The 57,671-nt window shown below is 70.7% G+C and carries 47 protein-coding genes and 4 pseudogenes (1 of these 51 running past the window's edge); 25 read left to right on the plus strand and 26 right to left on the minus strand.

What is annotated here, in order from left to right; all coding sequences use genetic code 11:
• The 3 genes and pseudogenes from ACZ5CW_RS18705 to ACZ5CW_RS18715 all read left to right on the plus strand — a co-directional run.
• Positions 1–180, plus strand: a pseudogene (locus tag ACZ5CW_RS18705) (hypothetical protein); the annotation flags it as partial.
• A 780-nt stretch (positions 181–960) separates the two neighbouring features.
• Entirely contained in the window at positions 961–1,737 is a 777-nt protein-coding gene (locus ACZ5CW_RS18710) for a class I SAM-dependent methyltransferase (RefSeq protein WP_468602584.1), read from the plus strand.
• A 53-nt stretch (positions 1,738–1,790) separates the two neighbouring features.
• Positions 1,791–2,493 (plus strand): annotated as a pseudogene (locus ACZ5CW_RS18715) (IS5 family transposase); the annotation flags it as partial.
• 30 nt (positions 2,494–2,523) lie between these two features.
• Here the strand turns inward: ACZ5CW_RS18715 and ACZ5CW_RS18720 are convergent.
• The 3 genes and pseudogenes from ACZ5CW_RS18720 to ACZ5CW_RS18730 form a co-directional block, all read right to left on the minus strand.
• Entirely contained in the window at positions 2,524–2,901 is a 378-nt protein-coding gene (locus tag ACZ5CW_RS18720) for a VOC family protein (protein ID WP_468602586.1), read from the minus strand.
• 223 nt (positions 2,902–3,124) lie between these two features.
• A complete protein-coding gene (locus ACZ5CW_RS18725; protein WP_468602588.1) occupies positions 3,125–4,243 on the minus strand; it encodes a glycoside hydrolase family 15 protein in 1,119 nt (372 codons plus the stop codon).
• Positions 4,218–4,721, minus strand: a pseudogene (locus tag ACZ5CW_RS18730) (hypothetical protein); the annotation flags it as partial. The gene ACZ5CW_RS18725 and the pseudogene ACZ5CW_RS18730, both read right to left, overlap by 26 nt.
• Positions 4,722–4,966: 245 nt before the next feature.
• On the opposite strand from ACZ5CW_RS18730, the gene ACZ5CW_RS18735 reads away from it, so the two are divergent.
• The 3 genes from ACZ5CW_RS18735 to ACZ5CW_RS18745 all read left to right on the plus strand — a co-directional run bounded on the left by ACZ5CW_RS18735 (position 4,967) and on the right by ACZ5CW_RS18745 (position 8,474).
• Positions 4,967–5,719 (plus strand): ABC transporter ATP-binding protein, encoded by a 753-nt coding sequence (locus ACZ5CW_RS18735; protein WP_468602590.1) that lies wholly within the window; start codon positions 4,967–4,969, stop codon positions 5,717–5,719.
• Between the two features lie 5 nt (positions 5,720–5,724).
• A complete protein-coding gene (locus ACZ5CW_RS18740; RefSeq protein WP_468602959.1) occupies positions 5,725–7,095 on the plus strand; it encodes an FtsX-like permease family protein in 1,371 nt (456 codons plus the stop codon).
• 155 nt (positions 7,096–7,250) lie between these two features.
• Positions 7,251–8,474, plus strand: a complete 1,224-nt coding sequence (locus tag ACZ5CW_RS18745) for a sensor histidine kinase (RefSeq protein WP_468602592.1) — start codon at positions 7,251–7,253, stop codon at positions 8,472–8,474.
• 7 nt (positions 8,475–8,481) lie between these two features.
• On the opposite strand, the gene ACZ5CW_RS18750 is transcribed toward ACZ5CW_RS18745, so the two are convergent.
• The 4 genes from ACZ5CW_RS18750 to ACZ5CW_RS18765 all read right to left on the minus strand — a co-directional run bounded on the left by ACZ5CW_RS18750 (position 8,482) and on the right by ACZ5CW_RS18765 (position 12,541).
• Complete coding sequence (locus tag ACZ5CW_RS18750) at positions 8,482–9,147, minus strand: response regulator (RefSeq protein ID WP_468602594.1); 666 nt, start codon at positions 9,145–9,147, stop codon at positions 8,482–8,484.
• Between the two features lie 116 nt (positions 9,148–9,263).
• The gene (locus tag ACZ5CW_RS18755; protein WP_468602596.1) at positions 9,264–10,220 is read right to left on the minus strand and encodes an endonuclease/exonuclease/phosphatase family protein; all 957 of its coding nucleotides are present in this window, start codon (positions 10,218–10,220) and stop codon (positions 9,264–9,266) included.
• A 244-nt stretch (positions 10,221–10,464) separates the two neighbouring features.
• A complete protein-coding gene (locus ACZ5CW_RS18760; protein WP_468602598.1) occupies positions 10,465–11,652 on the minus strand; it encodes an outer membrane protein assembly factor BamB family protein in 1,188 nt (395 codons plus the stop codon).
• Positions 11,653–11,935: 283 nt separating this feature from the next.
• Complete coding sequence (locus ACZ5CW_RS18765; protein ID WP_468602600.1) at positions 11,936–12,541, minus strand: TetR/AcrR family transcriptional regulator; 606 nt, start codon at positions 12,539–12,541, stop codon at positions 11,936–11,938.
• Between the two features lie 159 nt (positions 12,542–12,700).
• On the opposite strand from ACZ5CW_RS18765, the gene ACZ5CW_RS18770 reads away from it, so the two are divergent.
• Positions 12,701–13,567, plus strand: a complete 867-nt coding sequence (locus ACZ5CW_RS18770; protein ID WP_468602602.1) for a class I SAM-dependent methyltransferase — start codon at positions 12,701–12,703, stop codon at positions 13,565–13,567.
• A gap of 227 nt (positions 13,568–13,794) precedes the next feature.
• On the opposite strand, the gene ACZ5CW_RS18775 is transcribed toward ACZ5CW_RS18770, so the two are convergent.
• The gene (locus tag ACZ5CW_RS18775; protein ID WP_468602604.1) at positions 13,795–14,301 is read right to left on the minus strand and encodes a mycothiol transferase; all 507 of its coding nucleotides are present in this window, start codon (positions 14,299–14,301) and stop codon (positions 13,795–13,797) included.
• A gap of 364 nt (positions 14,302–14,665) precedes the next feature.
• Here ACZ5CW_RS18775 and ACZ5CW_RS18780 point away from each other — a divergent pair, with 364 nt between their 5' ends.
• From ACZ5CW_RS18780 to ACZ5CW_RS18790, 3 genes are all read left to right on the plus strand, one after another.
• The gene (locus tag ACZ5CW_RS18780) at positions 14,666–15,223 is read left to right on the plus strand and encodes an RNA polymerase sigma factor (RefSeq protein ID WP_468602606.1); all 558 of its coding nucleotides are present in this window, start codon (positions 14,666–14,668) and stop codon (positions 15,221–15,223) included.
• Complete coding sequence (locus ACZ5CW_RS18785) at positions 15,216–16,295, plus strand: CU044_5270 family protein (protein ID WP_468602608.1); 1,080 nt, start codon at positions 15,216–15,218, stop codon at positions 16,293–16,295. The genes ACZ5CW_RS18780 and ACZ5CW_RS18785 overlap by 8 nt, the downstream gene beginning before the upstream one ends.
• 304 nt (positions 16,296–16,599) lie before the next feature.
• Positions 16,600–17,052: a hypothetical protein gene (locus ACZ5CW_RS18790; RefSeq protein WP_468602610.1), complete on the plus strand. Its 453-nt coding sequence runs from the start codon at positions 16,600–16,602 to the stop codon at positions 17,050–17,052.
• 605 nt (positions 17,053–17,657) lie between these two features.
• Here the strand turns inward: ACZ5CW_RS18790 and ACZ5CW_RS18795 are convergent.
• Together ACZ5CW_RS18795 and ACZ5CW_RS18800 are read right to left on the minus strand one after the other, a co-directional pair.
• Entirely contained in the window at positions 17,658–18,389 is a 732-nt protein-coding gene (locus ACZ5CW_RS18795; RefSeq protein ID WP_468602612.1) for a dienelactone hydrolase family protein, read from the minus strand.
• Between the two features lie 343 nt (positions 18,390–18,732).
• Positions 18,733–20,793, minus strand: coding sequence for an AfsR/SARP family transcriptional regulator (locus tag ACZ5CW_RS18800; RefSeq protein ID WP_468602614.1), 2,061 nt, complete (start codon positions 20,791–20,793; stop codon positions 18,733–18,735).
• A gap of 150 nt (positions 20,794–20,943) precedes the next feature.
• Between ACZ5CW_RS18800 and ACZ5CW_RS18805 the strand changes: the two genes are divergently transcribed.
• From ACZ5CW_RS18805 to ACZ5CW_RS18815, 3 genes and pseudogenes are all read left to right on the plus strand, one after another.
• Positions 20,944–21,825: an alpha/beta fold hydrolase gene (locus ACZ5CW_RS18805; protein ID WP_468602616.1), complete on the plus strand. Its 882-nt coding sequence runs from the start codon at positions 20,944–20,946 to the stop codon at positions 21,823–21,825.
• A 333-nt stretch (positions 21,826–22,158) separates the two neighbouring features.
• Entirely contained in the window at positions 22,159–23,181 is a 1,023-nt protein-coding gene (locus tag ACZ5CW_RS18810) for an agmatine deiminase family protein (RefSeq protein ID WP_468602618.1), read from the plus strand.
• 185 nt (positions 23,182–23,366) lie between these two features.
• Positions 23,367–23,981 (plus strand): annotated as a pseudogene (locus tag ACZ5CW_RS18815) (dienelactone hydrolase family protein); the annotation flags it as partial.
• A 391-nt stretch (positions 23,982–24,372) separates the two neighbouring features.
• Here ACZ5CW_RS18815 and ACZ5CW_RS18820 read toward each other — a convergent pair.
• Positions 24,373–24,681, minus strand: a complete 309-nt coding sequence (locus tag ACZ5CW_RS18820; protein WP_468602620.1) for a hypothetical protein — start codon at positions 24,679–24,681, stop codon at positions 24,373–24,375.
• A 385-nt stretch (positions 24,682–25,066) separates the two neighbouring features.
• Here ACZ5CW_RS18820 and ACZ5CW_RS18825 point away from each other — a divergent pair, with 385 nt between their 5' ends.
• Together ACZ5CW_RS18825 and ACZ5CW_RS18830 are read left to right on the plus strand one after the other, a co-directional pair.
• Positions 25,067–25,435 (plus strand): hypothetical protein, encoded by a 369-nt coding sequence (locus ACZ5CW_RS18825; protein WP_468602622.1) that lies wholly within the window; start codon positions 25,067–25,069, stop codon positions 25,433–25,435.
• The gene (locus ACZ5CW_RS18830; protein WP_468602624.1) at positions 25,432–29,259 is read left to right on the plus strand and encodes an NACHT and WD repeat domain-containing protein; all 3,828 of its coding nucleotides are present in this window, start codon (positions 25,432–25,434) and stop codon (positions 29,257–29,259) included. Before ACZ5CW_RS18825 ends, ACZ5CW_RS18830 begins: the two co-directional genes overlap by 4 nt.
• Before the next feature lie 579 nt (positions 29,260–29,838).
• On the opposite strand, the gene ACZ5CW_RS18835 is transcribed toward ACZ5CW_RS18830, so the two are convergent.
• The 5 genes from ACZ5CW_RS18835 to ACZ5CW_RS18855 form a co-directional block, all read right to left on the minus strand.
• The gene (locus ACZ5CW_RS18835; protein ID WP_468602961.1) at positions 29,839–30,834 is read right to left on the minus strand and encodes an NADP-dependent oxidoreductase; all 996 of its coding nucleotides are present in this window, start codon (positions 30,832–30,834) and stop codon (positions 29,839–29,841) included.
• A 179-nt stretch (positions 30,835–31,013) separates the two neighbouring features.
• Positions 31,014–31,823: a class I SAM-dependent methyltransferase gene (locus ACZ5CW_RS18840; RefSeq protein ID WP_468602626.1), complete on the minus strand. Its 810-nt coding sequence runs from the start codon at positions 31,821–31,823 to the stop codon at positions 31,014–31,016.
• 141 nt (positions 31,824–31,964) lie between these two features.
• Positions 31,965–32,420, minus strand: a complete 456-nt coding sequence (locus tag ACZ5CW_RS18845; protein ID WP_468602628.1) for a GNAT family N-acetyltransferase — start codon at positions 32,418–32,420, stop codon at positions 31,965–31,967.
• 786 nt (positions 32,421–33,206) lie between these two features.
• Positions 33,207–34,214: an NADP-dependent oxidoreductase gene (locus ACZ5CW_RS18850; protein ID WP_468602630.1), complete on the minus strand. Its 1,008-nt coding sequence runs from the start codon at positions 34,212–34,214 to the stop codon at positions 33,207–33,209.
• 148 nt (positions 34,215–34,362) lie between these two features.
• Positions 34,363–35,067: a TetR/AcrR family transcriptional regulator gene (locus tag ACZ5CW_RS18855; RefSeq protein ID WP_468602632.1), complete on the minus strand. Its 705-nt coding sequence runs from the start codon at positions 35,065–35,067 to the stop codon at positions 34,363–34,365.
• Positions 35,068–35,207: 140 nt separating this feature from the next.
• On the opposite strand from ACZ5CW_RS18855, the gene ACZ5CW_RS18860 reads away from it, so the two are divergent.
• Positions 35,208–36,260, plus strand: coding sequence for an alcohol dehydrogenase catalytic domain-containing protein (locus ACZ5CW_RS18860; protein WP_468602634.1), 1,053 nt, complete (start codon positions 35,208–35,210; stop codon positions 36,258–36,260).
• Positions 36,261–36,344: 84 nt separating this feature from the next.
• Here ACZ5CW_RS18860 and ACZ5CW_RS18865 read toward each other — a convergent pair whose 3' ends face one another.
• A complete protein-coding gene (locus ACZ5CW_RS18865) occupies positions 36,345–38,765 on the minus strand; it encodes a SpoIIE family protein phosphatase (protein ID WP_468602636.1) in 2,421 nt (806 codons plus the stop codon).
• 323 nt (positions 38,766–39,088) lie between these two features.
• Positions 39,089–40,285: a PucR family transcriptional regulator gene (locus ACZ5CW_RS18870; protein ID WP_468602638.1), complete on the minus strand. Its 1,197-nt coding sequence runs from the start codon at positions 40,283–40,285 to the stop codon at positions 39,089–39,091.
• A 221-nt stretch (positions 40,286–40,506) separates the two neighbouring features.
• Between ACZ5CW_RS18870 and ACZ5CW_RS18875 the strand changes: the two genes are divergently transcribed.
• Positions 40,507–41,157 carry a carboxymuconolactone decarboxylase family protein gene (locus ACZ5CW_RS18875; RefSeq protein ID WP_468602640.1) on the plus strand — a complete coding sequence of 217 codons (651 nt, stop codon included), beginning with the start codon at positions 40,507–40,509 and terminating at the stop codon, positions 41,155–41,157.
• On the plus strand, positions 41,150–41,959 hold the full coding sequence (locus ACZ5CW_RS18880; RefSeq protein ID WP_468602642.1) for an SDR family NAD(P)-dependent oxidoreductase: 810 nt from the start codon (positions 41,150–41,152) through the stop codon (positions 41,957–41,959). The genes ACZ5CW_RS18875 and ACZ5CW_RS18880 overlap by 8 nt, the downstream gene beginning before the upstream one ends.
• A gap of 90 nt (positions 41,960–42,049) precedes the next feature.
• Here the strand turns inward: ACZ5CW_RS18880 and ACZ5CW_RS18885 are convergent, their stop codons facing one another.
• From ACZ5CW_RS18885 to ACZ5CW_RS18905, 5 genes are read right to left on the minus strand one after another with little or no spacing between them, the layout of a single operon-like run.
• Positions 42,050–43,327 (minus strand): ABC transporter substrate-binding protein, encoded by a 1,278-nt coding sequence (locus ACZ5CW_RS18885; protein ID WP_468602644.1) that lies wholly within the window; start codon positions 43,325–43,327, stop codon positions 42,050–42,052.
• Between the two features lie 5 nt (positions 43,328–43,332).
• Positions 43,333–44,481 (minus strand): branched-chain amino acid ABC transporter permease, encoded by a 1,149-nt coding sequence (locus ACZ5CW_RS18890; protein WP_468602646.1) that lies wholly within the window; start codon positions 44,479–44,481, stop codon positions 43,333–43,335.
• Positions 44,478–45,359, minus strand: coding sequence for a branched-chain amino acid ABC transporter permease (locus ACZ5CW_RS18895; protein WP_468602648.1), 882 nt, complete (start codon positions 45,357–45,359; stop codon positions 44,478–44,480). The genes ACZ5CW_RS18890 and ACZ5CW_RS18895 overlap by 4 nt, the downstream gene beginning before the upstream one ends.
• 5 nt (positions 45,360–45,364) lie before the next feature.
• Entirely contained in the window at positions 45,365–46,171 is an 807-nt protein-coding gene (locus tag ACZ5CW_RS18900) for an ABC transporter ATP-binding protein (protein WP_468602650.1), read from the minus strand.
• Positions 46,168–46,926, minus strand: a complete 759-nt coding sequence (locus tag ACZ5CW_RS18905; protein ID WP_468602652.1) for an ABC transporter ATP-binding protein — start codon at positions 46,924–46,926, stop codon at positions 46,168–46,170. The genes ACZ5CW_RS18900 and ACZ5CW_RS18905 overlap by 4 nt, the downstream gene beginning before the upstream one ends.
• A gap of 188 nt (positions 46,927–47,114) precedes the next feature.
• On the opposite strand from ACZ5CW_RS18905, the gene ACZ5CW_RS18910 reads away from it, so the two are divergent.
• The 4 genes from ACZ5CW_RS18910 to ACZ5CW_RS18925 all read left to right on the plus strand — a co-directional run bounded on the left by ACZ5CW_RS18910 (position 47,115) and on the right by ACZ5CW_RS18925 (position 52,414).
• Positions 47,115–48,410 (plus strand): PucR family transcriptional regulator, encoded by a 1,296-nt coding sequence (locus tag ACZ5CW_RS18910; protein WP_468602654.1) that lies wholly within the window; start codon positions 47,115–47,117, stop codon positions 48,408–48,410.
• Positions 48,407–49,072, plus strand: coding sequence for a TetR/AcrR family transcriptional regulator (locus tag ACZ5CW_RS18915; protein WP_468602656.1), 666 nt, complete (start codon positions 48,407–48,409; stop codon positions 49,070–49,072). Before ACZ5CW_RS18910 ends, ACZ5CW_RS18915 begins: the two co-directional genes overlap by 4 nt.
• 403 nt (positions 49,073–49,475) lie before the next feature.
• Positions 49,476–50,720 (plus strand): choice-of-anchor Q domain-containing protein, encoded by a 1,245-nt coding sequence (locus ACZ5CW_RS18920; protein ID WP_468602658.1) that lies wholly within the window; start codon positions 49,476–49,478, stop codon positions 50,718–50,720.
• A gap of 32 nt (positions 50,721–50,752) precedes the next feature.
• Positions 50,753–52,414 (plus strand): carboxylesterase/lipase family protein, encoded by a 1,662-nt coding sequence (locus ACZ5CW_RS18925; protein WP_468602660.1) that lies wholly within the window; start codon positions 50,753–50,755, stop codon positions 52,412–52,414.
• Positions 52,415–52,490: 76 nt separating this feature from the next.
• Here ACZ5CW_RS18925 and ACZ5CW_RS18930 read toward each other — a convergent pair whose 3' ends face one another.
• Complete coding sequence (locus ACZ5CW_RS18930; protein ID WP_468602662.1) at positions 52,491–53,102, minus strand: TetR/AcrR family transcriptional regulator; 612 nt, start codon at positions 53,100–53,102, stop codon at positions 52,491–52,493.
• A gap of 158 nt (positions 53,103–53,260) precedes the next feature.
• Positions 53,261–53,989, minus strand: coding sequence for a helix-turn-helix transcriptional regulator (locus ACZ5CW_RS18935; protein WP_468602664.1), 729 nt, complete (start codon positions 53,987–53,989; stop codon positions 53,261–53,263).
• Between the two features lie 121 nt (positions 53,990–54,110).
• Between ACZ5CW_RS18935 and ACZ5CW_RS18940 the strand changes: the two genes are divergently transcribed.
• The 3 genes from ACZ5CW_RS18940 (at position 54,111) to folE (ending at position 55,623) form a co-directional block, all read left to right on the plus strand.
• Positions 54,111–54,659, plus strand: a complete 549-nt coding sequence (locus ACZ5CW_RS18940; RefSeq protein ID WP_468602666.1) for a DUF2231 domain-containing protein — start codon at positions 54,111–54,113, stop codon at positions 54,657–54,659.
• A gap of 123 nt (positions 54,660–54,782) precedes the next feature.
• Positions 54,783–54,965 carry a hypothetical protein gene (locus ACZ5CW_RS18945; RefSeq protein WP_468602668.1) on the plus strand — a complete coding sequence of 61 codons (183 nt, stop codon included), beginning with the start codon at positions 54,783–54,785 and terminating at the stop codon, positions 54,963–54,965.
• Between the two features lie 25 nt (positions 54,966–54,990).
• Positions 54,991–55,623: a GTP cyclohydrolase I FolE gene (gene folE, locus ACZ5CW_RS18950; RefSeq protein ID WP_468602963.1), complete on the plus strand. Its 633-nt coding sequence runs from the start codon at positions 54,991–54,993 to the stop codon at positions 55,621–55,623.
• Positions 55,624–55,766: 143 nt separating this feature from the next.
• On the opposite strand, the gene ACZ5CW_RS18955 is transcribed toward folE, so the two are convergent.
• A protein-coding gene (locus ACZ5CW_RS18955) for a radical SAM protein (RefSeq protein WP_468602670.1) crosses the window boundary here: on the minus strand, positions 55,767–57,671 show its 3' portion. Its footprint extends 135 nt past the window's final position; 1,905 of the gene's 2,040 nt are visible here — the last part of the coding sequence; the start codon falls outside the window, past its right edge — the gene reads right to left on this strand; its stop codon occupies positions 55,767–55,769.

Here is a 57,671-nt window from a genome sequence, read left to right on the forward strand (position 1 = left end):
CAGACACGGGCCGCCGCCCACCACCCCTCCCGGCCCCCGGCACGACGTCCCACATGCCACACACCCTCCCCCCCACCCGCCCGCCGCTCCGGCGCCACTGTCGAGGAGTTGGTGGACCGGTCCTGGGCCCTCAAGAGCGGGCTGCCCCACCCGATGCTGGTGCTGACCGGAGCCGCGTGAACGCGGGAACGGTGGCCGCACCCAGGACATGCGCCGGCGCCTCACCAGCAGCGGCCCACAGGAGGCCACCGTTTCCACTCCGAGTGCGAGGCGACACCGGCCACCATCATCGGGTGGCCCCTCCCCCGGGCCGGCCGGCCCGTCCAGTCACCTGCTTTTCCGCACCGTGAGAGGAACCATTGAACGGCTCAGCCATCTGGCTTCGTTCACTTAGCGACAGCGTTTGTCCATGGGTTCCGACGGCGTTCAGTGATCACCTGCACGCTGGATATTCACGGAAAATGGTTCTGGCCCACTTTCCGTGGAGGGCTGACTGAGTGTGATGTCAGTGGCGTGTGGTGGGATGGCCGGACTATCAATTCCGGGCATCCTCCCCCGGCCCACTCGCCCGACGATCGTCACTCAGAGTGCATGCTCCACGGAAAGTGAGCCAGAACTAAAACTCGTGAACATCACCCGCCCGTGGATCGGGGTGCCTCCCAAACCCATGAACAATCGCCGCCTGGAACAGAGCGAGAACACCTCCGTCGTCTTCCGCGACCCGCTGTGGTCAGGAGAAGTGGTGCCCGGCTACGACGTACCCGGCTGGTTCGACACTCCGGTTCGACCACGCCGACGCGGCTGCCGCCGCGCGCCCGGTCCCCGAGGTGTGTCACGCCTACCAGCGCCTTGCCTCATACGACACGCGGACACACACAGCGTGAGAGGTCGCATGCCCGATCCGCACGTCCGAGCAGCGATCAGCCGTCCGGCGGATCATGTGACTACTAGGCTGCGACGATGGAACGCGTAACCGACATGCCCGAGAGCTTCGCCCGGTCCGCGGGTCGGGACCAGGTGAACGACTACGACGGTTTCGCCGAGGCGTACTCGGCGGAGAACGAGAACAACCTCGTGAACGCGTACTACGAGCGGCCCGCGATGCTGGCCCTCGCCGGGGACGTGGCCGGCCGTCGGATCCTCGACGCCGGTTGCGGCTCGGGCCCCCTGTCCGCTGCACTACGCGACCGCGGCGCCGTCGTCACCGGCATCGACGCCAGCGCCGGGATGCTGGCGTTGGCCAGGCGGCGGCTCGGTGCCGACGCAGCCCTGCACGTGGTCGACCTGCGCGACCGCCTGCCGTTCGACGACGGTGCGTTCGACGACGTGGTCGCGTCGCTGGTGCTGCACTATCTGGAGGACTGGGGGCCGACGCTGGCCGAGTTGCGGCGCGTACTCAGGCCCGGTGGCCGGCTGATCGCGTCGGTGGACCACCCTTTCGTGGCCTACACGATCCAGGATCCTCGGCCCGACTACTTCGCGACCACCAGCTATTCCTTCGACTGGACGTTCAACGGGCAGTCCGTCCCGATGAGATTCTGGCGCAGGCCGTTGCACGCGATGACCGATGCCTTCACCACGGCCGGCTTCCGTCTTTCCGTCATCGGCGAACCGCAGCCCGACCCGGCCGCCCGTGAAACCTTCCCCGACGGCTTCGATGACCTTTCGACCAAAACCTGCTTCCTGTTCTTCGTCGTCGAGGTACCACCCTCGGTCAACGCAGCAGGGGGGATCTGACTGACGAGGAATGGGCGGTGCTGGAGCCACTGCTACCGAAGAGCAACAGCAGGCTTCAGGGCGTCCAGGCCGTCACTGACACGGCCGGGGACATCGACTGGACATCAACGTCGATTCCACGTCCGTCCGGGCTCACCAGCACGCCGCTGGAGTTCCCGAGGCCCTGCCGGCACTGCCGACCGCCTCAAGAGGAGTCATGGCAAGATCGATTCCCGTGCGCGCACACTTGCGCCTGCGGCAGGTACTCCAGGAAGCAATCCGGCAGAGGAGTGTCTCGGCCGGTCCCGGGGCGGGCTGACCACCAAGATCCACCTTGCTGCGGACGGCAAGTGCCGCCCGCTGTCACTCGTTATCACGCCGGGCCAACGGGCCGACTGCACCCAGTTCAGAACCCGTGCTGGACAAGATCCGCGTCCCATGTGCCGGGCTCGGCAGACCTCGCCGGACTCCTCGTAGCGTCAGCGCAGACCGCGCCTACAGCAACGGCGTGATCCGTGCCTACCTGCGACGCCGCGGGATCCGGCACGTGATTCCGGAGAAGAGCGACAGCCGGCACGCCCGTCTACGCAAGGGCTCGCGGGGTGGAAGGCCCCCATGCTTCGACCTGGTGCGGTACGAGAAGCGCAACACCGTCGAGCGAGCGGTGAACAAGCTCAAGCAATTTAGAGCCGTGGCCACGCGCTATGACAAGCGCGGATACGTCTTCCTGGTACGGTCACCGCTGCCGCACTCCTTATCTGGCTCGGGTCCTCATGACGCTGAACGTCGCCTCCCGCGGCCTATTCTTCAGTGACGGACCAGGCAGAACGGATGACCTGCGGGGTCGCTGTATATCCGCCAACTCCGTCCGTCCGTACCGTCGTCCAGCACCCTGGCGCCCTGGGCCAACACCTGGTCTTGAGCGCGGTCCAGGTCGGCGACACCGAAATCCAGGTGGAACTGCTGTGGCCGGCTCGGGTCCGGCCACAGCGGCGGCTGGTACTCCGCTACCCGCTGGAAGGCCAGGACGAGGCCGGACGCCGTGTGCAACGTGGCCCAGTCCTTGCTGAGCGCCCATCGCCGGTCCGGCTGGTTGACGGTGCCGCCAAGGAGCGACTGGTAGAACTCGGCGAGTTCACCCGGGTCGGAGCAGTCCAGTACCACGCACTGCAGATCAGCGATCACGGGGGTAGATCCTAGGCGGCTACCCGGTGGCTCGACGACTCATAAATGAGATCGCCGAGACAGGACGTAGTTCCTGCGCTTGTAGTCGTGGATCGGCGGGACGCGCTGGGGATGCTGGGGTGCTGGGACAGCCGAGAGGCCACCCGGGGAAGGCATGCGATGGCACGACCGATGCCGACGTGGGCACCGACGATTACGGCAGTCCCGGGCGGGGGCCGGCTCCTCACTGGTCGGCGGCTGAGGTATGGCTCGGCCCCTGGGCGAGGCGGGCGGCGCTCTCCAGCAGCAGGGCGTGCACGAAGGCCTGCGGGAGGTTGCCGCGCAGTTGACGCTGGGCGATGTCGTACTCCTCCGCGTACCGTCCCGACGCTCCGCAGGCGCCGCGGTTGCGTTCGAACCAGCGGTGCGCGTCGACCGCATTTCCCTGCCCGTGCTCGGCCAATGCCATGAGAAATCCGCACAGCAGGAACGCGCCCTCAGCGTCTTCCAGGGGCCTGTCGTCGTGGCAGAACCGGTAGATGAAGTGGTCCTGGGCCAGTTGCTCGCGGCAGGCGGCGAGGGTGGCACGGGTGCGCGGGTCGCTGACGGTCAGCGCTCCGCGCACTGCGGGCGGGAGCAGGGCCGCGTCGACCGCCGGGGCGTCCGGGGTGCGCTGCCAGTGGCCGTCGGGGTGCACGCTGCAGGCCGCGGTCTCCTTGAACAGCGTCTCGGCGAGCTGCGTGCAGGTGCCGGCGAGCGGCCGATGTGGTGTCACGTCGGCCAGGGCACGCAGTCCGGCGACACAGGTGAGCCGGCTGTGGGTCCACTGCCGGTCGTCCAACTCCCAGATGCCCGCGTCGGGTTGACGCCACCGCTCGGCGACGGCCCTCACCGCGGTCTCTGCGGCCCTCCAGCCGTCGCCGCTGAGCCGGTCCTGTCGCTCGGCGGCGGCGAACAGCAGCAGCGCCTCGCCGAAGCAGTCCAGCTGGAACTGCTTCTCGACGCGGTTGCCGATCCGGCTGGAGCCGCCCGGATAGCCGGGCAGGGTGAGTTCCCGCTGGTCGGGGACGGGCGTGCCGTGCACGGTGTAGGCGGGGGCCAGGCGTGGGCCGTCGGTGAGCAGCCGTTCGCTGACGAAACGGACGGCTGAGTCGAGGAGTTCCGGAGCGTTCGCGGCAGCCGCCGCCTGCCCGGCGTAGCTCTGGTCGCGGATCCACACGTACCGGTAGTCGTAGTTGCGCCCTGCTTCGGCGCGTTCGGGCAGGCTGGTGGTGGCGGCGACCATGCCCCCGCCGTGGGTGGTCAGGCCGCGCAGCAGGGCGTAGGCGCGTCGGGCATCACGGGGGGCACTGGTCTGTTCCATGGCGGAACGATCTGCCGCCATGCCTGTTCGGTGGCGGCCCAGGCCTGCTGGGCAAGGGCGGGGTGGGCGGTAGTGGCGAGTCGGAGCGCTCGAGGACCAGGGGGTGACTCTCGCCCGGCTTGAGCACCAGGTCGGTGGTCAGGCCCTCGGCGCGGACGGTCGCGGACGGGGCGCCCTGCCGGCGCAGCCGGTGGCGGCCGGTGTTGACGTGCCAGACGCCGTTGTCGTCGCGGTGCGGGGAGGCCCGCGGGCCGCGGCCGTAATCGGTGCGCGGGTCGAATACGACCCGGAGGTGTGCGGCCCCGTCGACGGCATGAACGTGCCGCAGCAGGACCAGGCGGTCCGCCCGGCCGGGAAAGGCCGAGGTCTCGCGGCACTCGATCACCCCGTCGGTGGTGACCCGGCGGCTGCGCCAGATCAGCGTTCCTTCCTCGTAGTGGCCGCCGGGCACCCAGCGGTCGTGCGGGGTCACGGCGTAGACACCCGCGCCGCCGGTGAGGGAGGCGAAGACGGCGTCGTCGTGCCAGGTGGGAGCGCACTACCAGTTCAGGGCGTCGTCGGGTCCGATCAGGGCGCCGTACGGCACCGCCATTTCGCAGGTCACGGGGCCGCCGCTCCCGGCGGCCGTGGCACCCGTGCCTGCGACCGGGGGCGGTTTCCCGAACCCCCGATCCGGGGGTGGGCACGATCGATCGCCGTTCTGAGGCCGCCGAGGATGAGGGCATGGCTGAGATGGCGACAGAGACGGGTAGGGGAACCGCCGCGCGCGCGGAGGACCTGCACCGTGAGTACGGGCGGGGCGCTGCCGCGGTTCGGGCGCTGCGCGGGGTGTCGGTGGCCCTCGCACCCGGGACGTTCACGGCGGTGATGGGGCCGTCGGGCTCCGGCAAGACGACCTTGCTGCACTGTCTTGCGGGAATGGACCGACCCACTCGGGGCTCTGTCTGGTGGGGCGATACGGAGGTGTCGCGGCTGCGCGAGCGACGGCTGGCGGAACTGCGACGCAGCCGGGTCGGATTCGTGTTCCAGGCGTTCAATCTGATGCCGGCGATGACGGTCGCGCAGAACGTCGAGCTTCCCGGACGGCTGGCCGGGAAGCGACCTGACCGGGACCGCGTGCGGGACGCGCTCGCCCGGGTGGGACTGGCCGGGCGTGAGCGGCACCGGCCCGGTCAGCTGTCCGGAGGGCAACAACAGCGGGTGGCGATCGCCCGGGCGCTGGTCTCCCGTCCTCAGGTGTTGTTCGCCGACGAGCCGACCGGCGCCCTCGACCGGGCCACCGGCCACGAGATCCTCGCCCTGCTGCGCGCCGGTGTGAACCGCGACGGCCAGACGTGCGTGATGGTGACCCACGACCCGGTTGCCGCCGGGTACGCGGACCGGGTGCTGATGCTCGCCGACGGCCTGGTGGTCGACGAACTCGACCGGCCCACCGCCGCCCGGGTCGGCGAACGCCTGAGCCGGCTGGGCGGGTGAGCACGATGGTCGCGATCGCCCTCGGGCAGATGCGCCGGCGTCCGGCCGCCTTCGTCGGCCTGGCGGTCGCGCTGTTCCTGGCCATAGCCACCGTGACGCTGTTCGGTTCGCTGTTCGCCGCCGATGTCGCCACCCCTGCGGCCCTCCGGAGGACGACCGGCGGGCCCGGGCTGAAGGTGATCGCCGGTGCCTTCGGTGAGATCGCCGTGCTGGTCGCGTTCTTCGTCGTGGTCAACGCGTTGGGCTTCGCTCTGCGCCAACAGCACCCCGATCTGGCTCTGTTGCGCACCGTCGCGGCGACGCCCGGCCAGACGCGGCGGCTGGTCCGTGGCCAGGTCGTCGCGACCACGTTGCTGGTGGCCACGCCGGGCTGGATCGTCGGCGCGGCGGCGGCCCGGCGCTTCCTCGCCGAGCTGCAACGTCGGGGGATGGCGGCGCCGGGCGTGCGGGTTCCGGGGTCACCGGTACCCATGCTGGTGGCGTTGGCCGCAGCGCTCGCCGTCGGTCTGACCGCCTCGGCCCTCGCGGCGCGGCGGATCTCCCGGATCGCGCCCGCAGCCGCCCTCAATGCGAGTTCGACCGAGCAGGGGCGGACAGGAGCAGCGCGCCTGCTCGCCGGGATCGGTGCGCTGGTGGGCGGCGGCCTGCTGCTGCGTCTGGCCGCGACGCGGCCGGCGGATCAACTGGACAAGGCTGGGCAGGCGGCGTTGCTCGGTTCGCTGGTGCTGCTGATCGCCCTCGCTCTGGCGGGGCCCCTCGCGGCGCGCATCGTGGCGGCCGCGCTGGGCACGCCGGTGCGGGCTCTGGCACCCGGTGCGGGGTGGCTGGCCGATGCCAACCTGCGGGGGTACGCGCGCCGGTTGTCGTCCGCCGTGGTGCCGGTCGCGCTGCTCGTGGGGCTGTCGGGCACCATGTCGATCATGACACGCATTGCCGAGCACCCCTCGAGCGCGACGGCGACCAGCGTCACGTCCGCCACGGATGTCTGGTTCCGCCAGGCCGAGTTGGCGTTGCTGATCTGCTTCGCCGCAGTCTCCACCGTCAACACCCTCGTCGCCGTGACCGCCGACCGGCGCCGCGAGTTCGCACTGTTGCGGCTGGTCGGCGCGACCCATGCGCAGCTGATGCGCATGCTGGCCGCGGAAGCGGTGCTGACCACGGCGGTGGGTGTCCTGCTCGGCGCCACGGTCGCGGGCGCCGCGTCGGCGGCGTTCAGCGAGGCGGCGACCGGGTCGGCGGTTCCGTCCGTCCCGGTGGCCGCCTGCTGGTGGATCGTCGCGGGTGCGGCGATGCTGACCGTCCCGGGCATCCTGGGCACGGGCCTGCGGGCGGTCCGCGGCCCGGCGGCCGAGCTGGTGAGCGGTGGCCGTGGCTGAGCAGGGTGGTGGGTCGGCTGCCGTGGCTGCGGTCGGCGACCGGACGCCCGCCCCCACGGGCCCCGGGGCCCCGGCGAGCGCGCCGCCCGCCGACGTGGCTCGCTCGCTCTCTGTCGCCGGGACGGCCGGGGTGGGCACGGTGGGCGGGGGCAGGCGTGGCTGAGCGCCGGCGATATCTGTCCGTCCAGGGTGGTGAATGGGCCTTCGCCGTCGTCGGGCTGCCGCTCGCGCTGCTCGGCGGTGTCTACGCACTCGCCGTCCTGTACGCGGGGGCGCTGCTCTCGCTGACCGTGCTCGGCCTGCCGTTCGTGGTCGCCGCGCTGCTGGGCGCGCGCGGTGTCGGCACGTTGCACCGGTGGTTGGTCGGCCGGATGCTCGGCGAGTGCGTCGAGGCGCCGGCCGAGCTGTCCCGCCCGGCCGGTGTGGTCACCCGAGGCCGCATCGTACTGTCCGACCCGGTCGCCTGGCGGACGCTGCTCTATCTGGTGCTGCGGTTGCCGCTCGGCGTGCTCGGGTTCGCCGCCGCCGTGGCTCTTCCCCTCGGCTGCGGCTGGCTGATCGGCTTCCCCCTCGGGAGCCGTCTGCTGCAGCCGGGCCCGCGGCCGACCAGCTGGCTGGATGCCGTCTCCGTTCTGCTGGGCCTGCTGCTCCTGTTCGCGGTGCCCGGCGCCATTCGGACGCTGAGCGTGGCGAACCGGTGGCTCGCCCGGTTGCTCCTCGGCCCGGCCGGTGCCCAGCGGCGCGTCCGGGAGTTGGAGACCGCCCGCGCCACCCTGCTCGCGGAGAACTCCGACCAGCTCCGCCGCCTGGAGCGTGACCTGCACGACGGCACCCAGGCCCGGCTGGTCGCCCTGGCCATCACCCTCTCGCTGGCCGAGGACGCACTCGCTCCCGCCGCCGGCCCGGACGTCGGGCGGCTGAGCGCCTTGGTGGGCCGTGCCCGTGGCCAGACCGACGACACCATCACCGAGCTGCGGCGGCTCACCCGGGGCATTCACCCGGTGGTGCTGGACGGCGGCCTCCGGGAAGCGCTGCCGGGGCTCACCGCAACGTCGCCGGTGCCCGTCACCGTCTGCCTGGACCTGCGCGAACGCCCGGACCAGGCGGTCGAACGGGCCGTCTACTTCTGCGCCGCAGAGCTGCTCACCAATGTCGCCAAGCACAGCGGTGCCGACTCGGCCGAACTGACAGCGATCGCGGCCGGTGGCCGCATTCGCCTCGTCGTGCGCGACGACGGCCGCGGCGGCGCCGCGCCCGGTGTCGGCACCGGCTTGGCCGGTCTGGCCGAGCGGCTCGCGGCGGTGGACGGCGTGCTGCAGGTGGTCAGCCCGCCCGGCGGACCCACCGTGGTCACTGCCGAGATGCCGACTCGACTGTGACGGATCATCAACTTCTGTTCTCCGCCAGGTAAGTGAGGACGGCCTTGACCCGCCGGTTGTCGGCGTCCGTCGCCCGCAGACCGAACTTGGTGAAGACGGCGGCGACGTGCTTCTCCACCGCCCGCTCCGACACCACCAGCAGCGCAGCGATGGAGCGGTTGGAATGGCCTTGTGCCACCAGCTCCAGCACCTCGCGCTCGCGCGGTGTCAGAGTGTCCACCCGGCTGCGCTGTCCACCGCGCATCAGCTGGGTGACCACCTCCGGGTCGAGCGCCGCGCCTCCCTCGGCAACCCGGTGCAGCGCGTCCACGAACTCGGAGGTGCGGGCGACGCGTTCCTTCAGCAGATATCCGATGCCCGCCGCTCCGTCCGCCAACAGCCGGGAGGCCCAAACGGTCTCGACGTGCTGCGAAAAAACCAGAATGCCGACCTCGGGAGCCCTCGCCCGGATCTCGACGGCGGCACGGATGCCCTCATCGGTGTGTGTGGGCGGCATCCGGATGTCCACCACGGCCACGTCGGGCCGGTGCTCGGCCACCGCGTCGAGGAGGTCAGGTGCCGTCCCGACAGAGGCCACCACCTCGCATCCGCGGGCGCCGAGCAGCTCGACCATCCCGTCACGGAGCACGACGGAGTCCTCGGCCAGAACCACGCGCAAGTGCCTGTTGATCACGACGAGATTATCGGACACGACCGACGGGCGTCGGACACATCACTGGCTGGACCTCGAGCCTCGCCGCGGCGACGTCCAGGTGCACGAGTCCTACAGGGAGGGCGGACAGCGCGTCGCTACGGCGTGGTGACGGTGAGCGTGGCGTCCACGATGCGGTGGTTGGAGCAGGGAATGAATACGTTGTTGCGGTTCGTGCAGCGGTCCGTGGCGATCGGGTGGGCGTCCTCGTCGTAGGAGACGAGCCGGTTCTGCGCGGCGAACACCAGGTCGACCTTGGCGGGCTGCCCGCACTTACCGGCCAGTGCACCCTCGGTCGTCTGCTCGCCCCAGCCGGGGCAGAGGGGATCCTGATCGTCGAGTTCGTGGAACATTCCGGTGTTGCCGGCGTTGTTGCCGGTCGCGACGGACGGCGGGTACCAGCTGTTCAGCAGGGGGTCGTGGGGCTGGGTATTGAAGTCACCGGCGGTGATCACCGTGCCGCCCGCCGCCGTGACCTGCTCCATCTGCGCACGCACCGCATCGAGCTGGGCCTGCTTGACGGTGGATTTGAACGTGATGTGCGTGGTGCAGAACTTCAGGTCGCCGGGCTGGGAGGCGATGGAGGCGCAGAGCACCTTCCGGGCCTTGTCGCCGTCGGAGGGCAGGGTGATCCGCTCGGTGCCGCTGGGCGCGAACCGGCTGAACAGGGCGACGCCGTACGGGTCCTGGTCGGCGCCGGTGTCGTCCTTGCACAGGTCGGCGTCCACGTCGGGCATGGGCTCGAACCTGGCGAAATTGGTGGCGTTCTGCGGCCAGCCCGCGTCTTGCAGGCCCTTGAGGATCGCGCGGTACTGGTCGGGGCAGACCTCGTTCAGGGAGATGAAGTCGGGATCGCGGTAGTTCACCGAACCCAGGATCGCGGCGACGAGGCCATTGTCGGTCGAGCCGTAATTCGACTCGTCTCCCGCGACGTTCCAGTGCCATACCTTGTACGTCGCCGTGCCCGCCGCGGTGGCCGAGCCGGCGGGCGCTGTCCACACCGAGAGGCCCACCATCGCGGCGAGCACCAGAAGGATGCTTCGAAGTCGTGCCACGTTTCCCCCACTTGACATCTCCGTGGATTGCCGCAGGCGATTCTGTGAAACGATGATCAAAGCGTCAAGGCATCTCACTCGCCGGATGCATGCCCCGCACTGCGCCCTCGGAGCGCTACGACAACCACTAGGTCAGCAGCCCCGGTATGGCGGAACGCACTCGCCACGTCGTGAGCGGACGACCGGGGCTGCCGACGCGGTGGCCCGGCGCGGCATCACCTGGGCCGCCGGGAGGCGCGCCGCCCTATCCCTTCCCGAAGGCGATCAGGGTGCCTTCGGCGCCGGGCACGAAGAGCCGGGACTTGGACGTGGCGATGCCGGGGACGACGAACCCGCGCCAGTCGTCCTCGGCGACGATGTTCGACATGGGTGGTGGCGCGGGGTAACGCCGGTACGACCACGCGGCCTTGCCGGTCTTCTGGTCGAGCACGACGAGGCGTCCGTCGGCGTCCTCCACGTACACGTAGCCATTGGCCACCAGGCGCACGGTGGCCGCGTTCACGGAACTGGTGTAGGTCCAGGCGGACTTGTACGTGCTGGTGCTGAGCGCTCTTACCTGACCGTGATGGGCGACGTACACGCGGCCCGGGCCGAAGACGGGGGTCGCGTCCGCAGGCAGCTTCCTCACGGCCGCGCCGGTCTTCTGGTCGTAGGCGGTGACCGTCTCGTCGTCGCTGTCGCTGCTGCGCATCCAGGCCGCGCCTGAGCCCAGCACGACCGGGTTGCCGTAGGCGCCCGAGACGTCGGGCACCTCGAAGCGGTGCAGTTCGGCACCGGTCTTGAGATCGAGGTGGTGCCAGGCGATGCCGTCGAAGCCGATCCACACGCCGGAGGCGTCGACGACGGTCGGGGCCCAGGAATACTCCGTGAGCGGAGCCGTCCACACCTGGGCGCCGGAGTCGGCGCGCAACGCCAGCGCCGTGCCGCGGCCGTCCTGAAGGTAGAGCAGGCCGTCGTACCAGACGGGCGGGTACTGCATGGACGCCGAGTCGAGAGTCACCGACCACTTCTGCTGTCCGGTGGCCGGGTCCCACGCGGCGATCGTGCCGCGCGACGTCTGCGTATAGAGCAGGCCGCCCCCGTACGACACCCCGGCCTGGGGCTCGTTCTGCTCCAGGGAGACGGCCGGCCACAGGTCCTTGCCGGTGGCGGCCTGGACCCCGACCAGCATCATGCGGGGGCCGCCCTCGGTGCCGTCGTCCGCGTTGACGACGGCGTACACCTTGTCGCCGACCGCGACCGGCGCCGAGACGACAGTCCCGAAGTCCCGGGACCACAGCTTCTTGTACGGCGGGGCCGCCGTGGCCCCTGCCACGAGGCTGTCCGCCCGGCTGTCGGCGCGATAGCCGAGCGTCGCGTCCGTCAGCTCGGCCGCGGTGGCGGTCCGCCCCGGCACCGGAGCCGCCGCGTGCGGCGAACCGGTGAACGTCAACAGCGTGACAGCGGCGACGCAGACGACGGCAAGTCTGCTACGTGCACGGCGTGTTGTCGTCTTCAACGAGGTACCCCCCTGTCGGAAGTCACCCGGTCAGGATGACCACACCCCACTACCCCCACAGAAGCTTCACATGCGCTCGGAACACCGGCGTTCCGGCTCCATCGGTACGCCCCACGGAGCACATCCTGTTCGCGATCCTTCGCCTGGGCTGCTTCCGCCGAGGGGTGTTCGTCTTTCAGGGCGAGGTCGCCTCGGTGGCGATCGGGCCGTGGCTCCGTCATTGATCCGCTGGAGACGCTTGTCCTTCCACCAACACGGTCACCAGGCGGGTCATGGCGGGCCTGGGGTCGGGCGCGCCCGGCCAGCTGGTCATCAGCAGGTGGTGGGCGGTGCCCACCACGGCCAGGGCCACGGTGGCCGGGTCGACGTGGTGGGCCACCCGGCCGAGCCGCTGTTCGGCCTGCACATAGCCGGTGACGGCCTCCTGGATCGCGGCGAAGCCGGGCGCCCCGCCTTCCAGGGCCTGGCGGATGCGCAGCGCGGCGCCGGGACGGGACATGGCAAGCCCGGAGATGGCCGGGCCGCCAGAGTCGAACAGCGCGAGGGCGACGGCACCGAGATTCCCCGCCACCGTGTTCTGTCCCACGTATGCCGACAGGGCCCGCGCCTTCGCGGCGGTCCGTGCGAACCGGTCGAGACACAGCTCGGCCACGAAGTCGTCCATCCCCGCGAAGTGCGCGTGCAGCAGGCCCTTCGCGCAACCTGCCTCGGTGGTGACGGCCCGGCTGGTGAGTGCGCCGGGGCCGGACCTCTCCACGATTCGCTCGGCGGCTGAGAACAGCTGCTCGCACACGTCCGGCGTCGCCACTCCACGCGGTGACATGGACCCCTCTTCCCTTGCGCTTGCGTCGCCCGCACAGCGTGCAACTTCGTTGATGGTAGCGGAGATTGCGGGTTTGGGCATGTGCCCATACTGTTTGGGCCGATGCCCATACCGTTGGGGCACACGTCCGTTCCGGGTCGTCCAGCACAGGAGGCAGCCGTGATCGATGTCGCCAACACGAAGCAGGCACAAGCATGGGACGGCCCCGAAGGCAGTCACTGGGCTCGCAACCAGGACCGCTGGAACGCCGTGAACGAGCGCTTCGACGAGCCGTTGCTCCACGCTGCCGGAATCACCCCGGCTCATCGGGTTCTGGACATCGGCTGCGGCTGCGGGCAGACCACACGCCTCGCCGCGCTCAAGGCGTCCCAGGGACGCGCACTGGGCCTTGACCTGTCCGGCCCCATGCTGGCCGAGGCGCGGGCCCGTGCGCGGCAGGAGGGTGTCACCAACGTCTCGTTCGAGCAGGGCGACGCCCAGGTCCACCCCTTCGAGGCGCAGGCGTTCGACGCGGTGATCAGCCGGTACGGGGTGATGTTCTTCGCCGACCCCGTGGCCGCCTTCGCCAACGTCGCCCGGGCACTGAGGCCCGGCGGTCGCCTGGCGTTCGTCTGCCCGGCCGATGCCGCGCTCAACGACTGGGTGACGGCGATGGTTTCGTTGCGCGGCATCCTGCCGATCGGCGACTTCGGACAGCCGGGTCTGCCGGGCATGTTCTCGCTGGCCGCACCGGACCGCATCCGTGACGTCCTTGCCGCAGCCGGCCTCACCGGCGTCACCGTCACCCGCACACAAGCGCACGGGATCTGGGGGCAAGGGGCCGAGGGCGCAGCGGAGTTCCTGCTCGGCACAGGACCCGGCCGCCACCTGCTGGAACAGACCGACCCGTCCGCACAGGCCCGTGCCCACCACGCCCTGACCGGACATCTGCGGTCCCACGAGACGGCCGACGGCACCGTCCGGCTGCGCAGCACCGCGTGGCTTGTCACGGCGGACCGCCCGGCCGACCCGTCGGACAGGCCCTGACACCGCGGCGACGGGCTCGGAGGAGGGCCGAGGACTGTCCTTCGCCGGCTTCGGGCCGGGAACCCCGTCGGCGCGCAAGACCGGGCCGGCGGGCAGCATCATCCCGGCTTCGTCGTCACCCGGTTCGTCCTCGGGATCCAGCGGGTTCTCCGGTTGGGCCAGGCTGTCGGTGCCTACCTGTCAGCCGCTGAGGTTCTCCGCCGCGTGACCCGGCCGCGCCGGCGGCATCAGGTGAGGACCAGCCAGCGGCGGCCGTCGATGAGTTCTCGGGCTGCGTCGAGGTGGCCGGCGTGGCACGCGGTCTCGGTGACGACGTGCAGCAGGACGTCACGCAGGGTATGCAGGTGCGGTTCGCCGAACAGGTCGTGAGGCCACCAGGCCAGGGCGGCGCCGGCGGGGGTGGTGATGACGGCGTCGGCGAGTCCTGCCTCCTGCCGGCATCGGTCGAGCACCTCGACGGCCGACACTTGCGGGGCCACCTGCCACGCTTCATCGCCGCTCGTCAGGCTGCGGATGACCTCCTCGTCCCCGGCGACGACCGCGCGGAACCAGAACCGCTCCACATCCAGCGCGAGGTGCTCGACCAGTCCCAGGCAGTGCCATCCGGAAGGCAGCACGGGCCGTCGCAGATCCTTCGCGTCGAGCCCGTCGAGGATGCCGAGAACATGGTGCCGCTGTCCGTTCAGGACCCGGAGGAGCGCCCTGACCTCACCGTCCGGCGTCTCTTCGCTCACGTGATCGCTCAAGTTTTCGCTCACGGCCACCCAGGATCCCCGAACCTCTGCGGCCGTGCGGGGAGTTGCCGCGTGATGGTGAAGATCACGTCCCGGTCACGATTTCGTCGCCGGAGTGAGGGTCTTCTTGTCCTGCTCTGCGGTGAAGAGTGGCACATGACCTGCGCCCGTTCCCGCTGAGGAGCCGCCTCCAGCGGCAAGCGGCACCGCCCACATGAGTCTCCGGCGTGAACTCAATTGCCTTCTCGTGCGGAGTGGGAGTGACCGGGCCGCCTAAGTTGCCTGGAGAGATGACATGAAGGAGCCCCATGTGAGAGCACTCTCCCGAACGGAGGGTCGACGAGATCCCGCTGAGGATGCCACTTTGCTCCAGGGGCCCCAGTCCGCCTCTCATGGTTTCGCCGAGCTGTACGACCGACATGCGCCCGACATCCACCGCTACGTCGCGCGCCGTCTGGGGGCTTGCCTGGCTGACGATGTCGTGGCGGAGACCTTCCTCGTGGCGTTCCGCCGTCGGCACCGCTTCGATCCGGCCAGGGGCGAGGTTCGCCCGTGGCTGTACGGGATCGCCAGCAATCTGATCGCCAAGCACCGGCGCTTCGAAGTGATGCAGTACCGCGTGCTGACCAGAACCGCCGTTGATCCGGTGGTGGCGGATTGCCACGACGGTACGGACAGCCGGGTCGCCGCCGCTGCGGTCACCCGCCAGCTGGCCGGCGCGCTTGCTCACCTTTCCAAAGGCGACAGGGACGTGCTGCTCCTGATCGCGTGGGAGTGCCTGTCCTACGAAGAGGTGGCACAGGCGCTGGAGATCCCCGTCGGCACGGTGCGCTCGCGGTTGCACCGGGCGCGTAAGAAGGTCCAGAAAGCTCTTGGTGGGGTGGACCCCACCGCGGTACGTGAGGAGTTCGCAGATGGATGACATGACGCTGCTGCGACAGATGCGCGCCGAGGTTCCCCGTCCCGACTCGAGCCGACTGGTCACGGGACGGGAGCAGTTGCTTGAGGAAATGGGTCATGAGCCGGCTGACCCCCCAGCCCGTCGGCGAATTGCCAGGAGCGGCATCAGCATGAAGACACGGGGGCCCGACGCCACGCTGTCTGCGGAGACGATCCGGCCTGGTTTCCCTCACCGGCCGGTTGTCCGCGTCGTCCTGGCAACTGCCGTGGCAGCCGCCGTGGTTGGTGGTGCGATGACGGCCATCGGCGACCACACCCGCGAGACGGGACCCGCGACAGCGCCGAGCCTGGACTCCCCCCGCATGCGGCCGGTCAGCGCCACCACGGTCCTCAACGCCGCCGCTGCCCATGAGCGGCAGAACGAGAAGGAACTCGCTCCCCGCGACGATCAGTTCATCTACACGAAGGAGATCGTCAAGGAGACGGAGCGCAAGACCGGGAAGACGCGAACCTTCGTCGATGAGAACTGGCGCTCGGTGGACGGCTCCAAGCGCGGGTGGACGATGGAGGTGGGCAGGGGCTGGTGGTCCGAGCCGCTGAAGCCCGACGAGGCGATCTGGCCGCCCGCCAGGTGGCAGGAGCTGAAGGAGCTGCCCACCGATCCCACCAAGCTGATTCTCTCCGTGCAGAAGTGGTTCGGAGGTAGGCAGCCGGATTCGGTCACTGAAATCAGCAAGCAGGACTGGCCGCTGATCGAATCCGGGATTTCTGGCCTCCTCTACCGGACGCCGGTGATGCCGCCCGGTCTGCGAGCAGCCGCGTTCGAGGCGCTCGGTATGATTCCCGGCACCACCGCGACTCCAGGGGTGACGGACGTCAAGGGCCGAGCGGGTATCGCCATCAGCTATGAGGACCCGACCCGTGAACTGCCGTCGGATAGTGTGCTTATTTTCGCCAAGGGCACCTATGAATTCCTCGGCTTCAAAGACTCCCGAACCTCAGACGGCGCCGGCGAGAAGAAGACATACACGCAAATCTCCTCTCTCGAGAGCTACGCCGTCGTCGACAAGGTCAAGCAGCGACCCCGGCCCTGAAGTGATTCCGGCGGATGCGGGTTGCCGACGCGGCCTGTGGGAGCGGGTCCGGGTCCGGACCGCTTATGGTCGGGGCGTCTCGACCGAGTGGTCCTTGTGCTTGGTTCCCTCGTCAAACGATCAGTCTGACAAGCTGGTGTCGATACAACCCTCACTGCTTCCCCTGCACTCGAACAGAGGAATGATGCGCCACACCATCAGAGCAACCACGCTCATAGCCGTCTGCTTCCTTGGTCTTCTCACCGCCTGTACTGATGGCGAGGACAGAAGTAGTCCCGAGCCGAGTCCGCGCACCGAACTCGAGTTGAGGCAGAGCGCCGATACCGTCGGCGTCGGCGGCGAGGGCACCCTGCGAATCACCCCGGACACCGTCGTCTACGTCCGCAAGACCGGCACCGGCACCCCGGAGCACGATCTCTACGCGGTCGTCTCCTTCAGCGCCGAGAACCGGTCCAAGACCCCGGTGACAGCAACCACCGAGAAGGGGGGCTTCCGCTGGAAGGCCTCCAACGGGCATACGGTCAGCGCGGGGAACAGCAAGAGTGCGGCGGGGATCGCTCCCATCGGCTTCAGCGACGGCGGCCCCACCGTCCAGCCCAACACCTTCCACAGAGACACCGTTGCCTTCGACATCACCAACGCCGAAAAGGGCGGCACCCTCGTCTACGTCGACGGCAGCGGTACCGCCTGTCATTGGAAGATCCCGTCCGCCAGTTCAGGAGCCGCGGTCTCAGCGCTGAAGTCGGCGCTGACCTAGTGTGTCGGCAGCTTCGGGGAGGGCATGTCCATACAGCACCTTGACCCGCTGTGGACAGTGCTTGGCGTCGTGGCTGGGGCGCTGCGCAGCCCGCGCTCTGACGACGGCGCCGATCCGCGCCGCCCGGCCCCTCGGCGCACCGGTCCACGGGATCATGGACAGTCGGTGCGCGCATATGCGCTCCTAGCACTAGCCGGCCGGGCCGACCGAAGTCTCGAAGTCTGAGCTGTCGCAGTAGGACACTGCACGATTCTCAGCCCCGGTGTCGCCGCCCACCGCGTTGACGGTGTCATCGAGGATGTGGCTGCCATCGGGTTCAAGACCTTCTCGGTCAAGCCTCTTCGAGGCCCTGATGGCGGTCTGCCCTGCTGCTTCGACGTCGTCGAACTCGGGCGACTGGACACTCCCACGGGCAGCACAGTGCGCAGGCACCCAGCCCGCCGCCAGGGTCGTCACCCGGTCCACTGCCTCCGCAGCAGTCGTCGCCCTCGTGGACACGGCCCCTGCGGGGACCTGGACCTTCGTAGGCCACGCCGGCCGTGCTTGCCGGACGTCCGACCGGGATCCATGTCCCGGTCGGCCGTCATGAACGGCAGCCAGTGGTGTCAGCCGAGGTGTCTGGCAAAGAACCGCAGGGTGCTGTCCAGCTCGAACGCCGGGACCTCCCCATGCTTGCCCGGGTTGGCATGCAGGGTCTTCTCAGCCGAGGCCAAGGCATCGAACAGCGCCAAACCCTGGGCCCGCGGCACCCGCTCGTCGTCCCACTGCAGCAGGAACTGAACCGGAACGGTGATCCGCGCGGCGGACTCGGCTGATGCCAGTGCCCCGCCCAGGCCCAGCACCGCGGCGCGAACCCGGGGCTCGGCGGCAACAAACGGAACGCCGAGGCCACACCCCAAGGACACTCCCCAGTAGCCCACCGGGCCGGCGCCGACGTGTCCGAGTTGCTGGGCCGCGTCCAGTACCGCCTGCCACTCCGGGACCGTCTGGCGCGCCACGAGCGCCTGGAAGTCGGCGATCAACGGGGCCAGTTCCTCGCCGGCCGCCACGCGAGCCTGGTTCTCGGTCGCGATCCGGTCGTACTCGTCATCCGTTGGCCGGTCGCCGTGGCCGGGCACATCCACTGCCACCACCGCGAAACCACACTCGGCCACGAAGGAGCGCGCATGTTCCAAGATGTCGGGGGCCTTCTTGTGCCGGCCGCCGCCGTGTCCCATCAGGATGAGGGGCCGAGTGCCGTCGGCGCCTTCTGGCGTCCACAGCGCACCAGGTATCTCACCGAGGGTGAAGAGCTGTTCGCAGACGCCGTTGGACGACGTCTCAGAGCTGAAGCGCATAGCGATTCGAGCCTTTCGGAAGCCTTATGCGGGCGCTCCCCAGGCCATGCGAGAGAGGGAGCCCCGACCTGCCATAGCGTTGATCGGTCTCACCTCCTCAGTTCGCAACTACGCACAGCGGACCGGAACTTACCACGCAGAGATCACCCACGTCACCCGAACAACCGTGCGTCGCAGCCCGGCAGGTCTCTGGCAAGCCCTGAGGCCTCGGCGTCCTGATCCCGGTCGGTGGCGTTGACGCCGATGCGGGGCCGCCACGCGAGCCCGTCCGGTGCCCGGAACTTCTCAATCCTGCTCGCGCCGCCCCGCCACCCCGCCTTCCCGCCGCGCGCCGTGACCGCTCCTACGCTCCGCCGTCAGCCGGCCTCGCGGTGGACGGGTCGTGCACGCCGAGGGCCGCGTCGGCGGCCCGCAGATGGTGGGTGACCGGGCCGAAGGAGACCAGGCCGCTGCCGGCTCCGGCGGACTCGGCTTGGGCGGCGGCGAGTTCGTCGCGGGCGCGGCGCAGGACCGGCAGGTGCCGTACGGACGCTGCCGCACGGGCGAGTACGCACCACAGTGCCTCCTGGAGGAGGTCGTGCGGTGGCCGGGGAACCGTCGTGAGTGCGTGCCGGGCCCGCTCGGTGGAGCCGGAGGCGGCCAGCAGCAGGGGGTCGAGCCACGGCCGGTAGGGGCCGGCGTCGAGGTGGGCGAAGTCGTCGGGGTGCGGCAAGGCGTCGCCCCGCATGACCGGGACCAGCGCGACGAGGACGGCCGCTCCCCGGGTGAGCCCGGGCATACCGCACGCGGCGGTCTCCGCGAGGAGTTGTGCGTACCGGGGACGGGCAGCCGTCCAACCGTCGGTCTCGCAGGTTCGCAGGGCCCGGTACCACGACGTGAAGACTCCGGCGAGCGGTCGTTCGTTGCGGTGTGCCAGCCGGTCGATTTCCTCGGCCTCCGCGTCCGCCGCCGCGAGGTCGCCGAGTCCGGCGAGGGCCTGGAGGCGAACAAGGCGTCCCAGGACCTCGTGGCCGGGCATGTGGTGGTCGACGGACAGACGGGTCAGTTCGGTGCCGAGGGCATCGCGGCGGGCGGCCGACCCGCAGGTGGCGAAGGACTGCATGAAGGCGCCGTTGAGGGCGAACGCGAGCAGCGCGGGGTCTTTGAGGCGCCGGGCGAGGTGGACGGCCTCCTCCGCGGCGCGCTCGGCGCGCAGCCGCCACGGTTCGGCGGCGGGGGCGTCGGCCGCCCGGGGAAGCGGCGCGTCGGCGGCGGCATCGCCGCGTGACTCGACCGCGACCACCGACAGCAGCCGGGCCCGCAGCGCGGGCGGTCCGCCGGGGCCGAGCCGGGCAGCGGTACGGGCGGCGGCCCGGGCCAGTTCGCCGGCGTCGTCGGAGTCGTCGGCGCGGGTCCACACCGCCGGGACGTCGTAGGAGCCGATGATCCTGGCGGCCAGCTCGAAGTCCCCGGTCGTCTCGGCCGCCGCGACCAGTTCCCGGCGGTGCTCGCGTGCCTCTTCCAGGCCGTCGGCGCCGGTCACCGCGAGGTCCCGCAGCAGGCTGGCGGTGGCGTGCAACCGGGCCCGGGACCGGGCGGGCACCGAGCGGTCCCACGCGGCGGCCGTGCGGTGCCAGACGCTGTCCGCCGCCCCGGCCGGCTCGGGCGCGGAGCCGGTGGTGGAGCTGAGAAGCCGGGCTTCGGTGCGTGCCAGGGCGGCTCCGGCGCCGGATCCGTAGGTGCGGGTGAGGGCTTGGCGCGCGTGCCGCAGGGTCTCCAGGGCCTCGCCGCGCCGGCCGGAGCGGTCCAGAGCGGTCGCCAGCAGCGCCCAGCCGTCCTCCCGCCCCGGGTGTGCGGTGACGTGGGCTCGTAGATCGACGACGGCGTCCCGGGCGGCGCCGATGGCCAGCAGGGCGTCGGCGCGCCGCTCCACCGCGTCGAGGCGCAGCGCCTCCAGCCGGGCCTGTTCGGCGGCGGCCCACCCGGCGGTGGGGAAGTCGGCCAGGACCGGTCCGCGCCACCGGGCGAGCGCCTCGTCCCACAGGGCGACCGCAGCGTGCGGCGGTGCCTCGGCGGCCCGCGCGGCCGTGTCCTCGAACCGCCAGGCGTCCACCGCGTCGCGTCCGGCGCGCAGGACGTAGCCGGGACCGTCGGTGACCAGCAGACGGGACGGCTGCCGGGGACGGCGTCCGGGTTCCAGGGCGCGGCGCAGCGCCGCGACGAAGGTGCGGACCGCGCCGAGGGCGCCGGCCGGGGGTTCGTCCTCCCACAGGTCGGCCACGAGCCGGCCGACCGGCACGACCCGGTTGCGGGCGATGAGCAGCCGGCCGAGCACCTCCCGGTGGCGGGGCGCGCCGAGCGGGAGGGGTGTGCCGTCGGGGTCCCAGGCGGCGACCGGTCCCAGCAGTCCGAACTCCACGCCCACGGCACGGTCCCTTCGCGGGCGGCACCGTGGGGGGCCGCGTGTCCACTCATCGATCACTGATCCGGGGCTCCCAACCTGGGTGGCGCCCCCGGACGACCCGGACCACCGGGGTCCGGAACGTCCACTCTGCCACGAGCCACAGGAGTCGCTGTGACACACCCGAGCATCCCCGGATTCACCGAGCGCCGCGTGTCGGTCGACGACGGCGTCGCGCTGAACGCCGCCGTCGGCGGCACCGGCACGCCGGTCGTGCTGCTGCACGGCTTTCCGCAGACCCGTCTGATGTGGCGGCACGTCGCCGCCGACCTCGCCGCCGACCACACCGTGATCTGCCCGGACCTGCGCGGCTACGGTGCCAGCGACAAGCCCGCCGAGAGCGGTCCGGAGGTCTATTCGAAGCGGACCATGGCCCGGGACGTCGTACGCCTCGCCGCCGAGCTGGGGCACGACCGCTTCACCCTGGCCGGTCACGACCGCGGCGCCCTGGTCGCCTTCCGCGCCGCGATGGACCACCCGGACGCCGTGTCTCGCGCGCTCTTCCTGGACATCCTGCCGACCCTCGACATGTGGAACGCCCTGCACGGCGTGTCCGGCGCGGTCGGCTTCCACCTCTACCTGATGGCCCAGGCCCCGGGTCTGCCGGAGCGGATGATCCAGGCGTCCGCCGACGCCTTCTTCTCGTACTTCCTCGACGCCTGGATCAACGTCCCGGACGCGATCCCCGCTGAGGTCCGCGACCACTACCTCGCCGCGTCGGCGGCGGCCGTGCCGTCCATCGTCGCCGACTACCGCGCCTCGGCCGGCGTGGACGTGGGCCATGACACCGCCGACCGGGACGCGGGGAACCGGCTGGCCATGCCGGTCACCGTGCTCCAGCAGGACTGGGGCACCGCGCTCGGCTATCACGCCCAGGGGCTGTGGAGCGCCTGGGCCGAGGACCTGCGGCACCGCACGGTCTCCTGCGGCCACTTCATGGCCGAGGAGGACCCCAAGCTGATCGTCGACGAGATCCGAGCCCTCGCCAACCGCTGAAGTCCTCCGCCCGCGGCCTGTGGCGGGCACCGGACCGGGACCAGGTCCGCCGGAGGTTTCGCGTAGTAAGTAAGTGAACGCTTCAATAGGTTTTATCCGCTACTCGAGGCACACGGAGTTTTGGTGGAAATTTCCTGGCTAGGCTAGACAAAGATCTTTCCTCCGTTTTCAGGCCTCAGGAGTGGTATGGGTTTCTCCCGGCGGGCGCTGGTTGGGCTCGGGTCTGCGACGACGCTTGGCGCTGTGGGGTTTCCGGGGGCGGTTCGTGCATCCGCATATGCCGGCCGTACGGGTTCGGGGCAGGTGTCTGCCGGGCCGTCGGCGGGTTGGTGCATGCCGGCTGAGTGGCTGAGGCATGAGCGCACGTTCATGGCGTGGCCGCCCTCGGACTCGGACTGGCAAGACGCCTTGCCTGCCGTCCGAAGAGATGTGGCGGGTATTGCGCGGGCTGTCGCGGAACACGAACCGGTGGTGCTGCTCGCCACCCCGGAAGACGCCGAGGGCGCCCGGCGGGCGTGCGGAGCCTCGGTGGAGGTCGCAGAGATCCCGGTGAACGACTTGTGGATGCGCGATTCCGGTCCGACGTTCGTCACCCGCTCCGGCCAGGTGGCGGGCATCGACTTTCACTTCAACGGGTGGGGCGGCAAGCAGCCGCACGACCGGGACACCCTCGTCGCCCGCCGGCTTCTCACGGGAAGAGGGCTACGCCGCATCGACGCGCCGATCACCACGGAGGGCGGCGCGCTGGAGGTCGACGGAGAAGGAACGCTGCTGGCGACCGAAAGCTCCCTGATCAACATCAACCGCAACCCCGGCAGATCCCGCGCGCAGATCGAGACGGCTCTGAAGAGGCTCCTCGGCGTCTCCAGGGTGATCTGGCTGGCCGGGCTGCGCGGCAGGGACATCACCGACTACCACGTCGACGCCCTGGCCCGCTTCGTCCAACCCGGCACCGTCGTGATCAGCCGACCACCGACCAGCGGTAAGCCGGACCTGCGGACACGGGCCTACCACCAGGCACGCCAGGTCCTGGAGACCGCGACGGACGCCCGCGGCCGCAGCCTGCGGGTTCTCGACCTGCCCGAGCCCGAACCCGGCAGAATCGGCGAACGGGGCCGCTACTTCCTCGCCTCCTACGCCAATTACTACCTGACCAACGGCGCTGTGATCCTCCCCCGCTTCGGCGACCGGACCACAGACCAACGCGCCGCATCGCTCCTCAAGGACCTCCACCCAGGACGCGCCGTCGTCCAACTGGCGATCGACACACTCGCCGAGGGCGGCGGAGGCATCCATTGCGCCACCCAGCAGCAGCCCTCACCCCGACAAGGCCGCGCGGGGCACCCCCAGCCCTGAGCAACCGGCTCGGGCCCGAGCGTCGTGCCGTCGTCGGCCTCCCGGGTCTCACGACGGCTGCTCGTCCAGCGCGAAGTACACCCCCGGCGGAAGACCCGGCAGGCCACCTCCAGCACACCCGCGCTGTTCTGCCGGCGGTGAAACACCGATCCGACCGGACTCGACGATCACTACAGGTTATTCGCATGACGACGGTTACGACGCGCACGGTCGAGTACCCGGCCGACGGCCTGACGATGATCGGGCACCTCGCGCTCCCGGCCGGTGTCGACCGCCGGCCCGCGGTCCTGGTCGGTCCCGAGGGGCCGGGGCTGAACGACTTCCAGCGCCGCCGTGCCGACACCCTGGCTTAGCTGGGGTACGTGGCGCTGGCCTTCGACATCAACGGCGGCCGCTGGTTCACCGGTCCCGAGGAGATGCCGGCGCACGTGACCCCCCTGCTCGCCGACCCCGACCGGATGCGGGGCATCGGCCACGCGGCGCTCGACGTGTTGCGCGCCGAACCACGGACGGACCCCGACCGGATCGCCGCCGTCGGCTATGGCACCGGGGGCGCGATCGCGTTGGAACTCGGGCGCGACGGCGTCAGCCTGCGCGCGATCGGCACGGTCAACGCGCTGACCACGGGCCGACCGGGCGAGGCGGCGCGCATTCGCTGCCCGGTGTGGGCCGGGGTCGGGTCAAAAGACCCGATCATGCCGCCCGCGCAACGGGACGCGTTCACCGCCGAGATGCAGGCCGCAGGCGTCGACTGGCGCCTCACGGTCTACGGCGGCGCCTTGCACGCCTTCCACCACCCCCGGTCGACCGCCACCGGCTCCCGCTCCGGCTCCGGCTCCCGCTCCGGCTCCGGCTCCGGCTCCGGCTCCGGTGGGACATCACCGCACCGGCCGCGTGCGTCTGGAACACCCCGGGGGTTGGTCACGTCGCGCCGCAGGGCCGCGAGTGCCTCGATCCAGGTCCGTCCGCGCTCACCTGCCCCGGTGACCGGATGGGTCCCTGCGCGACGTGCCAGCGCAAGAAACCAAGTACGGCCAGTGCCAGTGGTGCACGGCCCTCTCCGGCAGAAGTGGGGCCGCCCCCGTGCGCTTCGCCGGCGCACGCGGCGGTGGTGCGTCGTCGGGTCGTGGCTGCGCTGGTGCCGTGCGAGTGAGGGGGCGCCGGGATCTACGACCGGGCCCTCCACAGCCGTCACTCCTTGGAGGCGGTCTCCCGGATCAGCGGCTCGAACTCCCGCCGCACGTAGACGTCGAACGGCGCCGTCAGCGCGCCGTCGATCACCCGCCGCACCCGGTGCTCTGCCGCGAATTCCTTGATCGCTGCGCGGGAATCCGGATCCACACCCCCGCCAACGATCAGCACCCCGAACTCCTCGGTCTCCAGCAGTTTCCTGGCCTCCTCGTCGGTACTCACTCCCTCCGCTTCAAAGCCGTCCGCGCGCAGCGTGGCCAGCACCTCCGTCACCCTGGAGGGCGTCCTTCCCAGCACCAGCGTCCTCATGACCATTCCTCACCGGTACGCCTACATCGGCGCACCCGAACCTAGAAACTCAACCGGACTTGAGGTCAAATCCAACGCTCACCTCCCCGCGGGCCATCACATGATCCGCCGAGCAAGACCCAGCCGTCGCGGAAAGCATCCCCGCAGGCTTCCCCGGTGACAGGGAACCCATACCGGGCGTTACTCCGTACGAGCGCGCCCCAGCAGCGTGACGGCTTGGACGTCCCTCACCGACACCCCTCGCCCAACCGCTCCGCAAGGGATCACCCCTGCAAAAGGCGTCCCGGCAACGCCCCTTGGCCTTACCGTAGTTACCCCATCGATCAAATGAGGGATTCGTGTGGACCCGTTCGTGATGGCCGCTGGGACCGCTGTGGTGAGTGCGATGGCCACGCAGACCTGGCAGCAGACACAGCAAGCTGTCGTCTCGTGGTGGCGTCGGGTACGTCCGGACGAGGCCGCGGAAGTCGACGCGGTTCTCACCGAGACCCGACGTCGGGTGCTGGCCGCGCGGGAGGAGCGAGACACGGCCGGCGAGTCGACGCTGGTGTCCGACTGGCAGCGGCGTTTGACGACACTCCTGCGGGAGGATCCACACATGGCGGACGAACTACGTCTCCTGCTTGACGAAGTCGCCCCGGAGCGACCGGTCCCGGACCAGGGCCGGTCAGGCTCGCAGGTGTTGAAGGCGAAGGCCACCGGGAGTGGTCGCGTGTACCAGGCAGGGCGCGACCAGCACATCACCGAGCTGTGAGTTCCTCGCCTCAGGAAGCTTCGGGGGAGCCGAGCAACACTTTCCGTGCGAAGGCGTCGGCTCAGGCGAGGATCTATCAGGCGGGCCGCGACCAGTACATCGCGGAGCGAGATCTGCATCTGCACTACGTGACCGGCGTGCGCGAGCGGCGGCGCGCGCAGTCGAGCGCGGAGTCCGGCATCTGCCCCTTTCCAGGGCTCGCCGCATTCGAGGCAGAGGAGGCCGCCTGGTTCTTCGGGCGTGACGAGCTGATCGCCGAGCTGCTGGTGCGGCTGGACCAACGCCTGCGCGCCGGTGGGGCGCTGACGGTGGTCGCTCCTTCGGGTGCGGGCAAGTCCTCGCTTCTCAAGGCCGGCATGGTGTCCGCCCTTGCCGCGGGGGCGCTGCCCGGGTCGGCACGGTGGCCGTGCGTCGTACTCACTCCGAGGGCCGACCCGTTGACGGCGCTGGCCAGGAGCCTCGCGGTGGTCACCGGCGACTCCCCGGGGGAGACGGCGGAGATCCTGGCCGCTGGGCCGGCCTCCTTCGTTCGGATGCTGCGCGCCTTCGTGCGGCAGCGGCAGGGCACCGAGCCCATGGAAGGCCGGTGGGTCTTCGTCGTCGACCAACTCGAAGAGCTGTTCACCCTCTGCACGAGTGAGGAAGCCAGGGTCCGGTTCCTCGAACTGCTGGATGCCGTCGCCAAGGCGGGAGCCGACGGTGACAGTCCCGTAGGACTGGTGGTCTACGGGCTGCGGTCGGACTTCTACACTCCGTGCGCCGACTACCCGGTGCTGCAGAGCGCACTCCAGAACCGTCAGATCCTCGTCGGCCCCATGTCGGAAGCCGACGTCCGGGAGGCGATTCTGCTCCCGGCCCGGGAAGCGGGACTGGACGTCGAGCCCGACCTGGTCGAAGGGTTGCTCGGCGATCTCGGCGTGTCACACCCGCCGACGGGGCGACAGCATGCCCCGGATGCCGACGTCGGCCATTTTGCGGCCGAGCGGCTGCCTCTGCTCGCCCACGCGCTGCGCACGACATGGCTGCGGCGGCACGGCCACACCCTCACCCTGCAGGGGTATCACGAAACCGGGCGCATAGCGGGCGCCGTGGCGAAGACCGCGGACGACCTCTACGGCCGGCTGGACGCAACCGGCCGACAGACGGCCCGCAACCTCCTGTTACGCCTGGTCAAGATCGGTGACGGCACCGAGGACATCCGTCGCCCCAGGCCGTACGCCGAGCTGATCGACCAGGGCGCGCAGAACTCGGAGCGTGCCACGGTCGAGGCGCTTGTCGAGCAGTTCACTGCGGCCCGTCTGCTGACACGGGCAGCCGACAGCGTCGAGATCACCCATGAAGCCCTGCTCCGCGCGTGGCCACGGCTGCGCCGGTGGATCGAGGACGACCGGGCCGGCAACCTCATCCGCCAAGACCTCGAAGAGGCAGCCTCTCACTGGGACGCGGTCGGCCGCGCCGACCCCACTCTGCTCTACGGCGGAGGCCGGCTGGAAGCTGCCCGCGCCTGGGCCGGCGACGCGGGCGGCAACGGCCCGAGCGCGGTCGCATCGGCATTCCTCGCGGCCTCGCTCCACGCGCAGCAGCGCGGGGTGAAACTGCGTCGCGTCGTCATCAGCGTCCTCACCGTGCTCGTGGTGCTCGCCTCAAGTGCCGCAGTACTCGCCTTCAGGGAACGCTCCGTCGCGGAAGGTCAGCGCAACGCGGCCGTCTTCCATCAGCTCACCGCCGAGGCGGACAGCCTGCGCAGCAATCAGTTGCCGATGGCCGCCCAACTCGACATGGCTGCCTACCGCATGAGACGGACCCAGGACCTCTACACCCATCTGATCACCGACGCGAACAGCCCCCTGTCCACCGCACTGACCGGTCACACGCGTCCCATCATGTCCACGGCGTTCAGCCCGGACGGCCGCATCCTCGCCTCCGCGGCCTTGGACGGCACCGTACGCCTGTGGAACGTCGCGGGCCCGGCCGGACCCACTCCGCTGGGCCAGCCCCTCACCGGCCACCAGGGAGGCGTCCATTGCCTCGCCTACAGCCCGGACGGCCACATCCTGGCCAGCGGTGGCTTCGACCGGACGGTACGGCTGTGGGACGTCACCGACCCTGCGCGGCCCAGCGCACTGGGCCGCCCGCTGACCGGCCACAACAGCACCGTCAAAGCCGTGGCGTTCAGTCCGGACGGGCACACCTTGGCCAGTGGCAGCCTGGACAGGACAGTGCGACTGTGGGACGTCTCGGATCCAGCCGACGCCACCCCACTGGGGCGGCCCCTGACCGGTCACACCGACAGCGTCCGGTCCGTGGCGTTCAGCCCTGACGGGCACACCTTCGCCAGCGGCGGCGCGGACAAGACGGCACGCCTGTGGAACGTCTCCGACCCGGCACACGTGCGGTCGCTGGGCAAACCCCTCACCGGCCACACCGGCCCGCTCTGGTCCGTGGTCTTCAGCCCGGACGGACACACCCTCGCCAGCGGCGGCGCGGACAAGACGGCACGCCTGTGGAACGTCTCCGACCCGGCGCACGTGCGGTCGCTGGGTTCCCTCACCGGCCACACCGGCATCGTCCAGTCCGTGGCGTTCGGCCCGGACGGACACACCCTCGCCAGCGGCAGCCTGGACCAGACGGTACGACTGTGGAACGTCACCGACCCGGCACACGTACGCCCGCTGGGCAAACCCCTCACCGGCCACACCGGCATCGTCCAGTCCGTGGCGTTCAGCCCGGACGGACACACCCTCGCCAGCGGCGGCGTCGACGAGACGGTTCGCCTGTGGCACCTCCCCGCCACGATCGCCGTGGACCACACCGGCGGCGTCCACTCGGTGGCGTTCAGCCCGGACGGGCGCACCCTCGCCAGCGCCGGCTCCGACCGAACGGTGCGGTTGTGGAACGTCACCGACCCGGCGCACCCTGTCCCGCTGGCCAAACCCCTTACCGGCCACACCGGTCAGGTCCTGTCCGTGGCGTTCAGCCGGGACGGACAGACCCTGGCCAGCGGTGGCGCGGACCGGACGGTTCGGCTGTGGGACGTCACCGATCCCGCACGCGTGCGCCCGCTCGGCCGGCCGCTCACCGCCCACACCGACGTGATCACTTCCCTCGTTTTCGGCCCGGACGGGCACACACTCGCCAGCGGGAGCACCGACCGGACGGTGCGGTTGTGGGACGTCACCGACCCGTCCGACCCTGCACCCCTGGGGCATCCCCTCACCGGTCAGAACGACATCGTCGCTTCTCTGGCCTTCAGCCCCGACGGCCACACCCTCGCCGCCGGCGGCGGCCTGACGGTGCGACTGTGGGACGTCACGGAGCCGACCCGTCCCACCTCGCTGGGCAAGCCACTCACCGCCCACGCCGAGGCCGTCGTCTTCGTGGCGTTCAGTCCGGACGGGCACACCCTCGCCACCGCCGGTCTGGACAGCACCGTACGACTGTGGGACGTCACCGACCCGGCGCGCCTGCGCTCCCGCGGGCGACCTCTGACCAGCAATGTCTGGTCTCTGGCGTTCCGCCCGGACGGCCACACCCTCGCCACCGCGGGTCTGGACAGCACCGTAGGGCTCTGGGACGTCGCGGACCCGGCCGGACCCCACCCGCTGGGGCAACCCCTCACCGGCCACACCGACTACGTCTGGTCCGTGGCGTTCAGCCCGGACGGTCGGACGCTCGTCACCGGGAGCGAGGACTCGACCGTCCGGCTGTGGCGTATGGACGAAGACCAGGCCGTCACACACATCTGCGCGTACACGGATCCGCTCACGCGTCAGCAATGGAGCCGGCACGTACCCCAGCTCGCCTATCGCTCGCCCTGCACATGATCTGACGGCGCCTCATTTTCTGTCGAGCGCCGGCAGAGGCCTGCCACGGAGGCCGTTGCTCTTGCGGTCGCAGATCCTGTGATGTATCCGCGGCAGGGGGAGGAGGGGGCGAAATCTTTCGGGCGAAGGCGTAGCGTGCCAGCGTCTGCTGGACGGCGAGCTGCTCTGCGGGTCGAGATTCACCTCTCCGCCAGGCGTTGCCCTGAGGTGGCTGCCTCCCCGGCCGAAAGCCGCGGTTGTCGTCATGTCAGGCCTCGCTCGCGCTCGGTCGTCGGGTGAAAGACGGGGCACGGTCGGCTCAGCGGCCACCCGGCGTGCGAGGGGAGGGTGGAGCGCGTGACGTGAGGGGCACACTGTCGCGCGGCCGGCCGCTTTGCCGTCAGGACGCCGGACCGCTGAGCCGGCGGACGGTGATGTGGCGGGCCGGTGGTGTACGCGGTGCCGTCAGGCATCGGCAAGGCGACCGTCTCGGTTCACCGCTGCGAACAGCGCGGCCACCTGGTCGCCAGAGGTGCCCCGAGGTCTCCGCATCGGCGTCCGGGCGGCCACCAGCGCCCCGAGGACGACCGCCGGACGCCACTAAAGAAGCGTGAGCACGATCTTGCCCTGGATATGCCCTCGCGAGGCGCGTTCGTGCGCCGCCCGGGCATCCGGGAGCGGAAACGTGCTGTCTATCGCGACGCGAACCGTGCCCGCGTCGAGCAAGCGTCCCACTTCAGCAAGCTGCGCGCCGTGCGAGCGGACCTGGGTGCCCGAGACCGTGACGCCCAGCTTCGCGATCTCTTCCTCGTCGTATTCGCCGAAGAACACGGGGAACAGGGCGCCACCGCGTTTGAGGGTGCGCAGGAAGCGGCTGCTGTCGCGGCCACCGACGGTGTCGAGAACAAGGTCGACGTCATGCACGAGTTCCTCAGGACGACTCTTGGTGTAGTCGATGAACTCGTCGGCGCCCAGCTCGCGCAGGAACGACTCATGCGCGCCCGATGCCACCGCGATGACATGTGCGCCCTTCCACTTCGCCAGCTGCAGGGCGAAGTGGCCCACGCCGCCCGCAGCGCCGTTGACGAGCACCGTCGTGTCGGCGCCGAGGGCCACCGGGCGGTGCCGCGCCGCCTGGAAGGGCGACGGGTGATCGTGCCCGAGTTCGATCAGGAACTGCCACGCCGTCAGCAGGGACATAGGCGCCCCGGCGGCGTGCACGTGATCGATGCCGGCCGGCTTGCGTGCGAGGTCCGACGCGGGCGCGGCCACGTACTCGGCATACGCCCGGCCGTCGAAGCTGGGAAAGCGAAGGAGACCGAAGACTTCATCACCGACGGAGAAGCCCTCCACGTCCGCGGCGACGCCCTCGACGACACCCGACACGTCCGTCCCCGGAATCACGGGCAGGTCGAAATTCGGCCTCGTCTCCGGAGGTATGTTGCTCAGCCCGTCGCGCAGGTATCTGTCCGGAGGATTGATGCCGACCGCGTGAACGCGAACGAGCACCTCACCCGGCCCCGGCTCGGGAATCGGCACCTCGTCGTATCGCAGAACCTCAGGGCCGCCGTGCTCATGCAGCCGGATCGCCCTCAGAACCGTGACCTCCTGCTCGCAGTTGCGGGCGCCGCCTGAACGCCCCTGTCGACCACCCACCATTCGGCGTAAGGCGCCTGAGAGAGGGGTCGGGTTCACCATGGCCGAACGCTGAAGTATGTGCCCTCTCCAGCTAATGACTGGGCCGCGGCCGGTAGTTCAGAGATCGGCCCCCGGCCTCACGCGGCGCGCTGTCCGACGCGCAGGACGCTCAGATAGCGGCGTGATGCTCGGTCGCCCATCCGGGTGCGGATACGCTCGGCGACGGCGTCGAGCAGCGGCTCACGGACGTCACGGTCGAGGCTCCGATACAGCGACGTCGAGCGAAGGAGATCGGCGAAGCCCTCCCCGTCGAACCACTGAACGGTCGGATACCAGCGCACGATCGTCGGGCCGAACAACCCTCCGGGATCGTCGACCAGGCCCCACCCCTCGTCGGTGGTGCGGACCTCATCCTCCAGCGGCGGATGACCCCAGCCGGGGTTCCCCGGACAGAACCGCTCGTGAAGATCGGCGGTCTCTGCGTACACCTCCGGCTCTCCCGGCCTGCGGACAACGACGTTGCCGACCAGCGCCATCCAACCTCCTGGACGGAGCACGTCGTACGCCCGCTGCCAGCCGATCGACGGGTCGACCCAGTGCCACGACGACGCCGCCACGAGGACATCGAAGCGCCGACCACGGTCGTCCCACTCCTCGAACAGCGATGATTCGACTTCGACGTTGCAGAAGGAGGCGATCCGCCGGCGAGCGAGTGCGGCCATGTCCGGGCCCGAGTCGACGGCGGTCACCGAGCATCCGAGCGCTGCCAGGGAGCGAGTCGCCTGACCCGTACCGCAGCCGACTTCCAGCACCGACGACCTTTCGTCCATGCCGGTGATCGAGCCAAGGTCCGCGAACAGCTCGTCGGGGTATCCCGGCCGGATCCGGTCGTAGAGTTCCGGCACCTCGTTGAACACGCGGCCGAGGTCGTGTCGCTTCAGGGGCATCTTCGGATCATCAGTCACGCGCGCACAAGCTACGAGGCTCGTCCGCGCAGGCGCCAGCGGTTCAGGAATCGCAGGCCGGGCGGTGAGCAGTCCGTCCGGGCGTCGAGCCGGGTGCGGGCGGTCGCGTGCGGTGCAGGGTGATCACGAGGGACCCCAGAGCAGGATGCGGAGTTCGACTAAGGGCCCTGTGGCGTCGACCGGCGTCGCGTCCATCTTCTCCAGCACATGGAGCATCGGCACGTTGCTCGCCGCAACGGTGGCGGCCAGCGCCTGATGTCCCTCGCGGCGGGCGACGGTCGCCGCGTGTTCGGCCAGCGCGGTGCCGAGCCCCTTGGCCTGCCACTCGTCCTCGACCAGGATCGCGAGTTCCCCCACTCCTTGCTGACCGGTGCGCATGACGTTGGTCATGGCGATGATGTGGTCCGTACGTTCGGCCGGAGTGGTCACCAGCGTGGTGCCGCGCTCCGGGCTGGACAACTGACGCCATTCGGCGGGCGACAGCCCCGACCTGCCCCCGTGGTACCGCAGGGCTCGGCTGTCCAGCGAGCACCGGCGGTGCAGTTCCTGGACCGGGACCAGGTCGACGGGGTCCGCCATTCGGGTCCGGGTGTCGGTGCCATCGGTCAGCGTGATGGGGTGTGCGGTGTCTCGACGGCCGGCGTCGGGCATCGTCGTTCTCCTGACATTGCGATCGTGACTGCTGTGCCGCGGGTCCCGGGACGCACGCGCGGCCTTACTGCTGAAGCAGTCTTTTGCCGCTTCCCGGCCGACTCAAGAGGACTTCGCGTCACTTTGATCGCACTCCGCTTATGTTCAATCACGGAGAGAAGCGTAGATGCAAGGAGTTGCGGTCACCGTCGGCGCTGATGCTGAGCACTGCTCACGTCATCGCTCAAGGATTCACACGGAGGGCTGCCTGGCCGTCGCCACCAGGACAGGCCGATGAACGTCCGTACTTCGCGTAAGCGAGCCCCTCGGCGAGATCTGTCCGCAGGCGGATCCTGGCCGGCCACCGGCCGGCCGGGCCGGCGGGGGTGCGGGTGACTGCGAAGAACAGGCCGGCCGGCAGGATGTGGGTGCGCAGGCCGCGCTCACGCAGGGCGCGCGGAACCGGTTCGGTCCCACCATCCGCGCATGGCGGCGGTGTCGTTCGGCAGAGAGGTCGCGGCCTTTCCGGAGGGCGACGGCGGAGGGCAGCCGGGAGGCGGCGCGCCTGCGCAGCCGACGGTCACGTCACCGCGGTACCGCCTCCATGGCGGGCGCACGCACTCCCACGCCCAGGACTGCTTTCCCTACGGTGCGTGGGGGCCACCGCCCCTCTCACCTCCGGTCCGTCGGCAGGTCCGAGTCGGCCCGGGGCGGCGGCCCCACTCGCGAAGACGGTCAGGCCAGCTCGAGGACGAGCTTGCCGACGTTCTGCCCGCGGAAGAGCATCTGCAACACCTCGGGGAAGTCGTCCACGCTCCCCCGCACCACATGTTCCTTGACCTTGATGCGGCCGGCGCCGATCCAGGCGGCGATCTCCTGCGCCGCCTGCGCGTAGCGCTCGGCGTAGTCGAAGACGACGAAGCCCTCCATCCGGGCGCGGCGCACCAGCAGCGAAAGGTAGTTGGAGGGGCCGTTGACCGGCGTGACGTTGTTGTACTGGCTGATCGCACCGCACACCACGACGCGCGCGTGCATCGCCAGCCGGGTCAGGGCCGCGTCGAGGATGTCCCCGCCGACGTTGTCGAAGTAGACGTCGATGCCATCGGGGGCGTGCTCGCGCAGCGCCTTCTTGACGTCGTCGGCGCGGTAGTCGATCGCCGCGTCGAAGCCCAGTTCGTCGGTGAGCAGCGCGCACTTCTCGGCTCCGCCGGCGATGCCCACGACCCGGCAGCCCTTGGCCTTCGCGATCTGACCCGCGATCGTGCCGACCGCACCGGCGGCTCCCGACACCACGACGGTCTCGCCCTCCTTCAGCGCCCCGACGTCCAGCAGGCCGAAGTAGGCGGTCATGCCCGGCATGCCCAGCGCGCCCAGATACGTCGACGGCGGAGCGAGCGACGTGTCGATCTTCATGGCGCCCCTGCCGTCGGAGACCACGTACTCCTGAACGCCGAACGTGCCGACCACGTGATCACCGGGCTGGAAGTCGGGGTGGTTGGATGCGGTGACCTCGATGACCGATCCGGCGCGCATCACCTCACCGATGCCCACCGGCGGCAGGTACGAGGGACGGTCGTCCAACCAGCCCCGCATGGCCGGGTCCAGCGAGATGACACGCGTGCGCCCCGCGAACCGGCCCGGACCCGGTTCGTCGACGGGCCCGGAACAGTGTTCCCAGTCATCGGCTTCGACCTCGCCGACGGGGCGGGCTGCCAGACGGATCTGACGGTTGGTCGCAGACATGGTGTCTCCTGTCGTTCGCGGCTTCGCCGCAGGCTACCGACCAGTTGGTACGTCACGGTGTGTGACGTTCACCACAGGTGATGCGCGACCTTGTCAGGGCGCCGCCCAGCGCAGCGGCACGGCCTCGCCGGCCGCGTCGCCGGACCGGTCAGCGGGTCGAGGCCTGCCGCCCGGACTCGCCCTTCCGGTCTCGCTCGTGCAGCAGTCGTGCGGTCTGCCCGGACACCGGCGCGGCCAGCAGTGCGGTGACCAGGTCGACCAGTCGGCTGGTGAACAACCGGTCGTCCCTGCGGGGGCGGCCAGCGGCCCGGGCGGCGAGTTCGGCGTGGCAGAAGCGCATGGCGGTGAAGCGGGTGTGGAACACCGCGGTCGACTCGGGGGCCAGCAGCGGCTCCACCAAGCGCCGCCAGGGTTGGATGCTCGAGCCCTCCGTCACGACAACCTCGACCAGGGGTTCGGGGCGGTTGAGCAGCTCGGCCACGATCTGCAGGAACTCGCGGCCGCCGTCGGGGTCGGCGAGTTTCGCGGCGGCCGGCACCACCAGCGCGGCCGCGAGGGATCGAAGATCGACGGCACCGCTGTCCTCGCACTGCTGCAGCAGTACCTCCCGGCCGGCGTCCACCGCCGGAAGATGCTTGTCGAGCACGGCCCGCAGCAGACCCGCCCGGTCGCCGAAGTGGTACTGCAGGGCCATCGCGTTGCGCTGGCCGGCGGTGCGCTTGATCTCGTTGAGCGACACACCGTCGACGCCCTTGGCCGCGAACAGCTGCTCGGCGGCCCGGATGAGGGCGCCGCGCGTGTCACCGGCCTTTCGGCTCCGGGGCGACGTGTCCTGGGTCTCATGTGCGCTCACGAATGCCCATGCTAGCGTCTCCACCGCGGAAGTAATGCAGTTGCATTAATAGCTGATACAAGCGCCTTGACGCGTGTACGTCACCGCTCCGGATCCCTGTTCTGCACGGGCGCCGCTCTGCGCCCGGATGGAGGTATGCAGTGAAGGCACTGACCTACCACGGCCGCCATGACATCCGCTACGGGGACGTCCCCGACCCTGCCGTCACCAGTCCCACCGACGCGGTCGTCCAGGTCACCACGGCCGGCATCTGCGGCAGCGACCTGCACATCTACGGCGGCAACGGGTTCACCCGGGAGACCGGTTACACGCCGGGACACGAGTGCGTCGGCGTCGTCGTCGACACCGGCGACCAGGTCTCCCGGTTCAGGTCCGGCGACCGGGTCCTGGTTCCCGCCTCGGTCGGCTGCACCCTGTGCAGAACGTGCGCGAGGGGGCTCACCGCCCGGTGCGAGCGAGCCCAGGCCCCGACGGACCTCTGCTACGGAGTGAGCCCGAAACTTCCGGGCAGTCAGGCCCAGGCCGTGGCTGTTCCCCATGCCGATGCCAACCTGGTGCCCCTGCCCGAAGGCATTTCCGACGAGGCGGCCATCGTCCTGACGGACAACGCCCCCACGGCCTGGTACGGCTGCCGTAGAGCCCGCATCCAGCCGGGCGAAACGGTCCTGGTCATCGGCCTGGGCCCGGTCGGCCTCATGGCCGCGCAGTCCGCCTTCGCGATGGGGGCCGCCCGGGTGCTGGGCGCGGACCTGGTCGCGGAGCGGCGTGCCTTCGCCGCCACCCTGGGTGTCGAGCCGGTCGAGGGTGAGGACGCACGAACGGCCGTGCGGGAGATGACCGCAGGACGCGGACCGGACGCCGTGGTGGAGGCCGTGGGCTCGGACGCCACCATCGAACTCGCCCTCAAAGCCGTCCGGCAGGCAGGACGGGTCAGCGTCATCGGCGTCAATCAGAACAAGGCCTTTCCCTTCCATATGGGACTGGCCCAGGTCAAGGAGCTGGAGTTCGCCATCGGACTGTGCTCGATCCCTTACGAACTCCCTGCCCTGATCCCCCTCGCCCAGGCCGGCCGGATCAAGCCGGAGGTCGTGGTCTCCCACCGCCTCGCCCTCTCCCAGGGCCCCGCGGCGTACGAGCTGTTCCACAGCCGCGCCGCCGGTGTCCGCAAGATCCTCCTCGACCCCGCCCGTTGAGCGCGGGCCGGCCCGGCGGGATGGCTGGGCGGCCGCCCGGACCACCGGCGCCGTCCAGGGACGTCCCGCCGAGGCCCGAGACGGTCAGGTGAACATGTCGGCCAGGGGCTGTTCGGTCCACACGGTCTTGCCCTCGCGGGTGTAGCGGGTGCCCCAGCGTTCGGTCATCTGGGCCACCAGGAACAGGCCGCGCCCGCCCTCGTCAGTGGTGCGGGCGCGGCGCAGGTGGGGTGAGGTGTGGCTGGTGTCGCTGACCTCGCACACCAGACACCGTTCACGGATCAGCCGCAGGGTCGCGGGGCCCTCGGCGTAGCGGTAGACGTTGGTCACCAGTTCGCTGGCGATCAACTCGGTGGTGAAGGCCAGGTGCTCCAGTCCCCACTCGCTCAGCTTGGCCGAGATCAGTTGCCGGGCCCGGGCAGCGCTCGCGGGCTCCAGTGGCAGACGCCAGGAGGCGACATCGTCCGGTGGCAACACGCGGGTACGGGCGATCAGCAACGCGACGTCGTCGCCGGGGCGCGCGGGCACGAGCGAGTCGACCACCGCCTGGCAGGTCCGTTCCAGTGCGTCCGCCGGGCGGGTGAGCGCTGCGCACAGCTTGGTCAGGCCGACGTCGGCATCGATGTGGCGTTCGCCGATGAGTCCATTGGTGTACAGGCACAGCAGGCTTCCCTCGGCCAGTTCGAACTCCCGGGCCTCGAACGGCAGGCCGCCCAGGCCGAGCGGTGGGCCGGTCGGCAGTTCGAGCGGAGCCGCCTGTCCGTCCGGCGCGGTCACCACCGGCGGTGGGTGGCCGGCGCGCGCCACGGAGCACCGCCCGGAGACCGGGTCGTACACGGCGTACAGGCAGGTGGCCCCGACGACCTGCTCGCCCACGGGCCGTTCGCCGGCTGCTTCCTGTTCGGCCGCCAGCAGGTCGACCAGGTCGTCCAGGCGGGAGAGGACCTCGTCCGGTTCCAGGTCGAGGCTGGCGAGCGTGTGTACGGCCGTACGCAGCCGGCCCATGGTGGCGGCAGCGTGGATGCCGCGTCCCACCACGTCACCCACGACGAGGGCGACCCGGGCCCCGGACAGGGGAATGACGTCGAACCAGTCGCCGCCCAGGCCCGGGGCCGCGCTGGCCGGCAGGTACCGCAGGGCCACCTCGACGGCCGACTGGTCCGGGACCGTCCGGGGCAGCAGGCTGCTCTGCAAGGTGAAGGCGGTCTGCTGCTGCTGGGTGAAGCGCCGGGCGTTGTCGATGGCGACGGCGGCGCGCGAGGCGAGTTCCTGGGCGAGGGTGAGATCGTCCGCCTCGAAGGGATCGGGACGGCGCGAACGCCACAGGGTCATCACGCCCAGCACCAGGCCACGCGCGGCGAGAGGTACGACGATCAGCGAGTGGGCGCCCAGGTCCGGAGCATGGGCCCCTTGGCGGCCTTCCGCGGAGAACCAGTCGGGCGGAAGTACCGGTTCCAGGACGGGTCGTCCTTCGGCCAGGCATCGTCCCTGGGGTGTGTCGGGCGCGAACTCCACCGGCTCACCATGGGGGTGGGGCGGGCCGGGTTGCTGGGCACCGACGCTGCTGGCCCCCAGTCGTACCACGGGCCCTCCCAGGGCCCGGGCCACCTCCTCACCGCGCGTCACCGGCTGGAGCAGATCCACTGACGCATGGTCGGCGAGGTGAGGCACCATCACCTCAGCCAGTTCCCGGGCGGTCTCCGCCACGTCGAGAGTGGTTCCGATCCGGCTGCCGGCCTGGTCGAGGAGCGCGAGCCGGCGCTGCGCCCGGTGGCGTTCGGTGATGTCCTCGATCATCTCGGCCACGCCCAGGACGCGGCCGGAGGGATCGTCCATCCGGAAGGACGAGACCAACGCGACCCGCTCTCGTGTCGGATCCTGCTCCAGCCGGGCGAACTGCTCGGAGTAGACCAACGGTCTTCCGGTCTCCATCACCTGGCGCACACGGTCCACGGCCTTGCGCGCGTCGTCGGGAAGGAGCATCTGCCCGGTGGGCAGCCCCCGGAACTCCGCTGCCGGGACGCCGCTGAAGCGCTCGATGGCCCGGTTGACCCGGAGAAGCCTCAGGTCGGTGCCGTGAATGACCAGGCCGATCGGGCACCGGCGGAACAACCCGTCGAGAAGCGCGCGGTCCCTTTGCCACTCCAGGACGTCAGCCGCGGGTGCCCCGGCGAGAAGCCACTCACGGACCCCCTCGCCGCGTGAGAGCGCATGCGCCCTGATCCCCATCTCCACGAGCCGCCCGTCGCGGTGCCGCACGGGGAACATCCCGAACCAGCCGCCGGTTCCCCTGCAGCTCGCCGCGGCGTCCCTGACAGCCGGCAGATCGCGGGGATCGACAAGGACCTCGGACGCCGGACGACCGATCACGGCCGGATCCGGATGGCCGAGCAGTTCCTGGGCCCGCGGGCTCCATCCGATCACGGTGCCCCGGTCGTCGAGCAGCGCCAGGGCGGCGAGGTGCAGGGCGAACGGATCGTCGTGGCTTTCGCTGAACTCCGTCATCCGCTTCTCCACGGCTGGACACCACCTTGTACTCGGTCACCGTTGCTCTGCCACGGGTCCTGACCGCGACCGGGCGACCGGCGTGACGGTGTCCGGGGGCGGTGGCTCGGCGTTCCCACACGCATGCGGTCCCGCTGATGCCATGTAAGCCTATGGAGACCCGTCGGAGCCGCGACCTCGCCCGCCGCGTGGCACGGCGTGGCGGACCAGGGGCAATACCGCAGGCCCTGAGGCCTCCTCACGACCGCGCCCACGGATACGTCCATGACCTGGGTCAGCGCACGGCACCGGGAGCGTGCCGGCAACGGAGTCGGCCCCGACCACTACCGGGCTCCGTCATGAGCGGGTCCTGCCGGGCCTCGGGGACGTTTCCCCAGCTCGCGCGCCGCCAAGGCCCAGCTCAGTTCCACCACGGTGTCCGGGGCGTCCAGGCTGGTGCCGGTCAGCTCCTCGAAACGACGCAGCCGGTAGCGGACGGTGTTGACATGAACGTGTGCGCTGCGGGCCACGTCGCGGACGTGCCGCCCCCGCTCCAGGTATGCCCGCACCGACTCCTCGATGAGCGCACCGAACTCCCCCTCCGCCTCCAGCGGGCGCAGATAGCGGTCGAGCAGCAGCTCGGCGAGTTCCGGTTCGGCGACGACGGCCACCCGCCAGGACAGGTCGCCGAGGTCGTACACGCCGCGCAGAGCGTACGCACGGACGGCTTCCAGCAGTCTGCCGGCGGCGCGGAAGGAGCGGTGCACCGTGACCAGGTCCGTCGGCGGGCCGAGCCCCGCCCTCACCTCCAGGTCACCGACCTCCGGCTTCGCCTCGACGACTCCGGCGACCGCCTCGTCCAGCACGGTGAGCAGGCCGCCTCGGCCGTTCCAGCGGCCGTGGGCCTGCAGAGACCGTTCCAGCGCGTCCGGACCGGCGTTGCCGTTCGGGACGGCTCGGATCGCCCGGTACGGCCGTGACGGGTCCAGACCGTAGATCGCCGCACCGCTGTGGATCTCCGTCGCGCTCAGCGTCCCGTGGAGCAGTCCCCGCAGGAAGTCGGCGCGGCGGCGGGCGTCGGACAGGGCGGAGGCGACCTCCGCCTGCCGGTGGACGGCGGCGATCCGCAGGCTCGCGACGTCGGCGAGTTCCCACAGGCACTTGGTGCGGTCGAGGATGAGGCCGGGGTCCAGCCCGCGCCCGGTCGCCTCGGCGATGAACAGATCCCGTATCACGCTCAGCGCCCGGCGGAAGGCGCGGAGCCCGTCGCTGAGCGGCACACCCCGGGCGACCCGGTCCCGGGCCACATCGGCCTCGTCGAAGTCCTCCGGGGCGGGCACCGTCCCCTCTCGTACGACCGCGAGAGCCCGCTGGAAGTGCCGACTCCAGATCTGGTGCAGGAGTTCGCGCGGGACCGCGCGGTAGGACGGAATCTGGTCCGCCAGATCCGCGTGCAACAGCCCGCCCACCTGCCCCTGCTGCGCGGCCATCGCGGCGATGACCCGTTCGATGGGCGCCGCCGGGCCACGCTGTCCGGGCATGGACCTCACCTCCGACCCTCCGGCACCGGCCGTTGTGCACCTGCACAATATGCCGACCTCCGGCCTTGGCCAGGGAGCCGTCGACAATCCGCCGCCCCCGAAAGCACAGTGGCACGACGGCCGAAGGAGTGGATCGGCGCACCCGCGCAAGACGCCGTACGACCGTGCTCAGACCGCTCCCGAAGGACCGAAACGCCCCGACGAACAGTGCGGAGACCGCCATGACCGACGATGACCGTCACCGACCCCACCGCGCCGCCGCAGACACCGGCCCGCGTCTGGCGCCACTGCCCGAGGACGACTGGGACCCGACCGCCCGGAAGCTGCTCGCCCCGATTCCCCGGGACGCCGACGGCCACCTCGCCAACGTCTTCACCACGTTGGTGCGGCACCCCGGACTCTTCCGGCACTTCCTGCCGTTCGGCAGCCATCTGCTGCGCGACGGCCGGCTGCCGGACCGGAGCCGGGAACTGCTGATCCTGCGCACCGCGTACAACACCCGGGCCGCGTACGAATGGGGGCGGCACGTACCGCTGGCCAGGGCCGCCGGGGTCACCGACGAGGAGATCCGGCGGGTCGGCGCGGGTCCGGACGCCCCGGGGTGGACGCCGGCCGACGCCCGTCTGCTGCGTGGCGCCGACGAACTGCACCGGGACGCACGCCTGTCCGCGGCCACCTGGTCCGCACTCGCAGCCTCCCACGACGAGGCACAGCTGATCGAGATCACCATGCTCGTCGGTCAGTACCACATGGTCGCGTTCTTCCTGAACTCCGCCGGTACACGGCTCGAGGCCGGCTACGAGACGGAAACCCTGCCCGCGCCTGCCGCAGCCGGCGCGGACGCCGTGGAAGGGGGACAGGGCGATGCCTGAGCCCCGGCACACCGCGAACCCCCTGGTCGGCCTCCTGACCGGCCGGAGCGTACTGGTCGTCGGCGCGGGCACCCGCCCCAGCGACGATCCGGCGGCCCCGGTGGGCAACGGACGGGCGGTGGCCGTGCGCGCCGCCCGCGAGGGAGCGTCCGTTGCCTGCGCGGATGTCTCCTCCTCCGCCGCGGAGGCCACCGCCGCCCTGGTCGGTGAGGAAGGCGCCCGGGGCCTCTGCGTGGTCGGTGACGCCACGGATCCCGGCCAGGCCTCGGCCATGGTTGCCGAGGCCCTCCGCGGACTCGGCGCACTCGACGCGATCGTGGTCAACGTCGGCATCGGCCTCGGTGCGGGCCTGGCGGACACGTCACCGCAGCAGTGGGAACGTGTGCTCGCGCTCAACCTGAGCGCCCCCTTCCTCGCCGCCAAGTACGGACTGCCCGCGATCGCCGACGGAGGATCGATCGTCTTCGTCGGTTCCGTGGCCGGGCTGCGCGCGGCCACGGACTCCCCCGCCTACGACAGTTCCAAGGCAGGCCTGTTCGGTCTCACCCGCCATGTCGCCAAGGAGGGCGGGCCGCGCGGGATCCGCGCCAATCTGGTCGTCCCCGGCCTGATCGACACCCCGATGGGCCGTGAGGCCTCCACCCGGCGGGGGTCGCGTTCCGCCTCGTTCGGCCGCATACCGCTCGGACGCCAGGGCACCGCCTGGGAGGTGGCCGAAGCCGTCACCTTCCTGCTCTCCGATCGCGCCTCCTACATCACCGGGCAGAGCCTCGTGGTGGACGGAGGGCTGAGCGCAGTCTGAGCCGGTGGGTGCCTGTCGCTTCACCACCGGATGACGGGGCGGGGGCGGTCCCCAGGGGTCAGGGCATCGACCGGGACCGCCCCCACCGGCTCACTTCGTCAGCGGGCCGAACTCCTTGCGGGTGTCCACCGGCGTGCCGAACAGCTGCCACCGCTCGCCCTTGAACCGCATCAGCTGCATGGTCTCGATCGGGAAGGCGTCGCCGTGGCCCGTGGACATGGTGACCCCGGGCAGCAGCATGCCCACCTTCACGCTCTTCAGGTCGCGCACGGCGTCCCGCAGCCCTTCCCTGGTCGGGCACTTCATCCCGGCCAGGGCCTTGTGCAGGCTGGAGGCGACGGCCCAGCCATAGGCGTTGAACTGGTTGGCCGGGTCGGCGTCCGGTGCGTACTTGTGCAGGGCTTTGGTGTAGGTCTTGATCTCGGGGTCGTTCGCCCACTGCGGGTCGGCGGGGTCCTTGAAGTAGGTCGCCGAGACCACGCCCTGCACGTTCTTGAACCCGACGGGCTGGAGCACGGCGGCGGACGAGGCCACGTTGTTGACGATGTGCAGCGGGTTCCACCTGGGGTTCTTGGCGTCGGCGGCGAGTGCCTGGCTGCCGAACTTGGGGGTGGTGACGTCGAGCAGCACGTCCGCCCTGGAGCGGGCGAGGCTCGCCATCTGTGCCGACACGGAAGGGGCGGTGACCTCGTAGCTCTCCTCGGCGACCACCTTGACGCCGCTGCCGGCGACGGCCTTCTTGAACCCGCCGAGCAGGTCCTTGCCGAAGTCGTCGTTCTGGTAGAGGACCGCGACCTTGGCCTTCGGTCGGGCGTCCTTGAGGTACGTGGCGTACACCCGCGCCTCGGCCACGTAGTTGGGCTGCCAGCCGATGGTCCAGGGGTGCTTGTCGTCCGTGCCCCAGGCGGAGGCACCCGTGGCGACGAAGGGCTGCGGCACCTTCTGCTTGTCGAGGTAGTCCCACACGGCCGCCGTGGACGGGGTGCCCAGGGTCTGGAAGACGGCGAAGACCTTCTCCTGCTCGACGAGTCTGCGGGCCTCCTCGACCGCCTTGGGCGGCTGGTAGCCGTCGTCGCGGACCAGGAACTCGACCTTGCGGCCGTCTATGCCGCCCTTGCCGTTGACGTAATCGAAGTAGGCGGCCACGCCCTTGCTGATCGTGCCGTAGGCGGAGGCAGGTCCGGACAGCGGGTAGATCCCGCCCAGCTTGATGGTCGTGTCGGTGATGCCGGTGGTCTGCTGCCCCTTGCAGGCACCGCCGGCGGCGGTGTTCTGGGTGTCCTGCCCTCGCTGGCTGCTGCAGGCGGTCGCGGTGAGCAGGGCGGCGGTCGCGGCCGCGGCCGCCCGCAGAGCGGTCGTCTTGCGCATGTGATTCATTCCTTTTCCGTGCGGGGCGGTGCGCCCACGGGTTCGGCGTCGACCACTGCGGGGTCCGCAGGGGTGAGGGTCGCGGAGGGTCCGGCTTCGGCCCGTGACGTCGATTCCGCGTCGGACGCGGGTCCGGTCTCGGGCGTCCGGTCGAGGGCGGCGGTGGGGCGGGGCAGTCGACGGGCGGCAACACCCAGGACACGGCCCGGCAGACCGGCCAGTCCCGTCGGGGCCACGAACATCACGGCGATGATCAGCAAGCCGAACACCACTCCCGGTGCCGCCTCGCTGAGGTCCTGGGACACGCTCGGCACGTACATCACGAACGCCGCGCCCAGCAGGGGTCCGTACAGCGAGGCGAGCCCCCCGACCACCAGGCCGGCCAGCAGCGTGATGGACAGCACGAAGCTGAAGGAGTCGGGTGAGACGAAGCCGATCACCCAGGTGTACAGGCACCCGGCGACACCCGCGAACATCGCGCTCCACGCGAAGGCGAGGGTCTTGTGCAGCGACAGCCGCACGCCCATGACCTCGGCGGCGCTCTCGTTGTCCCGCACGGCGAGCAGTGCCCGTCCGACCCGTGACCGCAGCAGGTTGCGGGCGAGCAGCAGGGCCGGCGCGGTGACGGCGAGGACGACGAAGAACATCCACTGGTCCTCGGCCAGCCCGCTCCACGCGGGCGGTTGCAGCTTGTCCACGGTCAGCCCCATGGAGCCGCCCGTCACCGGTTCCAGCCGCTTGAGCAGGGGCGGCAGGAACACCGCGAACGAGAGGGTGACCAGGGCCAGGTACAGCCCGCGCAGCCGCAGGGCGGGCACTCCGAAACCGAGGCCCAGCAGGAAGCATCCGGCGGCCGCGACCGGCAGCGTGGCCAGGTGGCCGGTGTCGTACCGGTCGAGCATGACCGCCGCGGTGTAGGCCCCCGCCGCGAAGAACGCGCCGTGCCCGAGTGAGATCTGGCCCCCGAAGCCGACCAGCAGGTTCAGGCCGGCCAGCGCCACGGCGTACACGAGCACCATGGTCAGCTGGAAGACCTGGAAGGGGGCGAAGTAGAAGGGTGCGCCCACGGCGGCCGCCACCGCGAGCAGCACGGTGAGCACGGCCCGCAGCCACCGGACCCGGTCGGTGCCGAGTGCCGCTGTGATGGTGTTCATGCGCGCTCCACCGCCGCCCGTCCGAACAGGCCCTGGGGCCGCACCGACAGCACCGCCAAAATGATCACGAGAGGGACGCCCACCTTCAGATCGGCACCGATCACGTCCACGTACGCCCCGGTCAGCGTCTCGGCGACGCCCACGAACAGGCCGCCGACGACCGCACCGACCGGGCTGTCGAAGCCTCCGAGGGTGGCCGCGGCGAACGCGTAGATCAGCACCCCGCCCATCATGTTGGGCTCCAGGAACAGCACCGGGGCGACGAGGACGCCCGACACCGCGCCGACCGTGGCGGCCAGCCCCCAGCCGAGCATCAGCACCCGGCCCACCCTGATGCCCGACAGCCGGGCGGAGGCCGGGTTGCAGGCGACGGCCCGCATCACCAGGCCGATGGAGGTGTGCTGGAACAGCAGATACAGCAGGCCCATCACGACCGCGACCACGCCGATGATCCCGAGCGTCGACCAGTCCACGCGCACCCCGGCCAGGTCCAGCCCGCCGTCGGGGAAGGGCTGGGGAAAGTCCTTCACGGTGAACGACCAGATCAGGCCGGCCAGCGCGTTGACGAAGATGAACAGGCCGACGGTGACGATGACCACCGTCAGCTCGGGCGCGCCCTGCACGGGGCGGATGACGATCCGCTCGACCAGCATGCCGCCGGCGAAGGACAGCGCGAGGGTGACCGGCAGCGCCAGCCAGAACGGCATCCCGGACGCCATCAGCTGCCAGGCGACGTACGTCGAGAGCATGGCCAGCTCACCCTGCGCGAAGTTGACGATCCCCGTGAACCGGTGGATCAGCACCAGGGCCAGCGCCAGGCTGGCGTACACCGCGCCGGACCCCAGTCCTTCCACCACTTGCTGCAGAAGATCGGTCACGGCGCTCACCCGGCCTTCCGGGCTCGGACGGAGACACCGAGGTACACCTCGGCGACCTGGCCGTCCTCGCGGATCCGTGCGGCCGGTCCGGACAGCACCAGGCGGCCGGCCTCCAGTACGTGGGCCCGGTGCGCGATGTCCAGCGCGAGCTGGGCGTTCTGCTCGACGACGACCACGGTGGTGTGTTCCTCCTCGTTGACGGCACGGACGATCTCGAACAGCTCGCGGGTGACCAGCGGGGCCAGCCCGAGGGACGGCTCGTCGAGCAGCAGCAGCGAGGGCCGCAGCATCAGCGCCCTGCCGATGGCGAGCATCTGCTGCTCGCCGCCGCTGAGGCTGCCGGCGGCCTGGCGCAGCCGCTGGCGCAGCTTGGGGAAGTAGCCGTAGATCCGTTCCAGGTCGGTCGCCACGGCCGCGCGCTCGGCACGGCCCCGCCGCCCGACACCCGTGCGCAGGTGGGCACCGACGCGCAGGTTCTCCTCGACGGTCAGGTCGTTGAAGGTGCCCCGGCCCTCCGGCACGTGCGCCACGCCCAGCCTGGCCGCCTGCTCGGGCGAGCGCCCCAGGAGTTCCGTGCCGTTCAGGGTGACCGAGCCGCGGCCGCGGACCATGCCGCACAGCGCCCGCAGTGTCGTGGTCTTGCCCGCGCCGTTGGGTCCGAGGATCGCGCACACCTCCCCGCGGGCGACGCAGAGGTCGAGGCCCTGCAGCACACGGGCCTGGCCGTATCCGGCGTGCAGGTCGGAGACCTTCAGGAAGTCCGGCTCCGCACTCGCCTCGGCCTCGGCACGGTCGGTGGTGGTTTCGCTCATGCGGCCACCCCCAGGTACGCCTCGACGACCGCCGGGTCGCGCTGGATCGCCTCCGGCGAGCCCTCGGCGATCTTGCGGCCGAAGTCGAGGCAGACCACCCGGTCGCACAGGCCCATCACGAACCCCATGTGGTGTTCGACCACCACGAGGGTGAGGTCGAACTCCCGGCGCACCGACCGGACCAGATCCGCGAATTGGTCGACCTCGCCGTGGCTGAGCCCGTTGACGGGTTCGTCGAGCAACAGCAGCCGCGGCCGTACCGCGAGCGCCCGGGCGAGTTCGACGCGTTTGAGTGTGCCGAACGGCAGCCCGGTGGCGGGGTGGTCGGCCACATCCGTGAGGCCGAGCCGCCGTAGCAAGTCGTCCGCCTGGTCACGTAGTTCCCTCTCCTCCCGCCGGACGCGGGGCAGCCGGAGCGCCGCGGCGAGGTGTCCGGTGCGCCCCCGGCTGTGGGCGCCGATCATGACGTTCTCCCGGACCGTGAGCCGGGGGAACAGGCCCAGGTTCTGGAAGGTGCGGGCGATGCCGCGCTCGGCCACGGCGTGCGGAGGGAGGGCCAGCAGGTCCTCGTCCTCGAACCGCACCTCTCCCCCGTCGGGAGTGCAGCGCCTGGTGAGGCAGTTGAACAAGGTGGTCTTGCCGGCTCCGTTCGGCCCGATGAGCCCCACGGCGGTGCCGGGCTCGACGGTGAAAGCGACACCGTCCAGTGCCGTGATCCCGCCGAAGCGCACGGTGATACCGTCGACCGCGAGCATGAGTGACGCCCTTTCGACGTGCTGGGGGGGTGGGAGAGCGTCACAGTAGGTGCGGGGGTTGCAGGCGCACATTGGGTGTGAGCACCCAACTTCTCGGTCGCCGAACTGTGCGCCGCGCACAAGTGCGGGGAGATGTCTCACGCCGGGCCTGTTGACGGAGTACGAGGCGGGCGGCGACGATCGGCGCCATGCCTCGCGGTCCCGCCCTGGGCGCCCCCCAACCCTCCGATGCGCTCCGCCGGGAGCGGCGGCGGATCCTGCATGCCGTCCACGACCGGGTCGAGGAGGTGGCGGAGACCGCCGTCGAGGTGATGCGCGCGGAAATCCCGTCGTACGCGCTGCAGGACGAACGGTTCTTCGACGACGTGCGGGATCAGGTGCTCGAGCACTACCGGATGCAGCTGGCGGCGCTGGCGGGCGACCGGGAGATAGCACCCGAGGACCTGGTGTTCAGCCGCGCGGCGGCGATGCGCCGAGCACGTGCGGGATTCGCCCTGGAGGACTGGATCAGTGCTTTCCGGGTCGGCCGGCAGGTGCTGTGGGACGCGCTGCTGGACTGCGCGGGCACGTCCGCCGAGGCCCAGCAGGCCGCGCTGTTGCTGGTCACGCCGCTGATGCGGTACGTCGACTACGCCAGCACCCATGCCGCGCAGGCCTATGTCGAGTATCAGCAGCATGTGGTGGCGGACGCGGACCGGGAGCGCCGGGATCTCCTGGACCAGCTCCTGGCCGGCGTGGCACCGACGCGCGGTCCGCAGTTCGCCGCGGCGCAGGCGTACGGCATCGGGCCGCGCTCGCCGATGATGGCGGTGGTGGCGGTCTGTGTCGGCGACACGCGCACCGGGGACCTCACCTCGGCCGAGAACGGGTATGCCACCAGCGCGTCGATCAGCGTCGCCGGGCCCTGGGCCGGCCGGACCCTGGTGGTCGTGCGCCACGAAGAGGTGGTGGCCGTGCCCGTGGTGCGGGCCGGTATGAACGCGGAGGACATATGCGTCCACTTCGAGGCCGTGCAGCGGCGGCTCGCGCGGGAGGGGACGATGCTCGCCATGGGCATCAGCACGGTGGCCCGGGGCGCGTCCGAACTGCCGCGGGCCTACGCGGAGGCGCGCGCCGCCCTCGACCTGGTGCCGAGCGGGGGCGGGGTGGCGGCGCTGCCGCGGCTGTCCCCCTTCGACTATCTGGCGTTGCGCGCCGACGACCTTGCCCGGCAGCTGGTCGATCCCCGGGTGCGGGTGCTGCTGGAGGAGGACCGCAGACGCGGCGACACGCTGGCCGCCACCATTCGGGCCTTCGCGGAGGCGGACCTCAATCTGCGGCTGGCCGCCGAGCGGCTGCGGGTTCATCACAACACGGCGCACTACCGGTTGCGCCGGATCGAGGAGCGCACCGGCCGCAACCCGCGCCGGATCGCCGACCTCCTGGAACTGCTGGTCGCCCTCGCCATCCGCGACGGGGCCGGGGAAGGTGGGGATTGCCGGTGAGCGGCGTCGTGGAGTCTTCCGGGACCGGGTCGGGGTCTCAGCCGCCGGGCGGCCATGGGGACAGGGGCCTGGCGGAGGGGCACGCCGGGCAGAACCGAACGGTCCGGCGTGCGCTGCTGGACGCCGCGCTGGAGGTGTTCGACGAGCGCGGTTACACAGACGCCGGTCTCACCGAGATCGCGGCGCGCTCCGGCATCCCGGTGGGCAGTCTCTTCCAGCACTACGGCGGAAAGCGGGGGCTTTACCTCGCCCTGTGGGAGGAGTTCCGGGAGGAGCAGGAGCGCCGGACCGCGGCCACGCTGACCGCCGAGCGCAGCCGTGGTGTGGACGACCCCACCGCGCTCTTCGTGGCGGGAGCCCGGGCGTACCTGGAGGGCGCCTGGGACAACCGGCGGCTCGGCAGACTCCTGGTGGAGGACGACGCCCCGGCCGGCTTCGAGGCGCTGCGCCGCCAGTGGGACCGCGCATGGGTACGGCGCAACGCCCGGCTCCTGGAGGTGGACGAGCGGCAACGCGCCGGCCGGGTCCGGGTGAGCGTGCTGACCACCGTCATCGGAGGAGCGGCGCGCGAGCTGGGCGACTGCGGGGACGATACGGAGGCGCAGGAGATCGTGGACGAGGTGTGCGGCATCCTGATTCATCTGTCGGCACCCCCCGGCTGAACCGCCCGGCGGGTGGCGCGAGCATACTGACCAGTAGGTACGGCCGGTCAAGAGAGGCGCCGATTTTCTTCCGCGGGGGCGAGGTCGCCCGCCCGCGATCGAGGCGACCGTGGCTTCCCCGTCACGCAGAGCGCCGTCTCTATCCGGTCATTCCCCTACCTGCCAGTAGACACCGCACTCCGTGAATGGAACGCTCCCTACAGAGCGCGGACGGCTCACGCGCCGTTCGCACCCCGCCAGCCCCACCCGTTCCGGCCCGCCTCGTCGCTCGAGCGCCCCACCGGAAGGCGCCCGACCGCGTTTCTCCACGGGCCGCATCTGCACCGGCAGGACCACTTCGCGCCGGCAGCAGGTCCTCGCATCAGTCGAGTTCTCCCTTTCCTCACCGAGAGGAGTTCACCTGATGAACGTCCGAACCAGCCCGACGGCACTCGCCGTCCTCCTCACCACGGCAGTGGCACTCGCCGCCCCCACAGCCAGGGCCGCCGTGCCCGCCGCCGCCGAACCGACGGAGTTCACCGTGGACACCACGTCCGACGCAGTCGATGCCGATCCGTCGGACGGCCTGTGCCGCACCGTGTCGGGCGCTTGCAGCCTGCGCGCCGCGGTGATGGCCGCCAACGCCCGCCCGGGCAGCACCGTCACACTGCCCCCGGGCCGCTACCGGCTGACCGTCCCCCCGGATCCCAGCAAGATCATCGGAGACCACCCCGACCCGACCACGGGTGACCTGAACGTCGTCGCGCCCACCACGTTCCGCGGCTCCGGCGCGCGGACCACCGTCCTCGACGCCAACCACCTGGACCGCGCCTTCCGCATGCAGGCCGACACCCGGCTGTCCGATCTGACGATCACTGGAGGAGTGGCCAAGGAGCGAGAACTGCCCATCACCGACACCGGTGGCGGCGGCATCGCCAACGGGCACCACATGACGCTGCGACGGGTCGCCGTGACCGGGAACTCCGCGGGCTACGGCGGTGCCATCTTCAACATCCCCGGCTCGCACCTGGATCTCATCGACAGCACCGTCAGCGGGAACGTCGCGGGGGAGGCCGGTGGCATCAGATTCGACGACAGCGGCACGGTGACCAACTCGACGGTCGCCGACAACCGCGTGACGAACCCGGGCGACCGTCCCGGCAGCCTCGCCGGCTACGGCGGCGGGATCGACATCCGCGGCCGGGGACCCGTGGAGATCCTCAACTCGACCATTTCCGGCAACAGTTCGAGCGACGGCGGAGGCGGGATCAACATCGCCCCGGCCTACCTCGACAGCCTGCCCTACCCGATTCCCGACGTCATCGATCTGCCGCTGGGGCGACTGACGTTGCGCAACTCCGTCGTCGCCGGCAACACCGTCGACGGCAAGGCCGCCGACTGCAAGAAGGCCTTCGCGACCATCGCATCGGAGGGCCACAACATCGACGGTGACGGAAGTTGCCGGCTCACCGCCGCGGGCGACCTGCCCAGCCGTGCGCCGCTGATCGGCCCGCTCGCCGACAACGGCGGCCCCACGGACACCGCCGCACTGCTGCCGGGAAGCCCCGCCCTGGACGCGGCGGCCGACTGCCCGGCCACCGATCAGCGCGGTGTCGCCCGCCCCCAGGGCACCGGCTGCGACATCGGCGCCTACGAGCACACGTCATGACCACACCGCTCGCACCGGCATCGGGAGATGCGATGAGATCGCCGAGCCTGCGCAACACCCTGGCCCGCTCCATGATCGCGGTTCTGGCCCTGCTGCTGTCGGCCCTCGCCGTTCCCCCGCCCGAGGCCCGGGCCGATGCCGCTCACGACTCGCTGGTCGTGCGGACCGACCGCGGCTGGGTGCGCGGCGCGGTCCACCGAGACGGCGGCCGGGTCTTCCAGGGCATCCCCTTCGCCGCCCCGCCGACGGGCGAACTGCGCTGGCGTCCCCCACGGCCCGCCGAACGCTGGTCCGGCGTACGGGACGCCACCGCACCGGCCCGGCCCTGCCCCCAACCGCCGCTGACGCTGCTCCCCGACGGCGGCCCCGTCCTTCCCGGCGAGTCCAACCGCACCGGCAGCACGACGGAGGACTGCCTGTATCTCAATGTGTGGACACCCGCCCGCACCGGCGGCCGGCCCCTCCCCGTGCTGGTGTGGCTGCACGGCGGCAGCAACGCCTACGGCGCCGGCAGCGACTACGACGGCTCGGCGCTGACCGCGCGCGGCGTGATCGTGGTGACCGTCAACTACCGCCTGGGAGCACTGGGGTTCCTCGCCCACCCCGCCCTGTCGTCGGAGAGCGCGGACCACGCCTCCGGCGACTACGGCCTGATGGATCAGCAGGCCGCGCTGCGCTGGGTTGCGCACAACATCGGCGCCTTCGGCGGCGACCACGACCGAGTGACCCTCGGCGGCCAGTCAGCCGGATCGGTGGACACCTGCGCCCACATCGCGTCCCCGACCGCCGAAGGCCTGTTCCAGCGGGCGATCCAGCAGAGCGGGAGCTGCGCCTCGGACGGCGGTCTGACACCGCTCACGCTCGGCGCGGCCCAGCAGAGAGGAAGCGACTTCGCGGCCTCGGTCGGCTGCGCGGACCCGGCGACCGCGGCGAGCTGTCTGCGCGCCCTGCCCGTCACCGAACTCCTTCGCGGCACCGGGACCGGGACAGCCTCCTTGTGGAGCCCGAACACCGGGCCACGTGTCCTCCCGCGCGCTCCGGACAGAGCATGGGCCGAGGGACGGGTGAACGCCGTCCCGACACTGAACGGCAACACCCATGACGAGTACCGGTACTTCACCGCACTGCAGGTGGATCTGCTCGGTGGCGGCCCCCTGTCCGCCGCCTCGTACGCCGCCCTGATCGGGCTCCAGCACGGCGGCCGTGCGGCGGCGGTGCTGCACACGTATCCGGCCTCGGCGTATCCGTCCCCGAACCTGGCCTATTCCGCCGTCAACACCGACCAGCGGTTCGCCTGCCCGGCGCGGGCCGACAGCCGGCTGTACGGCACCCGGGCGCCCGTCTACGCCTACGAGTTCCACGACCCCGAGGCCCCACCGTTCATCCCAGCGCCGCACACTCCGCAGGGCGCGTTCCACGCCTCCGAACTGGCGTATCTCTTTCCCATGGACTCCCTGCGCCTGACGCCCGCCCAGCGGCGGCTGTCCGCCACGATGACCGCCTACTGGGCACGGTTCGCGGCCACCGGCGACCCCAACGGCTCCCGCGCTCCCGCCTGGCCTCGCCACACGGCCGAAGGTGACCGCGTCCAGGTGCTGGCGCCGGACCGCATCACATCCACCACCGGCTTCGCGACCGACCACCACTGTGCCTTCTGGCTCCCCTCCCCCGCTTCCCGCGGAGCCGTGCGATGACGTGAGGTTCCGGCCCGCCGCCGCGGCCGACCAGAGCGTCCGCGAGGTCACGGCACAGGGCTCCCCCGCCCGAGGCTCAGCGCCCCAGAACGTCGTGGTGAGCCGCGAGCGCCAGCAAGGCGATGTGCAACGGCCCCGTCTCCAGGACGGCTCCCGGTTCGAACCACCGGGCGACGGCGGTGCCGCTCGCCATCCTGAGTGTGAAGCGCGCCAGTTCGTCCGCAACCTCCGGGCGGTCATCCAGCCCGAAAATCGCGCTCAGCGCATCCTGAGCCCAGGCGACCAGCGCGTCGCGGTAGTGGTGCACCTCGGCCACGGCCGCCGCGCTGGCGTCCTGCTGCACCATGCCCAGCCCCAGCAGCAGTTTCAGACCGTGAGGATGGCGCCGGAAGGCTTCCTCGACCTCCGCCAGGAAGGCGTCCAGGCGCTGCGCGACGTCGGCGCCCGGTACGTCGGCCGGGGGCAGGGCCGCCAGCAGCACGGTCCTGGCGCGTTCCAGCACCGCGACGTAGATCCCGTCCTTGCTGCCGAAGTGCCAGTAGATGGAGCTGGGCGGCAGACCGCACTCGGCGGAGATCATGGAAATGGACGTGGCGGCGTATCCGTACCGCGACATCAGTGCGCCGGCGGTGTCGAGAATCGCGTCACGGGACCGTGCGCCGCGGTCCTGGGCCGGTGCCTGAGTCATACAGCCGACTCTAGGCGAGAAGCCGGTGTCCGCTCATCCCCGTGCCGCTTCTCGGCACCGCATCCGGCCGCGTCCGGCGACTGCGGCACGATCCCCGTCAGGGTCGACGAGCTGTGCCGCCGATGCCCGGTGCGCATGACGCCTCTCGGCGCATTCTGTCAGGTGAGGGTGTCGCTGGGGCCGAGCCGTACGCAGCATTCCCCGGGTTCGGGCGCCAGGACGGCCTGGACACCGTTGACCTCCAGGCCGCCCAGGTAGCCGCTGAGGAAGGCATGATTCATGCCGCACACCAGGTCGGGGGCCTTGGCGGCCAGCGGGTGGAAGGGGCAGTTGCGCAAGCGCAGCTGGGTGGGGGTGTCCCGGACGGGTTCGTAGCCGTACTGGTCCAGCAGGCGCTCGCAGGCAGTCAGCCCGCGCTCGGGGCCCAGGCGGCCCGGGCGGGTCTCCTCCCGGGCGGCCTCGCCCATCTGCCGACCGCGCCGCTCGGCGGTCCGCACCGCCGCCTGCGCGGCGTTTTCGTCCGTGCCCTCGGTCAGGACGGCGTCCAGGAGCAGGTCCGCCAGAAGTTCGTGGCGCCGGTCGGGGATGCTCACGGTGATCTGGGCGTCGGTCGGCTCATAGACCTTCGGCTGCCTGCCCACCTTGCGAATCCCGCCAGGCGTTTCGTAGCGCGCCCGCAGCAGGCCGGCATCGACGAGCTTGTCGAGGTGGAAGGCGGCGAGCTTGCGGGAGATGCCGACGCTGGCGGCGGCCTCGTCACGGGTGACGGCGCGGCGGGCACGCCGGATGAAGGTGAACATGCGCCGACGCGAGTCCTCGCTCAGGACGCTGACGGAGTCGATGGCGCTGTCGGCCGTGTCGGCCCGCGCAGTCGGATCGGAAGCCACAAGACCACAGTAACCCCCATTCATGTAGGCACAAGTGTTCTTCACTCGCTATGGGCTGCGCATCTTGACGTCCTCCCGCAATAAGACCAAGCTTTATTGGTGAAACTAGTGGGAGGTTCCCATGGCCCATGAGTCACAGCTCCAGGCGAAACGTCCGGTCAGTGCCGCGCTCGCCGGCCCGTACGGTCACCCGTTCCACCCGATCCTGGTCACCGTGCCGATCGGCGCCTGGGTGACCAGCCTGATGTTCGACATCGCTTCCCATGTCGTGCACCGTCCCGGATTCCTGAGCCAGTCCTCGGAGTGGCTGATCGCGGTCGGGGTGATCGGTGCCCTGCCGGCGGCCATGGTCGGCTTTCTCGACCTGTTCGCGATTCCCGCCGGCACCCCGGCCTTTCGTACCGCCTTGGTGCACATGACACTGAACCTGCTGGTGACCGCCGCCTACGTCGTCAACTTCCTGTGGCGCTACGCAGAACACACCGGTGGTGGAAGCGTCGGGACCGGGCGACTCGTACTGTCCGCGCTCAGCGTGATCACCCTGGCGGTCTCGGGCTTTCTGGGCGGCAAGCTCGCCTACCGCTACGGCGTGCGCGTCGCCGACGAAACCACCCAGGCCGAGGGATACACACCACACCACAGCCGCAGGAGCACCCGCACCACCGCGTGAGGCGGCCCCCGACCCCGCAACGGCGGCCTCCTCCGGCGCCTCCACCACCGACCCCACCCGGGAGTCCCCCATGGACATCACCGCACTGATCACCTGGATCGTCACCGCTCTCGGCGGTTCGTGATGCTGGCCCGCTGGATTCCCGTCCACCGCGACCGGGCCACAGCCACGGCGGCCGGGGGACCCGAAGCGGCCATCCCTGCCGAACGGCACTTCCCCGTGGCGGTCGTGCTCGCCCACGGCCTGCTCGCCGTGGTCACTCTCGTTCTGGTTCTGCTCACCGCCCTGGGCATCGGAGGCAGCTGACATGACCCAACACCTCGACCGCACCATGCCCCGTACAGACCTGCACAGCGAAGAAGAGACGGCACCCGCGCGGCCCGCCCTGCGGGTCGTGCACGAACCCGAAGGCATCGACCTGGCCGCCGCGGAGGCCGCGGCGGGCCAGTTCCTCAACGCCCTCGGCATCTCCACCGCCTCGGAGAGCCTGCGCGGCACACCGCGGCGGATGGCCCACGCGTACGCCGAGCTGTTCAGCCCGCGTCCCTTCGACCTGACCACCTTCCCCAACGACGAGGGGTACGACGAACTGGTCCTGGCCCGCCGCATACCGGTCCGTACCGTCTGCGAGCACCACCTGCTGCCGATCGTCGGCACGGCCCACGTCGGCTACCTGCCCGGCGCCCGGATCCTCGGCCTGTCCAAGCTGGCCCGCGTGGTCGAGCACTTCGCCTGCCGCCCCCAGGTCCAGGAACGCCTGACCAAACAGGTCGCCGACTGGCTGCAGACCCACCTGGAGCCCAAGGGCGTCGGCGTGGTCATCGAGGCCGAACACGCCTGCATGTCCCTGCGCGGCGTCCAGGCCACCGGCTCCAGCACCATGACCTCCACGCTGCTCGGACTGCTGCGTTCCGACGCCCGCTCCCGCAGCGAATTCCTCGCCCTCACCGGCGCAGCCGGCTGACCGGGCAGCACCGCACGAACCCTGACCGCTCGATCTTCCCGCCGGCGCTGCGGCGGCACGGGGGGCCGCCGTGGAGCAGATTCCGAGCACGGGGGCCGCGGGCCCGCGCAGGGCGTCGACCGCTTTCGGTGTCTTCCGGGGGCTCACGGCGAACGCAACGCCTCGCCGCGGCGGCGCAGTACGTGCGGGGCCCGCAGCTCGTGGTCGAGCAGACGCTCGGGCAGGACCGTGCGCTGCTCGGGAGTGAGAGACGCCAATGCCTCCAGCAGGCGCTCTGCGGTGGGCCGGTCGACGGGTCCCTCGTGGTCCTCATGGTGGAGGAGTCGTGCGGTCTCGGTGTCCAGGGGAGCGTCGTCGCCCGCCTCCGGGCGCGCCGCTCCAGCCGCACGACGCAGAGGGCCGGCGGCCTCCTCCGGGAGGAGGTCCGCATAACGGGGCAGGTCGGTGTCGGCGGCGGCCAGCAGCAGGTGCTTGGCGATCAGCGACGCCTCGGGAATCGGGGTGCGCACCGCCAGTGGGGCGAGGGTGTCCGGCTCCAGGCCCAGGACGCAGCCGGCGTGCAGCAGGACCTCGCGGACACGGTCGGCAGCGGGCGCGTCGGGCAGCAGGGCCACGGTACGCTCCAGGAAGCGGGTGAGGATCTTCTCGGGGCCGGCCGTGTCCGTCTTGTCCGCGCCGCGGTAGTACCGCGCGAGATACCCCCGCCACCAGGCGAGATGCACCGCGTACAGGTCGGCGACCGTTGTCTCGTAGGCGTCCTGGCCGAGCAGATTCTCGTCCACCAGGTCCTTCAGCGCGGGCACGAGGTCGCGATAGACCAGGCGCATCCAGGTGTGCGGGGAGCGCTGGACGCCCCAGCAGTCGTCGTGTGCGTGGTCGGCCAGCAGTTCGGCGAGGCTCATCTCGCCGGCGACGAGTTCGGTGCGGATGCCGCCCGTCGCGGTGGTCTCGAAGCGGTAGAAGTGGTCGGAGGCCGACGGCGGGAGCGGCGCCGGCAGGGCGCGGTCGATCAGCTGCTCCAACTCCTCGTAGGCCGGGTGGAGTTCTTCATAGGCAGGACCGAGGCGCGGGTGCAGGGGGTCCGTGAATCGGGTCTTGATCTTGGCGATCTCCTCCGAGAGTGCCTGATAGAGGAAGATCTTGTCGAAGCGGTAGCTGAATGACAGCCCGATGTACGGAAAGACGGTGCAGCCGCGGCACTCGGAGCGCCGGCCGACCTCCTCGTCACGCACGCGCTGGAACTCCTCGTCCCGCACCAGTTCGCGCAGCGGGCGGTCCCACTCCACCGAGTTGTCGAAGGCGTGGTAGCACGGCAGGACCAGACGCCCGTCCGGACCGACAGTGAGGATGCGTTTGTTGGCGAAGCAGTCGGTCGGTGCCGCGGGGTCGAGCGTTTCCATGTACTTGCGGAAGTGCAGGTTGATCAGTGCGAAGGGCTGGTAGAGCAGCCGCATGAGTTCGGCCGCGATCCCTCCGCCGGTCGGCTCGGAGGCGACCATACGGTCCGACCGCCCTGGAGCGGCGAGCGGCTTGCCGTTCTGTTCGATCAGTTTGAGCTTGCGTGCCGTTCGGTTCGTGTCCCGGACGGTGTCCTGCTCGTCGAAGTACTCGAACATGCCCGAGAAGTAGATGGTGATCCGGTTCTCGTGGGCGAAGCGCAGAAGGTCCGGTATCTCGTCGACGTTCTCCCGAGTGATCACGCAGATCAGCTTGAGGTTGTCGGAGCCGGTGGCGATGACCCGCTGAATGACGTCCAGGGCCCGGTCCAGGGTGGGTACGCCGCGGATCTGCCGGTAGCGGTCGGGACGGAGCGTGTCCAGTGAGACGTTCATGGTGTCGACGTAGGGCACGATCGCGTCGATGTGCTTGGCGAAGCGGATGCCGTTGCTGGTGATCTCCACCGTCATGCCGAGGGATTTGGCGTACTGGACGATGCCGTCTATGTGCGGGTGCAGTACCGGTTCGCCGCCGGTGAAGTCGACGTAGCGGACGCCGAGTTCGTAGAGTTCGTCGAGGATCCGGCAGGCCCTCTCCAGAGTCAGTTCGTC

This window comes from Streptomyces sp. NPDC031379, assembly GCF_055569615.1.

Bases quoted from the DNA above. Each gene is read 5' to 3' on its own strand.
- ACZ5CW_RS18885 (WP_468602644.1), bottom strand. From the start codon at position 43,327: ATGCGCAAGACGACCGCTCTGCGGGCGGCCGCGGCCGCGACCGCCGCC.
- ACZ5CW_RS18840 (WP_468602626.1), bottom strand. From the start codon at position 31,823: ATGCCCCTGAAGCGACACGACCTCGGCCGCGTGTTCAACGAGGTGCCG.
- ACZ5CW_RS18920 (WP_468602658.1), top strand. From the start codon at position 49,476: ATGAACGTCCGAACCAGCCCGACGGCACTCGCCGTCCTCCTCACCACG.
- ACZ5CW_RS18875 (WP_468602640.1), top strand. From the start codon at position 40,507: ATGACCGACGATGACCGTCACCGACCCCACCGCGCCGCCGCAGACACC.
- ACZ5CW_RS18930 (WP_468602662.1), bottom strand. From the start codon at position 53,102: ATGACTCAGGCACCGGCCCAGGACCGCGGCGCACGGTCCCGTGACGCG.
- ACZ5CW_RS18785 (WP_468602608.1), top strand. From the start codon at position 15,216: ATGGATGACATGACGCTGCTGCGACAGATGCGCGCCGAGGTTCCCCGT.
- ACZ5CW_RS18900 (WP_468602650.1), bottom strand. From the start codon at position 46,171: ATGAGCGAAACCACCACCGACCGTGCCGAGGCCGAGGCGAGTGCGGAG.
- ACZ5CW_RS18765 (WP_468602600.1), bottom strand. From the start codon at position 12,541: ATGTCACCGCGTGGAGTGGCGACGCCGGACGTGTGCGAGCAGCTGTTC.
- ACZ5CW_RS18865 (WP_468602636.1), bottom strand. From the start codon at position 38,765: ATGACGGAGTTCAGCGAAAGCCACGACGATCCGTTCGCCCTGCACCTC.
- ACZ5CW_RS18925 (WP_468602660.1), top strand. From the start codon at position 50,753: ATGAGATCGCCGAGCCTGCGCAACACCCTGGCCCGCTCCATGATCGCG.
- ACZ5CW_RS18945 (WP_468602668.1), top strand. From the start codon at position 54,783: ATGCTGGCCCGCTGGATTCCCGTCCACCGCGACCGGGCCACAGCCACG.
- ACZ5CW_RS18810 (WP_468602618.1), top strand. From the start codon at position 22,159: ATGCCGGCTGAGTGGCTGAGGCATGAGCGCACGTTCATGGCGTGGCCG.
- ACZ5CW_RS18845 (WP_468602628.1), bottom strand. From the start codon at position 32,420: ATGGCGGACCCCGTCGACCTGGTCCCGGTCCAGGAACTGCACCGCCGG.
- ACZ5CW_RS18880 (WP_468602642.1), top strand. From the start codon at position 41,150: ATGCCTGAGCCCCGGCACACCGCGAACCCCCTGGTCGGCCTCCTGACC.
- ACZ5CW_RS18905 (WP_468602652.1), bottom strand. From the start codon at position 46,926: ATGCTCGCGGTCGACGGTATCACCGTGCGCTTCGGCGGGATCACGGCA.
- ACZ5CW_RS18910 (WP_468602654.1), top strand. From the start codon at position 47,115: ATGCCTCGCGGTCCCGCCCTGGGCGCCCCCCAACCCTCCGATGCGCTC.
- ACZ5CW_RS18890 (WP_468602646.1), bottom strand. From the start codon at position 44,481: ATGAACACCATCACAGCGGCACTCGGCACCGACCGGGTCCGGTGGCTG.
- ACZ5CW_RS18825 (WP_468602622.1), top strand. From the start codon at position 25,067: ATGGCCACGCAGACCTGGCAGCAGACACAGCAAGCTGTCGTCTCGTGG.
- ACZ5CW_RS18725 (WP_468602588.1), bottom strand. From the start codon at position 4,243: ATGGAACAGACCAGTGCCCCCCGTGATGCCCGACGCGCCTACGCCCTG.
- ACZ5CW_RS18710 (WP_468602584.1), top strand. From the start codon at position 961: ATGGAACGCGTAACCGACATGCCCGAGAGCTTCGCCCGGTCCGCGGGT.
- ACZ5CW_RS18850 (WP_468602630.1), bottom strand. From the start codon at position 34,214: ATGTCTGCGACCAACCGTCAGATCCGTCTGGCAGCCCGCCCCGTCGGC.
- ACZ5CW_RS18740 (WP_468602959.1), top strand. From the start codon at position 5,725: ATGGTCGCGATCGCCCTCGGGCAGATGCGCCGGCGTCCGGCCGCCTTC.
- ACZ5CW_RS18795 (WP_468602612.1), bottom strand. From the start codon at position 18,389: ATGCGCTTCAGCTCTGAGACGTCGTCCAACGGCGTCTGCGAACAGCTC.
- folE (WP_468602963.1), top strand. From the start codon at position 54,991: ATGCCCCGTACAGACCTGCACAGCGAAGAAGAGACGGCACCCGCGCGG.
- ACZ5CW_RS18820 (WP_468602620.1), bottom strand. From the start codon at position 24,681: ATGAGGACGCTGGTGCTGGGAAGGACGCCCTCCAGGGTGACGGAGGTG.
- ACZ5CW_RS18870 (WP_468602638.1), bottom strand. From the start codon at position 40,285: ATGCCCGGACAGCGTGGCCCGGCGGCGCCCATCGAACGGGTCATCGCC.
- ACZ5CW_RS18735 (WP_468602590.1), top strand. From the start codon at position 4,967: ATGGCTGAGATGGCGACAGAGACGGGTAGGGGAACCGCCGCGCGCGCG.
- ACZ5CW_RS18940 (WP_468602666.1), top strand. From the start codon at position 54,111: ATGGCCCATGAGTCACAGCTCCAGGCGAAACGTCCGGTCAGTGCCGCG.